The sequence below is a fragment of the Limnohabitans sp. Rim8 genome (genome assembly GCF_945869175.1).
In the GTDB taxonomy this organism is placed as follows: domain Bacteria; phylum Pseudomonadota; class Gammaproteobacteria; order Burkholderiales; family Burkholderiaceae_C; genus Limnohabitans_A.
In genome coordinates, this window is the sequence record NZ_CAMBNZ010000007.1 from 1 (window position 1) to 54,940 (window position 54,940).

Sequence of the window (54,940 nt, forward strand, 5' to 3'; positions counted from 1 at the left end):
GTGTACCTGAATGTGCGCATGGGCCGTGGCCGCAGCGAGGCGACGCAGCAACGCGCCGGGCAAACCCTGCTCGAAGTGGCCAAAGCCTTTTTTGCCCCCGTCATGGCGCAGCGCCACATTGGCATCACGCTCCAAATCGACGTGGGCCAAGAGGTGTTTGACGCCAAGCACAGCAACCTGCATCCGCTTTTCAACAAGGCCTGAGCCATGTCCGTGTTCACCAACGACCAAATCCAGCAGCTCGCCCAAGAGCTCAACCAGTCCGAAAAATCCCGTGTCCAGATCGAGCACTTTTCCAAGCGCTTTCCGGGCATGACGATTGAAGACGGTTACCGCATCAACCGCGCCTGGATGCAGCTCAAGTTCGCCGAAGGCCGAACCAAGATCGGCCACAAGATTGGGCTGACCAGCCGCGCCATGCAGGTCTCCAGCCAGATCGATGAGCCCGACTATGGCACCTTGCTGGATGACATGCGCTACACCTGCACCCCCGGTCAGGTGCTGGACATTCCCTTTACCAATTTCATCGCCCCGCGTGTCGAAGTGGAGCTGGCCTTCATCCTGAAGAAAGAACTGCGTGGCCCCCATGTGACGGTGCAGCAGGTGCTTGACGCCACCGAGTATGTGACGCCCGCGATCGAGATCATCGACTCCCGCATCGAGCAGTTTGACCGCCACACCAAAGTCATGCGCAAGGTGTTCGACACCATCAGCGACAACGCGGCCAATGCGGGCATCGTTTTGGGGGCCAAGCGGGTGGACCCCTTGACCACCGACTTGCCTTGGTGTGGCGCGGTGCTGCGGCAAAACGGCGTGGTCGAAGAAACCGGTCTGGCCGCAGGCGTGCAAGGTCATCCCGCTGTGGGCATCGCCTGGCTGGCCAACAAGCTCGCGCCCTGGGGCGAGCACCTGCAAGCCGGTGAAATCGTTTTGGCGGGCTCGTTCACCAAACCCGCACCTGCCAAAGTGGGCGATGTGTTTGACGTCGATTACGGGCCGCTGGGCAAGCTGGAGTTCCGGTTTGTCTGAATGTCAGGCTTCGTCTTGCCTCTGTGGAGCGCTGGTGGTGCCGAGGTGGCAGCCTGGGCTCAGAGGCGCTTCGCTTTGCCACATCGCCCAGCCCGCCACCCCGGCACCACCAGCCTGTCAGCCTTCTTCCCTTTAGAACGAGAAAACGCCCGATGAATACGCCCACAAACCTTTTCAAGCAAGCCTTGCAAAACCAACAGCCCCAAATCGGCCTGTGGATGGGCTTGGCCAATGCTTACACCGCCGAAATTTGCGCTCTGGCCGGGTTTGACTGGCTGGTGATCGACGGCGAACACGCCCCCAACGACCTGCGCAGCATTCAGGCCCAGTTGCAAACCGTGGCGGCCTACCCTGCCAGCCACGCGGTTTGCCGCGTACCCTTGGGCGAGACGGCGCTCATCAAGCAATACCTTGACCTCGGCGCGCAAAACATCCTGGTGCCCATGGTCGACACGGCAGAGCAAGCAGCTCAGTTGGTGCAGGCCATGCGCTACCCGCAAGACGACGGCCAGGGCGGTGTGCGCGGCATGGCCGGTGCACGCGCCTCGCGCTGGGGCCACTACCCGGATTACTTCAAGCGCGCCAACCAAGAAGTCTGTCTGTTGGTGCAGGTCGAATCGCGCGAAGCGCTGAAGAACCTCGACGCGATTGCCGCCACGCCCGGGGTCGATGGGGTGTTCATCGGCCCCGCCGATTTGTCGGCCTCGATGGGCCATGTGGGCAACGCCGCGCACCCCGAAGTGCAGGCGGCCATTGAAGACGCCATCGTTCGCATCCTGAAGGCGGGCAAGGCGCCGGGCATCCTCTCGCCCGACCGCCAATTGGCCGCGCATTACCTGTCGCTTGGCGCGGTGTTTGTCGCTGTGGGGCTGGATACGCAGATTTTGATGCGCCACACCACCGAACTGGCAGCACATTTCAAATCAGCCCCCTCCGTGACCGCACCAGCCAAAGGCGCGACTTATTAATTGGGATCTGACCCCAATTACTACTTGACCCCAATTAACGACCCCAATTTAGTTCCCCAAAATTCAATGAACAAGGAGACCACGATGTTCCCTGCGCCTCTACCCGTTGTACCTTCGCTGCAAGCGCGGGTCCACCCGGACGAATGGCAGGCCCGGCTGGAGCTGGCTGCTTGCTACCGCGTGTTTGCCCTGCTCGGCTGGACCGAGATGATCTACAACCACATCACGTTGCGGTTGCCCGACAGCGCGACCGGGGGTGGCAAGCACTTTTTGATCAACCCTTTTGGGCTGCACTACAGCGAGGTCACCGCCAGCAATCTGGTCAAAATCAACATGCAAGGCGAGGTGCTGGACGGCTCGCCCCACAAGGTCAATCCCGCCGGCTTTGTGGTCCATGCCACGCTGCACGCGGGGCTGGAGGGTGCCCACTGCGTGATGCACACCCACACCACGGCAGGCGTGGCCGTGGCCTGCCTCCAAGAAGGCCTCTTGCAAAGCAACTTTTACTCGGCCCAGTTGCACGACATGGTGGCGTACCACGACTTTGAAGGCATCACCATCCATGCCGAAGAAGGGCCGCGCGTGTTGCAGAGCATCGGCAACAAGCCTGCCGTGATTTTGCGCAACCATGGCCTCTTGACTTGGGGGCAAACACTGCCCCAGACCTTTGCGATCTTGTGGACACTGCAGCGCGCCTGCGAAATCCAGTTGGCCACGCAAAGCATGGGTGCACCGATCCCGGTGCCAGAAGACATTGCCGCCAAATGCACCCGGGACGCCCTTCAATTCAACCCCAACCATGGGGCCGGGCAAGACGTGTTTGAAGCACTGGTCCGTCAGGTGGATCGTTTGGACAGTGGGTGGCGCGCATGAGCACACCGTCATTTCATAAAATCGCCATCGTTGGTGCGGGCGCCATCGGCGGCTGGATGGGGGTGCACTTGGCGCGCCACGGAGCGCAACTGAGCGTGCTGGCGCGGGGGGATACCTTGGCGGCCTTGCAGCACAACGGTCTGCGCTTGCACCAGGGCGGCGAAATGCACAGCGTGGCTGTGAAGGCATCCAACGACGCGGCGGTTCTGGGTGTGCAGGACCTGGTGGTGATCTCGGTCAAAGCCCCTGCGATGGCCTCGGTGGCGGCGCAGGTGGGCCCACTGATCGGCCCCAACACCGTCGTGCTCACGGCCATGAACGGCGTGCCTTGGTGGTTTTTACAAGGCTTTGGCGGGCCGGTGGCAGACCGTGCGCTCCAGTGTGTGGACCCTGATGGCGCCATTGCCCGTGCTTTGCCTTCCCCGCACATCATCGGTTGCGTGGTGCATGCCAGCTGCTCGGTCGATGCGCCCGGCGTGGTCCGCCACCACTTTGGCGATGGTTTGATCGTGGGAGAGCCGTCGGGGCAAGACACGCCTCGGGTGCAGGCCTTGCACGCCTTGTTGAAGCAGGCGGGCTTCAACGCGACCCAGTCGCCGCAAATTCAAAAAGACATTTGGTACAAGCTGTGGGGGAATATGACGATCAACCCCATCAGCGCCATCACCGGGGCCACGACCGACCGGATCCTGGACGACGATTTGGTGCGCCAGTTTGTCTCCAGCGTGATGCTTGAGGCCAAAACCATTGGCGAAAAAATCGGCATTCCCATTGCGCAGCAGCCCGATGACCGCCATGCGGTCACGCGCAAATTGGGGGCGTTTCGCACATCCATGCTGCAAGACGTGGCTGCTGGCAAACCCGTGGAGCTCGATGCCCTGGTCACGGCTGTGCGCGAGTTGGGTCAACTCACCCAGGTGAACACCCCGATGACCGATGCCTTGTTGGGCCTGAGTCGCCTGCATGCCAAGGGCTTGGGCTTGTACCCCAAACAATGAGGGCATGACTTCTGAACGCAAAGCCCTCACAGGTGCCGCCTTTGCCACCTTGCTGTTGATCGCGTTCATGATGGGTGCCAACCATGTGGCAGCGCGTTTGGCCTTCAACCACGGCGTGGATGTGGTGACTGCGGTCAGTGTTCGCAGCAGCCTCACCACTTTGGTGGTGGGTTTTTTAATCTGGCGGCACAAAGTGCCTTGGGGCACCACCGTCCGGCAAAAGAAGTTTTTGCTGGCCATTGGCGCACTCATCGCAGTGCAAAGCGTGTGTCTTTATTCTGCTGTGGCCCGTTTGCCTGTGGCCTTGGCCTTGTTGGCATTCAACACCTACCCACTTTCCACGGCCTTGTGGGCTCGAATTTTGTACGGCCAGCAGGCCGAGCGCGCGGTGATCTTGGCCATGCCATTGATGTTGGGGGGCTTGGCGCTGGCGCTGGATGTGTTCGGTGCCGCCTCCGGTTTGGGGGCGGCGGCCCATTGGCGAGAGATTGGTGAAGGGATTGCCTTTGCTTTGGCGGCATCGGCCACTTTTGGTCTGGCCATGGTGCTCACGGAACATGAAACACTCGATTTGGATGGGCGCTTGCGCACGTTTTCGACCATGGGGCTGGTCGCTTTGTTGGCGATCAGTGGCGCTTTGTCGCAAGAGGGCTTTCATTGGCCCACGGCCTTGGCCGGTTGGTGGGGACTGGCTGCGCTCAGTTTTTTGTACGGGACGGCCTTCACCATCATGTTCACGGTCTTGCCCAAATTGGGGGTGGTGGGCAACTCGGCCATCATGAATGTCGAACCGGTGTTTGCCCTGGTCCTCGCATGGGCATTGCTTGGGCAATCGATCGCCCTCATGCAATTGGTGGGGGCTTTGCTGGTGGTGGCCACCGTGGTGGGTTTGGGACTGCGCAAACGCTGAAGCACCCCATCACGTTTTTTTCAGTGCCAGAGCTTGGTCGTACAGCTCATTTTTCGATTCACCCGTGATCTCGGCCGCCAGCTTGACGGCGGTTTTCAGTGGCAGTTCAGGCAGCAGCACTTGCAGCACGCGCAGGCCTTCGCCTGCAGTCGCTGCGACCGGTGCATCGTGCAGGACCAGCACAAATTCGCCACGCTGGCGGTCGGGTTTTTCGGCCAGCCAGCCATGAAAAGCTTGGGCTGTGAGGGTTTCTATTTGTTCAAATTGTTTGGTCAGCTCACGCCCCACCGTGATGCGGCGCTCACCAAGGACCGACAGCGCCTGCGCCAAAGCCTCGATGCGGTGTGGCGCTTCGAGCAGCACCACGGCGCGGCTTTCTTGGGCCAGGGCGTGCACCGCTCGCTGGCGTTCGCCCGATTTGTGGGGTAAAAAACCCGCAAACACGAAACCGTGGTCCCCCGTCATGCCCGACGCACTGAGTGCGGTGGTCACGCTGCTGGCCCCCGGCAGGGGCAGCACGCGGTAGCCCGACTGCCGCACGGCGGCCACCAGCCGGGCGCCTGGGTCGCTGATGGCGGGGGTGCCTGCATCGCTCACATAGGCCACCCGTTCGCCATGAGAAAGACGGGCGATCACGGTCTGGGCCGCTTCGGCTTCGTTGTGTTGGTGCACTGCCAAAAGCTGGGAGCCGGGTCGTTCCAGGCCATAAGCCCGCAACAGTTGCTGGGTGTGGCGCGTGTCTTCGCAGGCCACGGCATCGACCTTGGCCAGCACATGCAGGGCCCGCAGGCTGATGTCGGCGAGGTTGCCAATCGGTGTCGCTACGACATACAGTGTGCTGGCCGGGTTGTTTTGCGACCCGGCAGCGTCGTGCGCAGCCTCCAGGGCTTTGGCGAACGTGGCAGACAAGGGAGACAAAGTCAATGCAATTCCTCAAAAAAGACGCGGTGGCCCAGACCACCAAAGCCCGGGGAGATGCGGGCGAAGACGAGGCGCTGGCTTATTTACAAGCACGCGGTTTGCGCTTGCTGCAGCGCAATTATCGGACGCCCGGCCGAGGCGGTGGCGAAATCGACCTGATCATGCAGGCCGCAGACGGCACGGTGGTGTTTGTCGAGGTCAGGCAACGCAGCCGAGCGGACCACGGCGGGGCCGCTGCCAGCATCGGGCACGTGAAACAACGGCGCATCATTTTTGCGGCGCAACACTACCTGTTGCGCTGGCGACGCTTGCCGCCAGCCCGATTTGATGTGGTGACCATCGAGGCGCAAGGGCCGCACTGGTTGCAGGCGGCTTTTGATCGGGGCTGATGTGCATCACACGGACACCTGGACCGGCCCCATACCGTGCAAATATATGTTTTATCACTGGAGAGCGTTGCGGTCGGGGTTATCATTCCCTGCGCATGCCAGACCTTCGAATCCAACAACACTTCATCGACAGTGCAGATTTGCATTACCAGGTGGCCGAGACTTTGGCCCAACCTGTAGATGCGGCTGTGCAAGCCGTTTTGGCGTGTGTGACCGGAGGCGGCAAGGTGCTGGTCGGTGGCCTGGGCCCTTCGTCCGCCTTGGCGCAATACCTCGCAAACTTGCTGGTCGGGGGTTTTGAGCGCGAACGCCCTGGTTTGGCTGCGATGGCCTTGTCGTCAGACGCCGTGAGCGCCACCCGCTGGGCCGATGGTCAGGCCTTGGCTCGCCAGGTCCTGGCCTTGGGTCAAGCGGGGGATGTGCTGGTGCTCATCAGCGCGGACGGCGCAGAGCCCGCGCTGGTCGAAGCCGTGCAAGCGGCCCATGACCGCGAAATGAGCGTCTTGGCCTTGACCGGTCACCATGGCGGAGGATTGGCCCGCCAGTTGCGGGAAACCGATGTGCATGTGTGCGTGCCGCATGAGCGGGCCGCCCGAGTTCGTGAGGTGCAGTACCTGGTGCTGCATTGTCTGTGTGATGGAATGGATACCCAGTTGTTGGGTGAACAGGAGCCTGTTTAAATGAAACGCAATCTTCAATCTTTGGTTTTGTCCGGTGTTGTTTTGGCAGCTGCTTTGTCCAGCTTGTCGGCATGCGCGCCCCTGTTGGTGGGCGGCGCGGTGATGACCGGCGTCGTGGCCACCGATCGGCGCACCGCCGGCACGCAATTGGAGGACGAGGCCATCGAGCTCAAGGTGGCCAGTGCCGTGCGCAAGGATTTGGGTGACCGTGTCCATTTGAATGTGACCAGTTTCAGCCGCAAAGTGCTGCTCAGCGGTGAGGCGCGGACCCAAGCCGACAAAGACCGGGCAGAAAAATTGGCGCAAAGCCAAGAAAACGTGCAGTCGGTGGTGAACGATTTGGCGGTGACCATGCCCAGCAGCCTGACCCAACGTTCGAAAGACCTGGTGATCACCGGTCAGGCCAAAGCCGCCTTCATTGACGCCAAAGACCTGCAGGTCAACTCGATCAAAGTCGTCACCGACCGCGGCATTGTGTACCTGATGGGACGCGTGACCGCCCGTGAAGCCAAACGTGCCACCGACATCGTGCGCGGCATTGGGGGGGTGAGCAAAGTGGTTCGCGTCTTCGACGAAATTTCTGAAGAAGAACTCAAGCGTTTGAGCCAGCCCACCTCATCGAAGTGAGCAGACGCCAAATGTGACAAAAAAGCGACCCTCGGGTCGCTTTTTTGTGGGCGAATGGCCGGGGTGAGGTCAGCGCAAACGACGGATCAGGCTGGACGTGTCCCAGCGCCCGCCACCCATTTTTTGCACATCGGCGTAAAACTGGTCCACCAAAGCCGTGACCGGCAAGCGGGCACCATTGCGCTTGGCTTCATCCAGCACCAGACCCAGGTCTTTGCGCATCCAGTCCACTGCAAAGCCAAACTCGAACTTGTCGTCGGCCATGGTCTTGCCACGGTTGTCCAGTTGCCAGCTCTGTGCGGCACCCTTGCCAATCACGTCCAGCACCTGGTGCATGTCCAGACCCGCCTGCTGGCCAAAGGCCACGGCTTCGGACAAACCTTGCACCAAGCCGGCGATGCAGATTTGGTTGACCATCTTGGCCAACTGGCCAGCCCCCGAAGAGCCCAGCAAAGTGAAGGCACGCGAAAACGCCATCGCGGCAGGCTTCACTGCCTCAAAAGCCGCGGTGTCACCGCCGCACATCACCGTGAGCATGCCGTTTTGCGCCCCGGCTTGGCCGCCCGAGACAGGGGCATCCACAAAGTGCAGGCCCAAGCTGTGGGCTTGGGCGTACAACTCGCGCGCCACTTCGGCCGAGGCGGTGGTGTGGTCTACAAATATGGCACCGGGCTTCATGCCGGCAAAAGCGCCATCTGGCCCCAACACCACACTGCGCAGGTCGGCGTCGTTGCCCACGCAGGCGAACACGATGTCCGCACCTGCAGCCGCCTCACGTGGGGTGGGTGCGGCGGCATGGCCGGGGCAATCGGCCAGCCAGGCGTTGGCTTTGGCCGCGCTGCGGTTGTAAACCGTGACACGATGACCGGCGCGGGCCAGGTGACCGGCCATGGGGTAGCCCATCACGCCCAAGCCCAAAAAGGCCACTTGGCGGGCGGGTGCAGGGTCATAGGTTTTGGCGGCAATTTGGCTCATGAACATCTCAGTACAGGTTGAAAAAAAAGAGAATTTAGCAGCAAGTGTGCGACTTTGTGGTCGCCCAGGTGGCGTCCACCCTGTGGGGCGCCAGGTTTTGGTAACCTCAGTCCATGGATTCTTTGATCGCCCAGAACCTCGCCCAGGTTCACACCGACATCGCGGCCGCTTGTGAAGCTGCAGGTCGCTTGGCCGACAGCGTGCAGTTGCTGGCGGTCTCCAAAACCTGGGGGCCTGAAGCGGTTCGCGCGGCCCATGCCGCAGGGCAGACCGCCTTTGGTGAAAACTACATCCAAGAAGCGGTGGAAAAAATGGCGGCCCTGCGCGATTTACCGCTGCAGTGGCATTGCATAGGCCCCATCCAGAGCAACAAGACCAAATTGGTGGCCGAGCACTTTGACTGGGTCCACAGCATCGACCGCCTCAAAATCGCGCAGCGCCTGTCCGAGCAGCGCCCCCCCACGCTGGCGCCCTTGCAGGTGTGCATTCAGGTCAATGTGGACGGTGGCTCCACCAAGTCGGGCGTCAGCCCACCAGAGTTGCCCGCGCTGGCGCAGGCCGTGGCCGCTTTGCCGCACTTGCAACTGCGGGGCCTGATGACCATTCCCGAGCCCGCCGAGACCGAGGCGCAGATGCGGGCGGTCCACGCCAAGGCCAAGGCCTTGTTCGAATCGTTGCGCCAGCAAGGCCTGCCTTTGGACACCTTGTCCATGGGCATGAGCGCCGACTTGGCCCCCGCCATCGCCCAGGGCAGCACCCTGGTGCGGTTGGGGACAGCGATTTTTGGCAAACGCTGAAGGCGCCAGAAGACCGCCCCAAAGTCACCAACCATCGCCCTGAGGGCGGGGCTCCTACACATACCGCAGCTGGAACACGCAGCGCCGCTCGCCCACCGGCATGCCCGCCACATTGAGCAGCGCTTGCGCACGCCAAGGGGCGAGTTCTTGACGCTGAGCCTCATCAAGCCAGCCCAGTTGGTCCAGCGCACAGGCGGTGGCGGCAAACAGCGCGGCCTTGTTGCCGTCCATGATCTTGATGGCCAAGGCTTGCCCACGCGAGCGACTGGCCACCACCTGCACGCCATCCGCGCCCACCTTGGTGACCCAATCGCCCCGACTGGCCCGCATGAAGTCGGCGTCGTTGCGACCGGTGCCCGAGACCAGTTCGGGGTAGGTGCTCATGGCCTCGCCGAGCCGTTGCAGGCTGGCACCGTAAAGGCCGTCCGACTCGGGCTTGGCCAAGCGCGCATAGCAGCGGGCTAGGCGAGACAAGGGCATGGCGTAGTTGGGGGCCGAACAGCCATCGATCCCCAGGGCCAGCTCCTCTTCACCCAAGCCGGCCAAGTGCGCCACAGCCTGGCGAATGTGTTGCTGCAGCGGGTGGTCCACCTCGGTGTATCGGTCGGTGGGCAGTCCGTGCTGCACGCAGTAGGCCAAAAAGCCGCTGTGCTTGCCGCTGCAGTTGTGGTGCCTTTCGTCGTAGGCAAAGCCTTCGGGCATGGGCTGGTCGAAAAAAGTGAAGCGGTAGGGCACATGGCAGCCGCAACGCATTTGGCCTGTGCTGCTGCCGCTTTTGCGCAGGATGGAGGTGACCTGCTCGACGTGCATCTCTTCGCCGTTGTGGCTGGCGCACATCAGGGCCAGTTCGCTGGGCGTGAAGCCGAAATGCGCCACCCCGCCCGATTGCACCAGTGGCAGTGCTTGCATCGCCTTGAGGGTGGAGCGGGTGAAGCACAGCCAGTGGGGGTTGCCCACTTGCGCCAGCACGCGCCCTTCGGTGTCGGTCACGGCCAGCGCGCCCATGTGCACGCATTCCTGGATGCCATTTCGGGTCAGCTCAATCAGGGGCTCAAAGTTCATGGCGAAGGTTTGGGATGGTCAAAAAAGACAGTCTAAATTGTCCCGGACTTGACCGGGTGTCGCTTCAGCGCCCGCGCACAATGTTCGGATGCAAAACATTCAATCTCCCCTTCAGGCGCAATTGGTGCAATGGCTGGTGGCTCCCGGTGCGGCCGTGGCCGCTGGCGACGTGCTGGTGATTCTGGAAGCCATGAAAATGGAACACGAAATCCGTGCAAGCGGTGCGGGGCGCGTGGGTGAGTTGTACTTTCAAGCCGGTGAAGCTGTCGCCGAGGGCGATGTCTTGGGCGTGCTGACCCCCTTGAACGAGGGTGTCTCGCAGCCTGTGGCTTCGCCTTCGAGCGTTGTGGCTTCTGTCCCTGCCCAGGCGCGCGCCGACCTGAAAAAACTGCAAGACCGCCTGGCCTTCACACAAGACGCGCAGCGCCCCGAAGCTGTGGCTAAGCGCCATGCCATGGGCATGCGCACCGCGCGAGAAAACATCGCCGATCTGTGTGATCCCGATTCCTTTGTCGAATACGGTGCCTTGGCCGTGGCCGCCCAAAGCCGCCGCCGCAGCGCGGACGACTTGATGCGCAACACGCCTGCTGACGGCATGGTCACCGGCATCGGCTGCGTCAACGGTCAGCGTGTGGTGGTCATGGCCTATGACTTCACGGTGCTGGCGGGCACACAAGGCATGCGCAACCACCAAAAAACCGACCGCATGCTGGGCGTGGCCTTGCACCACAAGCTGCCTGTGGTGTTGTTCGCAGAAGGCGGCGGGGGGCGTCCGGGTGATGTCGATGTGGCCATCGTGGCGGGCCTGAACCTGACGACATTTGCCGCCTTTGCCCGACTCAATGGCCGGGTGCCGGTGGTGGGGGTGGTGGCCGGGCGCTGTTTTGCGGGCAACGCCGCCTTGCTGGGCTGCTCAGACGTGATCATCGCCACGCGCGGCAGCAACATCGGCATGGGCGGCCCGGCCATGGTCGAGGGGGGTGGCCTTGGCGTCTTCAAGCCCGAGCAAATTGGCCCGAGCGAGATTCAGCACGCCAATGGCGTGATCGATGTGATGGTCGATGACGAGGTGCAAGCTGTGGCAGCGGCGCGGCATTATCTGTCTTTTTTCCAGGGCGAGGCGAAAACCTGGCAATCGCCTCCAGTCGATGCGCTGCGCCATGTGGTGCCCGAAAACCGCCTGCGCGTGTACGACACACAAGCGGCCATGCAGGGCATCGCTGACGAGGGCAGCCTGTTGCCGCTGCGCACGGGTTTTGGCGTGGGCATCCACACTGCGCTGGCCCGCATCGCGGGCCGCCCGGTCGGGCTGATGGCCAACAACCCCCTGCACCTGGGCGGGGCGATCGACGCCGATGCGGCAGACAAAGCCGCCCGCTTCATGCAGTTGTGCAACGCGCATGGCTTCGCCCTGGTGAGCCTGGTGGACACGCCCGGCTTCATGGTGGGGCCTGACACCGAGGCCACTGCCCAAGTGCGCCATGTCTCGCGCATGTTTGTGGCGGCTGCGCACCTGAGGGTGCCGATGCTCAGCGTGGTGTTGCGCAAGGGCTATGGTTTGGGCGCGATGGCCATGACGGGCGGCGGCTTTCACGAAACCCTGACCACAGTGGCTTGGCCCACCGGCGAGTTTGGTGGCATGGGCCTTGAAGGCGCGGTGCGCCTGGGTTACCGCAAAGAGCTGGAGGCCCTGCCCGAAGGCCCTGAGCGCGAAGCCTTGTTCAACCATCTGCTGGCGCAGCAATACGACAACGGCAGCGCCATCCACATGGCCGCTACGCTGGAAATTGACGCGGTGATCGATCCGGCCGCAACACGCGAATGGTTGGTGGCGGGCCTGGCAGCGGGGCGTGTCCAAGCCATCGGCGATGCGCTGCCCATCGACAGCTGGTGAGATCGCCGTTCAAGGCGCCACCGCGGCGCCTTCAATTTGGTGCCGTTTGAGCGCCGCTGCCACAAAGCCGCTGGCCTTCATGTCGGTCACAAAACGGCTGAGCACATCGTGGGCACTGGCTGGGCGGCTCTTGGGCAAGCCCATGGCCTGGTCAATGACCATGAACCGCCCCGGCAGCAGGCGCACACCGGGGGTGCTGCGTGCATCGAATTCCAGTTGCTGTTTGACGCCAGCGGCCACGTCGCAGGTGCCTGCCATGAAAAACGACACCACCTCGGGCGAGGTGGGGGCTCGGACCAATTGGGCTTGCTTGAGCTCGCGCGTGAGAAACAGGTCGTAGGCACTGCCCTTGCCCACCACCACGCGGTGCGTGGCACGATCGACTTCGTCGTTGCCTTTCAGCGGCGAGTCTTGTCGCACCAGGTAGCTGCCTTCGATCTGAACGTAAGCTGAGGTGAAGGCGATGCCCTGCCCGCGTACCGGGTCGATGGCAAAAAACCCGACATCGGCCTTTTCTTGGGTGACGAGCTCGACCGATTGGCTTGCAGAGTTGACAGGGATCAGCGTCAGCGGCAGCTTCAATTGCGCAGCCAAGGCCTGCGCCAAATCGACCGACACGCCCACAGGGGCGCCTTGTGCGTCCTTGCGGGCCAGGATGGGATTGCCCAGGTTGATGACCGCACGCAAGCTGCCGGTTGGGGCCAGGGCGCTGGCACTCAAGGCGATGCCCATCAAGCCGGTGCTCAAAACATTCAGGGATTGGTTCATGAGAAGTCTCCGGGGGTGGACAAAGCGCCCGGCAGTTTCGCCGAACCAGGCTGTCCCCATCTTAGGAGCAGGGACAAACCGAGGTCAATTCGGGCTATAACGCAATTGACTACCCAATTCACCTGCCTCGCTTGACGCTGTTCATGGGCGTGCGGGCAGCACCTTGCCCACACACTCGCCAAAACCGATCCGCGCTGCGCCTTCGCGCTCGCACCAACCGCGCAGCACCACGCTGTCGCCGTCTTCCAGCCAAGTGCGTTGCTCGCCGTTGGGCAGGACAATTGGGTTCTTGCCACCTGCGGTCAGCTCGATCAGAGCGCCTGCTTGGTCGAGTGTGGGGCCCGACAGGGTGCCGCTGCCCAAGAGGTCGCCCGGCTGCAGGTTGCAGCCGTTCACCGTGTGGTGCGTGAGCATTTGCGCCACCGTCCAGTAGGCGTGGCGGTAGGTGGTGCGGCAGATGCTGGCGTCAGGCTGTCCGGCTTCGCGCATTTTGGGGGTTTGCAGGCCCACTTGCAGTTGGATGTCGAACGCGCCCTCGGCCCGGTTGGCCGCTGAATCCAGATAAGCCATGGGTTGAGGATCGCCCTCGGGCCGGGTAAAGGCAACGCGGTAAGGGGCCAGTGCTTCCAGGGTCACCACCCAGGGCGAGACCGTGGTGGCAAAGTTCTTGGACAGAAATGGGCCCAGCGGCTGGTATTCCCAAGCCTGGATGTCGCGGGCCGACCAGTCGTTGAGCAAGCAGATGCCAAACACATGGTCTTCGGCACGGGTAATCGGCACCGGTTCGCCCAAGGCATTGCCGCTGCCGACAAAGATGCCCAGCTCCAGCTCCAGGTCCAGCCGCTTGCAGGGCCCCAGCGACGGGGCATCCGCACCGGGTGGCAGGGTCTGACCGATCGGGCGGCGGAACTGCTGGCCCGACACACCAATGCTGGACGCACGGCCGTGGTACCCAATGGGCACCCATTTGTAATTGGGCAGCAGCGGGTTGTCTGGGCGAAAGAGCTTGCCGATGTTGCTGGCGTGATGAACCGAGGTGTAGAAGTCGGTGTAGTCGCCAATCCGGGCGGGCACGTCGTAGGCCACTTCGGCTTGCGGGACGAGGCAAGCTTGCAGTGCGGCCTGTTCGGCTGCACCTTCGCGCAGGGCGCGAGACAGGGCCAGACGCAAGGCGCTCCAAGCCGAGGTGCCAAGCGCCATCAGCGCGTTGAGTTTGTCTTGCGCACCGGCTTGTGCTGCAGCCGCAGCCTCACCTGCCAAGACACCCGAATGGGCCACAGCCGCCAGGTCCACGATCTGGTCGCCAATGGCCACACCGCAGCGGAAAGCTTCGCCAGCGCCTGGGCGACGGAACACCGCGAAAGGCAGGTTTTGCAGCGGAAAGTCCGTGCCAGGGGTGTTGGCCGAAGCCATCCAGCTTTGAAGTGCGGGGTTGTGGGTTTCGTTGAGCATGGTCATGCAACTGCTTTCAAGACGCCATGCTGCCGTCGTGCATCCACGCCGCGTGTTGAGGCGCACGCTTGGTTTGGCTCCATTCTTCGAGCATGTCCCACTTGACCTCGTCGAGCTTTTTCATCATTTCGGGCGTGCCGCAGTCGGCGGCCAGCTCGAGGCGGTGACCGCTGGGGTCAAAGAAATAAATGCTCTTGAAGATGGTGTGGTCGATGGGCCCCAGCACCTCGACCCCACCCGCCACCAGCTTGTCTTTGGCGGCCAGCAGGGTCTCCATCGAGTCCACTTTCAGCGCCAAGTGCTGCACCCAAGCGGGGGTGTTCTCGTCGCGGCCCATCTCGGGCTGGCTGGGCAACTCGAAGAAGGCCAGGACGTTGCCATGACCCGCATCCAGAAACACATGCATGTAGGGGTCAGGTGCTTTGGTGGAGGGCACTTCGTTTTCGGCGATGGCCAACACGAACTTCATGTCGAGGTGCTTTTGGTACCACTCGACGGTTTCCTTGGCGTCTTTGCAACGGTAAGCGACGTGGTGAACAGATTGAACAAGCATGGAAGTCTCCTGGTGAATGGGGGCGGGGTCAGAGGTCTTGTAAAGCGGTGCTGATGTGCTGCTGAAACAGGGTTTCGTCGGCCAAGGCGTTGGCGTTGAGCAAGGCGAGCTTGACGAGGAACAGCTGTGACTTGTCGTCCCCCGCTTGGTCTATGGCTGTGGCCAATGCGTCGTAAACGGTTTCAAGACCGTCGATCGTGAGGGCTTTGTGGGGCATGGTGATTTCCTTAGGACGGCAGCGCCGTGGCGAGGGCGGCTTGCAAGCGAGAGGCGTCCAGTGTGAGCCATCGCGCACAGATGTGCTGGTCAGGGCGCAGCAAATAAGCGCCGCCATTGGCGGGGACGCCGTAGCGCCCGCGCAGGTGGCCGTCGGTGTCGGGCAGGTGTTGGTTGGCACCTGTCACCGGCTGGGCGGCCCCGACTGCGATGACCTTCAAAGGGAGCCCCTTGGCGCGTGCCGAGGCGATCACCGCTTGCAGATCGTCGGGCAGGTCGGTGTCGGTGAAATACAGCAGGTCAAAGCCGCCACCCAGGTGGTCGAGCAAAAAGTCCTCTTGGCCATTTCGCCATCCCAGGCGTACGTTTTGGGGTGGCGCTCCGTGGGCCGGGCCGCTCTTGAACAGGCTGTTGTCGTCGTTGGTGCTGTTGAGCATGGAGTGGGTGTACGCGTGTGGGCGCGAGGTGCGCCAGTGGTACAGCGGCCGCACAAAGTCTTGCGTGAGCGAGAGCGACAAGACCGCATCGCGCAGCAAGCGAAAGCCCCGGCTGGGCGGTGCCATGAAGCGGGTGCTCTTGCCGGCTTCGGTGATGATCTCTCGGGCTGCGCCCACGCGCTCGCTGCTGTGGTTGGTCAGCAGCTTTGGGCCTGCGAGGCCCTGGACCACAAAGGCCAGGTGCCAGCCCAGCGACTGCGCATCCTGAAAGGCGGTGTTGGCACCGCGCACACCAAAAATCGGCAGCAGGTGCGCGGCGTCACCGGTGAAAATGACACTGCCGTGCACGAAGTCGGGCAGCGTGAGCGTGCGGGCCGAGTAAACCGAGGACCAATCCATCACCCACTTCAAACCGGCATGGCCGATCATGGCCAGTTGGGCGTCGATGCGGGCCTGGAGCGATTCGGGGCGCAGCGCCTCTTCAGGCGTTTCGCCTGGGGGCAGTTGGTAGTCCATGCGCCAGATGCCGTTCGGTTCGCGGTGCATCAAGATGGTGTTGCCGGGGTTCCACTCAGGGTCAAAAAAGGCCAGACGCTCGGTGGGCAATGGCAGGTCGATTTGGATGTCAGCGATCACGAAAAAGCCTTCGTAAGAAGCGCCTTCCATGGGCAAATTCATGGCGCTTCGGATGCCCGAACGCCCGCCGTCGGCAGCCACCACCCAGTCGCTTTCCAGGGCGTAAGGGCCCTCTGGCGTGTCGACTTCGAGCACGGCGTAGCCGTCTTGTTGATCGACCCGGGTGAGCTTGTTGCCCCAGCGGAAGTCGATCAGTGGGTGGGCATGGCAAGCGTCGTGCAGGTATTCCTCGAGAAACTGCTGCTGCACGTTGATGATCGGGAAAAACCGGTCATCGGTATCGTGGGGTGCCTCCATGCGGAACACACGTTGGCCCCGGTAAAACGAATTGCCAAAGCGCCAGGGCAGGCCACTGGCGGTCATGCGATCGGCCACGCCCACTTGTTGCAAGATTTCCATCGAGCGGCGTGTGAAGCAAATCGCGCGGCTGCCTTGAGAGAACTGCAGTTCGGCGCTCAGCACCACGCTGGGCACGCCGTGCCGGGCCAGCTCCAGTGCGGTGACCATGCCCGCTGGGCCAGCGCCGACGACCACGACTTTTTTCCGGTCTTGATGCGGGTGTACCGAGGCCAGCCAGGGCTTGAAAACTTCGTACTGGTAATAGATCGACGGGCGCGCTTGGGTGCTGGGGGTGTGCATAGGGCTTGTGTGGGAGGTGATTCAGCGTGGCCGGGCGTGGGCGATCAGGCGGTCAAACACCGTGCTCAAGGTGGCTTGTTCTTGCGCCGTCAGGCAGCCAAAAATTTGCTCGTTGCGTTGCGCAACCATGGCCATGGCGCGCTCGAAAACCTGGCGCCCAGAGGGTGTCAGGGTCAACACCACGCCCCGGCCATCGCCCGGGTGGTCTTTTTTCAGCACCAAGGCCTGATCCACCAAGGCCTGTGCAGCGCGGCTGGCTTGGCCTTTGTTGAGGTTGGCTTTTTCGGCCAATTCTTTCACCGACAAAGGTTCAAACGTGCCAATCGTCGTCAGGCAGCGTCCGTCGCTCATCGACAAGCCCGTGTGCTCGGGGTAGGCCGATTGGCTGTCCGAGTCGGTCAGCTTGTGCAGCCGGTGCAGGCGGTAGGTGAGTGTGCGTTCCAGTGCTGCAGCGCTGGATGCAGCGCTTGGCGAGGGACCGCAAGGCAGAGGTTGGGGGGTGGACATGGGCCAAAAGGTGTTTTAGCCGATTGTAGGGGGATATGGTTGCGTGCGCAACCATATGATGGGGCAGGAGGTTTTAAGCCCCGTCCCAAATCAAAACTCAAAGCCACCTTGCTTTCGCACCTGGGCCGAGGCGGGGCCTGCCAGCAATTGCGCCAAGAGATGCGCCTGTTCAGGCGCTTGCGAATGGGTGCAAACACCCAAGGTGTAATCGGTGCTCAGCTCGAACTCGGCGGGCAGCACACCGACCAAGTCCACGCCTGGGGTGTAGTTGATTTCGGTGACTTGGGTGCAGCCGATCAAACCGCTGTCTTCGCTTCGGGCCATCGCAGCCATGGCCGTTGCGCCATTGGGGAACACGCGAAAACGGCTTTGCAGGCGCTCGTTCAGGCCCAGCGCCTTGAGCACGCTCATGAAATGGATGCCGGCCGTGGCCTTGTCCGGGTCGGGAAAGTAAATGCCTTGGGCGGCGCTCATGGCGGCATGGAGTTCGGCGCGTGTTTGAACGCTGGGGTGGGCCGAGCCGCTGCGCACGGCGACCCCCGTTTTGACCAAGCCCAAAGAGCGTGCGCTGCCGGCCACCACATGGCCCGAGTCGATCAGCTGCGCGATCAAAGGCTGGGTCAGGATGACCACATCGCAGGGTGAGCCTGCCAGCAACTTGTCGCGCATCATGCCGACGGCGCTGAAAGTGCCCTCGATGCGGCTGCCCGTGGTGTGCTCGAATTCGGCTTGAACGCCTTGGACCACGGCTGCGGCTGCGCCGCCACTCAATACATGCATGTTGACCTCTGGGTTAGGGGGAAGAAAGGTGTGGCGCTTCATCGCTGTCGATGGCACGCACCATGTTGTCGGGGGTGAATGGCATGCTGCGCACGCGCACGCCGATGGCATTGAAAATCGCGTTGGCAATGGCCGCGCAGGTCGGTCCTGAACTGCATTCGCCAGCACCCAGGCTGGGCTGGTCTGCCGTATCCATCAAGGACACCGTCACTTCGGGCATGTCGCTGAATTTCAAAATCGGGTAACGCGTCCAGTCGTTGGAGACGATGCCTTGGGGGCTCAGTTGAGCCGCTTCGCACAGTGCCCAACTGGCCGCTTGCAAAGCACCGCCTTCGAGCTGGTTGATGGCCCCGTCGGGGTCCACCACATGGCCCACATCCGCGGCGATCCAGAGTTTGTGTAGCTTGACCTTTTCGGCCACCACCAGCTCGACCATCACCGCGCACAAAGCGCCCGTGTTTTTGTAGCGCGCATAGGCCAAACCCCGGCCCCAGCCCTCAGGTTGGCCTTGGGGTCGTGGGTTTGTCCATGCGGCCATGTGGGCCACTTTTTCCAACACGGCTGTCGCACGCGCATGTTCGGCACCTTGCAGGTGTGCGAGTCGAAATGCCAGGGGGTCTTGGGACAGCCCATGGGCCAACTCGTCCATGACCGACTCGGCCGCCAACACATTGAGCGGTGCGCCCAGGGCCCGCATCGCCGAGACCCGAAACGGCATGTTCAGCACGCGGTGGTTGAGGACTTTCACCGAGGGGATGTTGTAAGGGGGTTGGGCGTTGCGCTCGGAGCCACCGCCTACCGCCATGGCGGCATTCACGGCCAGGGTCACAGGGGATGGATTGGCGGTTTGCCATGCGCCCAGCAAGGCCGGTGTTTTGGCCCGGCCGGGCCGTGTGCCGTGGCCTTGGCCCCAAACGGTTTGTGCCCAGTGTCTCAATTGACCGTCTTCGCCCACATCGGCTTCGACGCGCACCGCCATGGCCGGGGCCAAGGGCGCGTGGCCCAGCTCGGCCTGGCGTGTCCATTGCACCCGCACAGGGCGCCCGGGCAGAAACCGCGCCAACCAGGCGGCATCCCAGGCCACATCGTCAGCGCCATTGTGGCCATAGCAGCCCGCGCCCTCCACATGCGCAACCTGCACCTGTTCCGTGGGCACTTCAAAGGCCAGTGCCAAGTCACGGCGCAGGTTGTAAATGCCTTGGCTGTGGGACCAGACCTCCAGCTGTGGGGCCGTCTGCTGCCCAGACCATTGCGCCAAAGCACAGCACAGACCAATCGAAGCGTGCTGCGCAAAAGGCCGCTCAAACTCGGCGACCACGCGCTGATGGGCCGTGCCGCGGTTGAAATTGGGGGGCGAGGTGTCGACCACCGTCGTGGTCTCCAGGGCTTGCGCTTTGAGCCAAGCCGATGTGTTCAGCGGGTCGGGGACTTCGGCCGCGCAACGCCAAAACTGGCCCAGTGCAGCGCCAGCCTCGATCTTGCGGGCGATGGTGTCCAGGGTGTGTTCAGCCTCGGTCAAGACGCCCAGCAACAGACCGTCGCGCACGACCTGGAGCACACCGGCGGTGGCTTGCAAGTCGGCAACGAGTGCTTGCAATTCGTGTTCGATCACCTCGGAACTCAGGGTACCAGGCCGAAACACCATGCCGTGGCACATGGGCTCAAATTCGCCGGGCATGGTGCGGTCGTGGATGTACGCAAACTCGCCGAACACTTTGGCGGCCACGTCCTGGCGCTGGGGGCTGGACGTGCTGCTGCGCCGGTCTTGTTCAGCGTGCACCGCTTGCACATGCGAAGGCTCGATGGCGCTGTCCCACATCGCGGGCTTTGACAGTTCAGCGTATGAAGCTTGAGGGGTGTGGCCGTGTACATGAAACTGCCCCCTGTCGCAGCGCACGTCTGACAGCGCCACGCCCAGGCGCTCGGCCATGGCCTGCCGGCAGGCCTCGCGCCAATGGGCCGCCGCGCACCGCAACGCTGAGCCCGAGTGCTGCACCGAGAGGCTGCCAGAAGTCACGGCTTCGTCGGGGCTCAATGCTGTGCTGGCTGGCACCATGTCGATCTGGTCGACAGGCACCCTCAACTCTTCGGCCACGATCAAACGCAGCGCATGCGAAATGCCTTGGCCCAAATCCACCTTGCCAGAAAATGCCCGCACTTGCCCCTGCGGCCCCAAGGCCAGCCATTGGCGCAGCAGCGGTTGGGCTTTGAGGGATTCGGGGCTCATGCCAAGGCCAGCCGGGCGGCGGCTTTTTCAATCGCCCGCACCACCCGGTTGTGCGCACCACAGCGGCACAAATGCCCGTCGATGGCGTCCACAATCTCTTGGCGTGTGGGCTGGGGCTTTTTTTCCAGCAAGGCGGCGGCCGACATCAAAATGCCACTGGTGCAAAAGCCGCACTGCATGGCCTGCTCTTCAATGAACGCGGTCTGCAAGGCATGAGGCGCAGACCGTTGTCCCAAACCTTCCACGGTCGTCACGGCGTGGCCTTCGACGGCCCACAGGGGTGTTTCGCAAGCGGCCACAGCATGGCCGTTGAGCAACACGCGACACGCTCCGCACTGGCCTTGCCCGCAACCCATGCGTGTGGCTTTGAGTGACAGCGTGTTGCGCAAGACATCGAGCAGGCTTTGTCCGCTTGGGCCTTGTACGGACACCGGGTGGCCGTTCAGCTGAAATACCACCACTGAGGTCATGGTTCAGTCCGGCTTGGCACCCGAAATCTTGACGATGTTGCCCCACTTGGCGATGTCGGCGTTCAGGTACTGCTCAAATTCGGACACATTCATCGACATGGGCACCGCGCCTTGCTTGGCCCAAGCAGCTTTCACCTCGGGGTTGTTCACGATTTTGCGCACTTCGGCGTTGAGTTTGTTCACCACCTCGGCGGGTGTGCCTTTGGGCGCCATGAGGCCCAGCCAAATGGTGGCCTCGAATTTCGGCACGGTTTCGGCCACGGTGGGCAGGTCTTGCAAGTTGGCCGAGCGGGAGAGGCCTGTGCCAGCCAAAGCGCGGACTTTGTTTTCTCGCGACATGACCGCCATGGTGGTTTCGGCATCAAACATCAGGTCCACTTGGCCGCCCACGATGTCGGTGCGGGCGCCCGAGCTGCCTTTGTAGGGCACATGCGTCATGTCGATGCCCGCCATGAACTTGAACAATTCACCGGCCATGTGGTAGGGGGTGCCATTGCCCGACGAGGCGTAGTTGAGCTTGCCGGGTTTGGATTTGGCCAAGGCCACCAATTCGCCCACGGTTTTGACGGGAACCGACGGGTGCACCACCAGCAGCAAGTTGGAGTAGTTGACGGGTGCGATGCCCACAAAGTCCTTCATCAGGCCAAAGGGCTTGCTGGGAATCAAGGACTCGTTCACCGTGTGCGTGTTCGACATCATCAGCAAGGTGTAGCCGTCAGCAGGCGACTTGGCCACGAGGTCGGTGCCGATGATCGAGCCCGCCCCCGGTTTGTTGTCGATCACAAAGGATTGCTTGAGTTCTTCGCCCAAGCGCAAAGCCATGAAACGGGCGTAATTGTCGGCCGGTCCGCCCGCTGCAAAGGGCACCACGATTTTCACGGGACGGTTGGGGTAGCTTTGCGCCTGCACCCCGCCAGAGGCCAGGGTCATGGCCAGTAAAGCAAATTTCAGGGAATGGGGCAGCTTGTTCATGAGTTGTCTCCAGAAGGTTGTCAAAAGGGAATCCGCTTGTAGCCGTTGGGGCGCTCAATCGACCTTGCCGATGCGGGTGACCAGGGCCCCCATCTCCTTGGCATCGGCTTGCACAAAACGCTCGAATTCGGGGGCGTCTTGGTACATGAAAGACGTGCCAGCAGCGGCCAATCCGCCCACGGCGCGGGCATCTTGCGCTGCAAACTTGGCGGCCTGACGCAAACTGTCGACCACGGTAGCAGGGGTATCGGCGGGGACAAACAAGCCCGACCATTGCGAATACTGAATGGGGACACCCAATTCTTTGAAGCTGGGCACCTCGGGCATGCTGGCCAGGCGGCCTTCACCCCAGTGTGCCAAAGCACGCAAGCGGCCTGAGGCGATGTGCTGTTTCACGCTGGCAGGGCCTGTGGACAAGGCTTCGATTTGTCCACTGAGCAAAGACAAGACCGCAGGGCCAGCGCCCGTGTAAGGCACATGCAGCATGAAGGTGGCGGTGGCGGCCTTGAGTTGTTCCATGGGCACATGCATGGTGCCGTAGTTGCCAGACGAGCCAAACGAGATTTTTCCAGGGTTCGACTTCGCATAGGCCATGAATTCGGCGTAGGTCTTCCAGGGGCTTTCGCTGCGCACCACCAATACGGTGGGATCGGCTGTGAAACGGGCAATGGCTTTGAGCTGATTGACCTGGAACATGGGGGGGCGCTGCAAGATCTTGTCGGCCTCTGGCAAGACCACCAGCGAAGACAAGGACATCAGCACGGTGTAGCCATCGCCCTTGGACTTGGCCACTTGGGCCATGCCAATGCCGCCGCCTGCGCCACCCTTGTTTTCAACCACGATGCTTTGCTTGAGGTGGCGTGACATGGCCTCGGCCACGGGGCGGCCCACCGTGTCGGCCACGCCGCCGGGTGGAAACGGCACCACCATGGTGATGGGCTTGTTGGGGTAGGTCTGTGCTGTGGCGGTGAGGCCGGTGAACGCCAGCGTTATGGCCATGGCCAAACCCAGCGCACCACGCATCCAGGGGTGTCGATTCATGTCTTGTCTCCTAAAGGGTTCGCGGGCAGATCAGGTCAAGCCCTGCCTGCTTGTTCATACGAAACGGTTTTCGATGCTGCCCACACCGTCAATTTCAACGCGGATCACATCGCCCTTGGCGATGTAGCGCGGAGGGTTCAGGCCCATGCCCACTCCTGCGGGGGTGCCCGTGGCGATGATGTCGCCGGGGTAGAGCGTGATGCCGCGTGAGATGGTTTCGATCAGGGTGGGGATGTCGAAAATCATGTTTTCGGTCGGACCATCCTGACGCAACTCGCCGTTGACCCAGCAGCGCACACGGGTTTGGCGTCCGTCGAGTTCGTCGGCGGTCACGATCCAAGGGCCCATGGGGCAGAAGGTGTCGAACGACTTGCCCATGTCCCATTGCTGGTGGCGCATCTGCACGTCGCGGGCGGTCACATCGTTGACCACGGTGTAGCCAAACACATGCTTCATGGCGTCGGCTCGGCGGATGTTTTTACCGCCTTGGCCAATGACCACCGCCAACTCGGCTTCGTAGTCGATCTGGTCGGACACGGCAGCGCCGGGCAGGTGCACGTCGTCGGTCGGGCCAACCACGCACTCGGGCACCTTGGTGAACACAATGGGCCAGGCTTGGGCGTCGGCGTTGCTGTCCTTGAAGACCGAAGCTTGCAGCTCTTTGGCGTGCGCATGGTAATTGCGGCCCACGCACCAGACGTTGCGCCGCGGCACTGGCAAAGGGGACTCCAATTTGACCGAGTCCACGGCCAAGGGTGCACCGGTGAATGCGGGCAAGGCTTGCCCGGCCACCAGGGCATCAATCAGGACTTGAGCGCCGTGCTGGGCTTGGGCATCGGACAGGGCAAAGGGCGTGACCTGCAGGCCGTCGGCCGAGACCTGACCGACGTGGCGTTTTCCGTTGTGGACAAAAGTGGCGATCCGCAAAATGTTCTCCTGGGCTCAGGGTGCCTTTGCACCCGCGTGGCGGTGATGGACGGGTGGGTATTCAACCCATTGGGACGATGATAAGAAGAACGACCAATGGGTAAAGACGCATACCGGACAGTCTGCGCCTGCGTTTTCAGCCCGGGGACGGCAGCACCCGGCGTTAAAAGCGCTCGAGCTCAGGGTGCTTGATTGCGCCGGCCCGAACCAACATGCGGCCGTACTCGGCGCAACGGTTCAGTGTGGGGATGACCTTGCCGGGGTTCAAAAGGCCCTGCGGGTCAAAGGCGCGTTTGACGGCGAACATCTGCTCGTTTTCCTCGGCAGAAAATTGGACGCACATGCTGTTGACTTTTTCGATGCCCACGCCGTGCTCGCCCGTCACCGTGCCGCCCATGGCCACGCTGGTTTCCAAAATCTCGGCACCAAACAGCTCGCAGCGGCGCAGTTGGTCGGCGTCGTTCGCATCGAACAAAATTAGCGGGTGCAGGTTGCCGTCTCCTGCGTGGAACACGTTCAGGCAGCGCAGCGCGTATTTTTTTTCCATCTCCGAGATGGCCTGCAAGATGTCGGCCAAGCGCTTGCGCGGGATGGTCGAGTCCATGCACATGTAGTCGGGGCTGATGCGGCCAGAGGCTGGAAAGGCGTTTTTGCGGCCGCTCCAGAACTTCATGCGCTGGGCTTCGTCGCGGCTCACAGTGATGGCGGTCGCGCCGCAGCCCCGTAGCACTTCGCTCATGCGGCCGATTTCTTCTTCGACCTCTTCGGGCGTGCCGTCGCTCTCGCACAGCAAAATCGCTGCCGCGCTCAGGTCGTAGTCGGCGTGCACAAAGTCTTCGACGGCGGCGGTCATGGGGCCGTCCATCATCTCCAGGCCTGCAGGAATGATGCCGGCGGCAATGACAGCGGCCACCGCGTCGCCCGCTTTGCGCACATCGTCAAAGCTGGCCATGATGCAGCGGGCCAGTTGCGGCTTGGGCACCAGCTTGACGGTGACTTCGGTCGTCACGGCCAGCATGCCTTCGCTGCCCACCAGCAGCGCCAGCAGGTCGTAGCCAGAGGTGTCGAGTGCGTCGCTGCCAAACTCAATAGGGCCACCCTCGACGGTGAAGCCTTTGACTTTGAGCACGTTGTGCACCGTCAGGCCGTATTTGAGGCAATGCACACCGCCCGAGTTTTCGGCCACATTGCCGCCAATCGTGCAGGCAATTTGGCTGGACGGGTCGGGCGCGTAATACAGGCCGTAGGGCGCAGCCGCCTCGCTGATGGCCAGGTTGCGCACGCCGCATTGGACTACCGCGGTGCGGCTGACGGGGTTCACGGTTTTGATCTGGTTGAAGCGCGCCATCGACAGTGTGACGCCCAAGCGGTGCGGCATGGCGCCACCCGACAGGCCGGTTCCCGCGCCGCGGGCCACCACCGGCACTTGCAGAGCGTGGCAGGTTTTGAGCACGGCTTGCACCTGCGCCTCGGTTTCGGGCAGAGCCACCACCAAAGGCCGCTCGCGGTAGGCGGTCAGGCCGTCGCATTCGTAGGGCGTGGTGTCTTCGGGGGTGTACAGGATCGCGTCAGCGGGCAACACCCGGCCCAAGGCCTTCACCACAGCGCGTTGGCGCTCGGCGCGTTCGGTGGCGGTCAGTTGCTGGGTTTCGGCAGGGGTGTGGGCGCTCATGGCATGCAAGACCTGTAGTGGAAGCTCTCACTGTAAGCGCAAGCCTGGCCGAAGTGGATGAATAAACTTTCAGAGGCTTGTGAATTTGACCGCTCAGGCCAGTGCTTTTTTCAGCCAGTCGGCAAAGCTGGCACATTCCCAGCGCTCCATGGTGCCGGTGCGCCAGCACAGGTAATGGGCGTGTGGGCTGGGTACGCTGCGCTCGAACAAGCGCACCAGTTGGCCGCTTTCGATCCAGGGGGCCCCCAGTTTGGAGCGAATCAGGGCGACGCCCAGACCTTGTGCGGCGGCGTCACACATGAGGCCGATGTCGTTGAAGGAGGAGCCGTCCAAAGGCTCGGGCCAGTCCAGGTCGTGCGCGGCAAACCAGGTACGCCACGGCTCCAAGGGGCTGCGCAACAGGGCCACCCCGTGCAGGTCTTCGGCGCTTGCAAAGGGGCCGTTTTCGCGCAACCAGGCGGGGGAGGCCAGTGGCGTCACATCGTCCTTGGCCAGGCAAATGTGCTCCACATCCGAATAGCGGCCGGAGCCAAAGCGCACCGTCAAATCGGCATCTTCGGCCACGACGTCGAGCAGTGGAATGCTCACTTGCAAAGTGATGTCGATCTCGGGGTAGGCGTCCAAAAAGGTTTTCAGGCGCGGCATCAAGATGGACCGGGCAAACGTGGGGGTGACCGCCAGGCGCAGTTTGCGCCGGCCGGGCGTGTGGTTGGCGCTGGGAAAGCGCTGCAAAGATGCCAAGCCTTCTCGCACATGCGCCAGGTATTCAATGCCTTCGGTGGTCAGCGAAAAATCGGCCCGCCCGAACAGCTTGGTGCCCATGATTTGCTCGAGCTGCTTGACCCGATGGCTCACGGCGCTGGGCGTCACGCACAGTTCCTCTGCCGCTTGGGTCACGCTGCGCAAGCGCGCCAAGGCCTCAAAGGTCAAGAGGCATTGGATGGGCGGGATGCGTGAGGCGACGGACATGGTGAATCAGTTGGGGACAGAGCTGAAGATCTGTCCCGCAAAGTCATTCATTTAAAAATCACCGTTTTGTGACCGTTGATCAGCACGCGGTGCTCACTGTGCCACTTGACGGCGCGGGCCAGCACCTGGCTTTCGGTGTCGCGGCCAATGGTGGTCAGGTCTTCCACGGTCTTGCTGTGGTCCACCCGGGCCACATCTTGCTCGATGATTGGGCCTTCATCCAGGTCGGCCGTCACGTAATGGGCGGTGGCACCGATGAGCTTCACGCCCCGGTCATGCGCTTGGTAGTAAGGCTTGGCGCCCTTGAAACTGGGCAAAAAGCTGTGGTGGATGTTGATGGCGCGTCCGGCCAGTTTGCGGCACAGGTCGTCACTCAGAATTTGCATGTAGCGGGCCAGCACCACCAGCTCTGCCCCTTCGGCCTCAATGATCTCGTACTGCTTGGCCTCGGCTTGCGCTTTGTTGTCTTTGTTCACCTGGATGTGGTGAAACGGCACGTTGTAACTGGCCGCCAGTTGGTAGAACTCGCGGTGGTTGCTCACGATGGCGCGGATGTCCAAGTGCAAAAGACCGCTTTTCCAGCGGAACAACAAATCGTTCAGGCAGTGGCCTTCTTTGCTGACCATCAGCACGGTGCGCATGGGCTGGGCGGTGGCGTGCAGGTCCCACTGCATGTCAAAGGTCTGGGCAAATGTGGCCCATTGGGCCTTCAAGCCCTCACCGCCCAACTGATCGCACGCAAACTGCACCCGCATGAAAAACAGGCCGGTGTCGTGGTCGTTGTATTGGGCTGCTTCTTCAATGTTGCCCCCGCGCTCCAGCAAAAAACCGGATACGGCATGCACGATGCCGGTGCGGTCTGGGCAAGAAAGGGTCAGGATGTAGGTCGTGGTCATGGGTACAAGCAGCAGGGCAGAACATCGATGGCGCAATGACGCCCTCTTTTATGAAACAGGGCATCGATGAGAACCGTTCTATTGTAAAGACCACCGAGGCAGTGGCCCGTGGCCTGTCGCCCTTGGGCGGCAGGCCGCTTGTTTGCCCATTAAACTGAGCGTATTCACCGATTTCGAGGAGTTTTGCCGTGGCCCACACCGACTTCAACATGGACAACCAGTGGTTGCCCTTCACCCCCAACCGCACTTTCCGCCAAGACCCGCGCGTGTTCGTGGGGGCCGAGGGCATGCACTTCACCACCCACGACGGCAAAAAAGTGATCGACGGCATCTCCAGCTTGTGGTGCGTGGGCGCAGGCCACAACCGCAAGCCGATCAACGAGGCCATCAAAAAGCAGCTGGACACGCTGGACTACGCCACGGCTTTTCAGGCCAGCAACGACAAGGCCTTCAAGGCCGCCGAGATGATCGCCGCCATGGCGCCGGGCGATTTGAACAAGGTGCTGTTTTGCAACTCCGGCTCGGAAGCGGCCGACACCGCCCTCAAAGTCGCCCTGGCCTACCACCGTGCCCGCGGTGAAGGCCACCGCAACGTGTTCATTGGCCGCGAGAAGGGTTACCACGGTGTGAACTTCGGTGGCATGAGCGTGGGCGGTTTGCCTGCCAACCGCAAGGTCTATGGCGCGCAGTTGCTGCCGCGGGTGGACCACATGCGCTTCATCCATGACCCGGTGAACCACCCCTACATCCACCATGAAGAACCGGTGTGGGCCGAAGACCCGCTGCTGGAGCTGGAAAACCGCATCTTGGTCTTGCACGACCCGAGCAACATTGCCGCCGTGATCGTGGAGCCGATCGCAGGCAGCGCGGGTTGGTACATCCCGCCCCAAGGCTATGTGAAGCGCTTGCGCGAAATTTGCGACAAGCACGGCATCTTGTTGATTTTTGACGAGGTCATCACCGGCTTTGGTCGCTTGGGTGTGAACTTTGGGGCCGACTTTTATGGCGTGGTGCCCGACATGCTGAACTTCGCCAAGGCGGTGACCAACGGTGTGATTCCTCTGGGCGGGGTGATCTGCCGTGACTTCATCTACGACGCGATGATGAATGCCAATTCGCCGCAACACGCCATTGAGTTTTTCCATGGCTACACCTATTCAGGTCACCCGGTGGCCTGTGCAGCAGCGATCGCCACCCTCGATTTGATGAAAGAAGAAAACCTGTTTGCCCGTGCGGGCCAGCAAGGTCGGGTGTTGGGCGATGCAATGCACAGTGCCCTCAAGGGCTTGCCCAACGTGGTCGGTGTCCGCACGCTGGGCCTGGCCGGGGCGGTCGAACTGGCCAGCATGGCCGGATCACCCGGCAAGCGGGCTTATGACATTTTCATGGACTGCTTCCACCACGGCGTCTGGGTGCGTCCGGCTGGGGAAAACATCGTCATTTGCCCGCCCTACATTGTGGAAGACGCGCACATCGACCAGATCGTGCAGACGGTGGCCGACAGCATTCGCCGTCACGCCTGAAGCCCACTGATCTGCTGATTGAACCCCGACCGCCCGCTTGGGCGGTCTTTTTTTGACCCATGAACGTTCCTGAACTGACCCGGGTGGTGCTGACCCTGCTGGCCGCTTGGACAGCCGCCCAGATGTGCCTGTGGTTGCGCACCCCCATTCCTTGGATGCTGGGGCCTTTGCTGGTCACGGCGATGGCGTCTGTGCTGGGCGCACCCACCCGTAGCGCGACCTATCTGCGCAATGGGGGGCAATGGGTGATTGGCGTGGCTTTGGGCTTGTACTTCACGCCGCAGGTCAGCGCCCTGGTGGTCAGCCTGTGGTGGGCGGTGGCCTTGACGGTGGTTTGGGCGCTGGCGCTGGGGGCTGTGTTTGGCTTGTGGTTACAGCGACAACATGCCGCCGATTTTGCGCACCTGCCGCCAAAGGCATGGCGGGCCACCAGTTACTTTGCCAGTGCCATCGGCGGGGCTTCCGAAATGACTTTGCTGGCCGAACGCCATGGTGCCCGCACCGACTTGGTGGCTGCGGCGCACAGCGTGCGCTTGGTGATTGTGGTGCTGTCGGTGCCTTTCGCCATGCAATGGGCGCAAAGCCATTGGGGCTTGCAGGTCGACCCGCTTTTGTTGCCGGGCACGCGGGCCGCGGAGGGCGTCAGTTTGCTGTGGCTGGCGCTGGTGTCGGCGGCGGGCGTGGGGCTCATGGCTTGGTTCAAACGCACCAACCCATGGTTCATGGGCGCTTTGCTGGTGTCCATGGGGCTGGCGCTGGCGGGCATGAGCGGCACCACCTTGCCTACGGCATTGACCAACGCGGCCCAATTGGTGATTGGGGTCAGTTTGGGGGTGCGCTTTCAGCGCGGCTTTATCCATGTGGCGCCCCGTTGGTTGGCGTCTGTGGCCTTGGGCACTTTGGCGATGATGGCTTTGTCGGGTGGTTTTGGCCTGTTTTTGGCTTGGGCCACCGGCTTGCAGCCGGCCACCTTGATTTTGGGTACTTCACCCGGTGGCATCGCCGAGATGGCCATCACTGCCAAAGTTTTGCAACTGGGGGTGCCGGTGGTCACGGCCTTTCAGGTTTGCCGCTTGGTGGCGGTTTTGATTTTGGTGGGGCCACTGTTCAATTGGCTCAACGGTCCCCCCAAAGCCGCCTGAGAGGTGCTGTTCCTTTCGGGCAGCTGATCAGTGCACCACAACCGGCTGTTGGGCCAAGCCGGTATAGCCTTCAAGGGTGTCTTCGACTTCTTCTTGTGTGGGCGTGTGCTGTTGCCAAGCCTGGATCTGTTGCTGAAACATTTCGGCCCAGGAGCCGTCCAGGTACACCTCTTTGCCTGAGCGTTTGTCCACGATTTCAAAACCGTGGCGTTCCAGGAGGGGCTTGCTGCTGACAGGGGCCGGTTCGGCAGGCGCGTTGGCCAACACATGCATCACGGCGAAAGTATCTGATTCGTACAGCAGGTTCATAGTTTCATTCTCGCTCAACTTGGGTGCAATGCCTTGGATTTTTTCGATGAGCTTCAAGATATTGGGGTTTTTGCTGCGGGAAGCGCATTGATGGGCAAGCTTGGCAAGGGCTCCTGCCCCACAAGCGTCATGTCGATGAAATCGCCATTGACTTGGGTGATGCGGATGCGCACAGGCATCCAGCCGTATTTCTCGGCCATCCAAAACTCGACTTTGGCGTCAAACCGGTTGCGGGGTTGGCACACCCATTTGGCGGTGAGCAAAGTTTGAGCGTCCAATTTCAGGGTTTCGGCGGCTTCCATGGTCAACAACCAAGGCAAGGCATCGCGGATGGTGGCGGTTTGAATTTGCAGGCGCGTGCCGGGCTGGAAGCGCTGGGGCTCGCCCGCCATGGCGGCGGCCAGTTGCACATACAGGCTGACTTGGTCCTGGGCGCCCGGCTCCAAAACGGCGACGGGCGCGTTGCTGCTGAACACCACCCGGTTGTTGTCGCGGTCAAAGTGTGTGGCACGCTCGTTGCGCCAGCTGTCTGAAAAACGTGTGGGGGCCAGACCCGTGGCGTTCACTTGGCCCACACTGCGCCAGTGGCGTGTGCCCAGCAAAAAAGCCCGAACCGACAAACTCGTGGCGTAAGCCGTGTCGTTGAATTGCCAGCGCAACTCACCGGTGGCGTGGTAAGTGAGCCCTTTGGACGCCCCTGTCAGGCGGTAGTTCAACAGGCTGGAAGGGGGCAAGGCCCCCAAGGGAATCAGGGGCATGTCGGCCGTGGCCACTTGTGTCTGTGCGTCGCTGGCATTTGTAAATGGTGAGGCTGGGTTCTGCGGCTGGGGCGGGGTGATCTCGGCCGACGCGGGCAAGGGGGCCGCTTGGCTGGGCTCAGTGGTGAGCGGTGGCAAGTCTGGCGCGTTCGATGCCGTGACCTGTGCCGTGGAGGGGTCGATCTGGGCGGGCGCTTCGGTCAACGTTTCAGGAATCGGCTCAGGGGCCGATGCAGCTTGGGGCGCGGGGGGCGATGCTTCTGTGGCGATGCGGGTTTGGGGGGGGGCCATTTTGAGGGGGGTGGGCGCAGGCACTGCCGCCGCAGGCGGTGGCACCCAACGCGTTTGCAGAGGGCCGGTTCGCACCTCGTTGTTGGTGGGCAAGCGCAGATCCAGTGTGCCCGACAGGCTCAGCAGCGCCAGGCCATGCGCCACCAGCACGCTCAGCACCAGCACGGCCAAAGTGCGGCGAGAAGGCGGCCCCGACAAGGTGGCCTTGTTGTGGGCTGCCGGTGAAGCACGCATAGGGGGCATCAGCCCAGCCAGCCCAGGTCGGCCGACAGACGTTGGGCAAATTGGCGCAGTTGCTGTGCAATCGGGCCGTCCCATGCGGTGTCAAGTGTGGCGGACGAACCCAGCGACACGACGCCCAGGACCAAGTGCCCATCGGCATCAAAAACCGGAGCACACCAGCCTGAGATGCCAGGCAACAGCACATTGACCACGCGACCCAAGCCTTGCTGCCGGGTTTCCTGCACCATGGCGTGCAGTTGGTCAGTTGTGCTGGGCAAGTCGCTGCGGCCCAGTTTGCGGGCCAAGGCCAATTCTTCTTCAATCATGGGGGCGGCTTTGTCGGCCCCGCCACCCTGGTGGTTGAAGGCCACAAAGCAGCGCCCGGTGGCCGAAGACAAGAGGGGCATGACATCGCCCAAGCGCAGACTGACCGGAGCGGCCAGTGGGGTTTCTTGCCAATGCACCAAGGTCGGTCCTCGGTTGCCCCAAACGGCCAAGGCCGTGGTGTGGCCGGTCGCCTCAATCAAAGCGGGCAAACGCGCCCGGGCCAGCTTGACCGCGTCCAAGCGGGACAAACTGGCCAAGCCCAGGCGCAAAGTGGCGGGCCCCAGCTCGTAGCGGGTGGTGCTGCTGTCTTGCACCACCAAGCCCAAGCGCTGAAAGCTCACCAGATAGCGGTGGGCTTTGGCCGCGCTCATGTGGGCAGCGGCGGCCAAATCCCGCAGCATCAAGGGGTCAGGCGCTTGCGCCAGCACCTCCAGCAAGGCAAAACCCACCTCGACCGATTGGATGCCTGCGCGTTCCTTGTCATTGTCTTGGGCTTGCGAAGCGGTGCTGTCTGTGTCCATGTCGCCTCAAATCCGGTTTCGTTTAGTTAAACGGGTTTAACAATGCGTAACTCCACGGTGGTGCACACTGTAGCCCATTGCGACCCGAACGGACACATTCCTCATGAAATTGGCGACCTACAAAGACGGCTCACGCGACGGACAACTGGTGGTGGTCTCACGCGACCTGAGCACAGCCCATTATGCGACCGGCATGGCTGGCCAATTGCAGCGGGTGCTCGACGATTGGAACTTTCTGGCCCCACAGCTGGAAGACCTGTTCACCACTTTGAACCAGGGCAAGGCGCGCCACGCCTTTCCGTTTGACCCGGCGCAATGCATGGCCCCGCTGCCCCGCGCCTACCAATGGGCAGATGGCTCGGCTTACCTCAACCATGTGGAGTTGGTGCGCGCGGCACGCCAGTCCGAAGTGCCCAGCAGCTTCTACACCGACCCCCTGATGTACCAAGGCGGCAGCGATGATTTTCTGGGCCCTTGCGACCCGGTGGTCTGCGCGAGCGAGGCTTTTGGCATCGACTTTGAAGCCGAGATCGCCGTGATCACAGGCGACGTGCCCATGCAAACCAGCGCTGACGAAGCCATCGAGGCCGTGCGCCTGATCATGCTGGCCAACGACGTGAGCCTGCGCCATCTGATCCCCAACGAACTCGCCAAAGGGTTTGGCTTTTTGCAGAGCAAACCCGCCACCGCCTTCAGCCCTGTGGCCGTGACACCCGATGAGTTGGGCGACGCCTGGCAGGGCGGCCGCGTGCACCTGACGCTGCAGTCCATCTGGAACGGCCGCAAAGTCGGGATGTGCGAGGCCGGGCCCGAGATGACCTTCCACTTCGGCCAGCTGATCGCCCACATCTGCAAAACCCGCAACGTGCGCGCAGGCTCCATCGTGGGCAGTGGCACCGTGAGCAACAAGAGCGTGGACGTGAACGGCAAGCCAGAGTGGCCCAAAGGCTACAGCTGCATTGCCGAAAAACGCGCCATCGAAACCATCTTGGACGGTCAGCCCAGCACCGGGTTCATGAAGTTCGGCGACACCATCCGCATCGAAATGAAGGGCCCAAACGGCGAGAGCTTGTTTGGGGCGATCGAGCAGGACATCGTGCCTTTGAATCAGGAGTGACTTGGTCGTGATGCGGTGTGAAGCGCAAAAATGCCATTCACGCTTCACGTTTGAAGCGTGAATTTGACGAGAGCCTTTTCATGAAGGCTTGCACGCTTTGGGAAGACATTGAAAATTTCACGAATGTATCTACAATGTAGACACAAAAGGAGATTGTCATGGAAGCCGTTATCCGTAAATGGGGCAACAGCCCAGCCCTGCGTCTGCCCAGTGCCGTGATGAAGTCTGCCGCCTTTGATTTGGAGCAGCACGTCATCGTCACCGCCACCAAAGGCCGAATCGTCATTGAGCCAGTCAGTCAGCCCGAATACAAACTGGAAGACTTGTTGGCGGCCATGACCGACAACAACGCGCACGATGCGGTGGACTTTGGCGGGCCAATGGGTCAGGAATCGCTCTGATGGCGACGAAAGCCTATGTGCCTGATGCTGGCGACATTGTTTGGCTGGAGTTTGACCCGCAAGCAGGCCATGAGCAGGCCGGTCATCGGCCGGCTTTGGTGCTCAGCCCTTCGGCTTACAACACCAAAAAAGGGTTGATGCTTTGCTGCCCCTTGTCCAAACAAGTCAAAGGCTATCCCTTTGAAGTCAAGATTCAAATCAGCGCAAAACCGGGTGTGGTTCTGTCTGACCAGGTCAAATCATTGGACTGGCGTGTGCGCAAAGCAAAGAAGAAGGGCGCGGTGCCTCAAGAGGTGTTGCAGGAAGTCAGAGCCAAGATCAAGGCACTGCTTCAGATTCGCTAACTCAGCCCAGTTTTTTCATCAACAAGGCATTGACCTGCCCCGGATTGGCCTTGCCCTTGCTGGCTTTCATGATCGGGCCGACCAGGCCATTCAGCGCCTTGGCATTGCCGGCCTTGAACTCTTCGACGTTCTTGGGGTGGGCGGCCAGCACCTCCTCGATGATTTTCTCCAGCTCACCAGTGTCGTTCATCTGTTTGAGGCCTTTGGCTTCGATGATGGCGTCGACTTCACCTTCTTGGTTCCACAGACCTTCAAACACCTGACGCGCCGCGTTGTTGCTGATGGTGTTGTCGCTGATGCGGCCGATCAGGGTGGCCAGTTGCGCGGCGCTCACTGGCGTTTGCTCGATGGCCATTTCGCTGGCGTTCAGCCGGCGTGAGACTTCGCCCATGATCCAGTTGCTGGCCAGTTTGGGCTGGCCACAGGCTTGGGCGGTGGCTTCAAAGTAGGTGGCAACGGCTTTGCTTTGGGTCAACTGGGTGGCGTCGTACTCGGGCAGGGCGTAGTCCTTGACGAAGCGTTCGGCCATCACGCGGGGCAGCTCGGCCATTTCGCTCTTCACGCGCTCCACCCAGTCGCGGCCAATCACCAGAGGCGGCAGGTCCGGGTCGGGGAAGTAGCGGTAGTCGGCGGCGTCTTCCTTGGTGCGCATGGCGCGGGTCTCGCCCGTGTCGGGGTCGAACAGCACGGTGGCTTGCTGGATGGTGTGACCGTCTTCGATCTGGTCGATTTGCCAGCGCACTTCGTAGTCGATGGCTTGCTGCATGAACTTGAAGCTGTTCAGGTTCTTGATCTCGCGGCGTGTGCCCAGCGCGCCACCGGGTTTGCGCACCGAGACGTTGGCATCACACCGGAAGCTGCCTTCTTGCATGTTGCCGTCGCAAATGCCGATCCAGGTCACGATTTTATGCAGTTCCTTGGCGTAGGCCACGGCCTCTTCGCTGCTGCGCATGTCGGGCTGCGTCACGATTTCCAAAAGCGGTGTGCCAGCGCGGTTCAAGTCGATGCCCGACTGACCAATGAAATCCTCGTGCAGCGATTTGCCCGCATCTTCTTCCAGGTGGGCGCGCTCCAGGCGCACGGTTTTGCGCACCGTCTCTTGGCCCACCTCCAAAAAGAACGACACCTCACCGCCTTGCACCACCGGGATCTCGAACTGGCTGATCTGGTAGCCCTTGGGCAGGTCGGGGTAGAAGTAGTTTTTGCGCGCAAAGATGCTGCGTTCGGCGATGTGCGCGTTGACGCCTAAGCCAAACTCGATGGCCCGTTCGACCGCGCCGATGTTCATCACGGGCAGCGTGCCGGGCAGGGCCATATCCACCGCGCAGGCTTGCGTGTTGGGCTCGGCCCCAAACGCCACAGAGGCGCGGCTGAAAATCTTGCTCTTCGTTGAGAGTTGGGCGTGTGTTTCGAAGCCGATCACGACTTCGTAGCCTTGGACAAGTTTGCTCATGGTGTTCAGACTCCTGCCGGTTTTTGCAGGTGGTAATCGGTGGCTTGTTGCAGTCGGTGAGCGGCGTTCAGCAACTGGGCCTCCTGGAAGTAGTTGCCGATCAGCTGCAGGCCCACGGGCATGCCATGGGCGCCAAAGCCGGCGGGCACGCTCATGCCGGGCAGGCCGGCCAGCGAGGCCGGCAAGGTGAAGATGTCGGCCAGATAGTCGGCCACCGGGTCGCCCGCGTTCTCGCCAAACTTCCAAGCCACCGAGGGGGCCACGGGCCCGGCGATCACGTCGCATTCCTTGAACGCGTTCTGGAAGTCGTCTGCGATCATCCGGCGGATTTTTTGCGCTTGCAGGTAATAAGCGTCGTAGTAGCCATGGCTCAACACATAAGCGCCGGTCATGATGCGGCGTTTGACTTCGCTGCCAAAGCCTTCTGCGCGGGTTTTTTTGTACATGTCCACCAGGTCTTTGTAGTCCTTGGCGCGGTGGCCGAACTTCACGCCGTCGAAGCGGCTCAGGTTGGAGCTGGCTTCGGCCGGGGCGATGATGTAGTAAACCGGGATGGACAACTCGGTGCGCGGCAGGCTGATGGGCACCAGTTTGGCGCCCAGCTTTTCGTATTCGCGCAAAGCGTCATCCACAGCGGCTCGCACATCGGGAGCCAGGCCTTCGCCAAAGAACTCTTTTGGAATGCCAATGCGCAAGACATTTAGCGAGTTGTTCAGAGATGCCGTGAAGTCTTCGCTGGGCATGTCCAACGAGGTGGCGTCACGGTCCAGGTCGGCGCCGCACATGGCGCTGAGCAAGATCGCACAGTCCTCGGCGCTGCGGGCCATGGGGCCGGCCTGGTCCAGGCTGGAGGCGTAGGCAATCATGCCGTAGCGCGATGCCCGGCCATAGGTGGGTTTGATGCCGGTGATGCCGCAAAAGCTGGCGGGCTGACGGATCGAGCCGCCCGTGTCGGTGCCTGTGGCGGCGGGGGCCAAACCAGCGGCCACAGCCGCTGCGCTGCCGCCAGACGAGCCGCCCGGCACACGGTCTGTGTCCCAAGGGTTTTGCACCGGGCCATAGGCCGAGTTTTCGTTGGCCGAGCCCATGGCGAACTCGTCGCAGTTGAGCTTGCCCAAAGTGACCATGCCTGCTGTGCGCAGGCGCTGCACCACGGTGGCGTCAAACGGTGAGCGGTAGCCGCTCAGGATCTTGGAGCCTGCGGTGGTGGCGAAGTCGCGGGTGACGAACACGTCTTTGTGCGCCACAGGCACGCCCTCAAGCGGGCCTGCACTGCCGTTTGCCAGCTTGGCGTCCGAGGCGCGGGCTTGGGCCAGCGTGACTTCGCTGTCGATGTCCAAAAACGCGTTGTGCGGGTTGCCGCCCATGCGGGCCAAAAAGCGCGTGGCGACTTCAACGGCGCTGACTTCCTTGGTCTGCAAAAGGGTGGCCAGCGCTTTCACGCTGAGGGTGTGCAATTCACGCATGGCTTACTCGATGACTTTGGGAACCAAAAACAGACCGCGCTCAACGGCGGGGGCGCTGCGCTGGTTCAAATCTCGTTGGTTGGGCTCACTGGCCACATCGGGGCGCAGGCGCAGCGTGATGTCCTGGATGGCGGCCACGGGGTGGGCCATGGGCACGATGCCGGTGGTGTCCACCGCCTGCATGGCTTGAACCATGCCAAAAAAACCATTGATCTGGGTGAGCATGCGCGCGCTTTCTTCGGCTTGAAGTTCCAGCCGGGAAAGGTTGGCAATGCGTTCAATATCCTGCGGGGTCAGGGACATGGTTTGAAAAGAGTTGTAAGGGGCCGTGTTTTACAGCGTCAACGGCCTCAAGAGGAGCCTGTTTTGCCGGGGGATCGGGTATTATCCAGTGTTTGATGCCGCCCGCTCTGCTGTCTTTGAGCCCGCCCTGACAACACCCCTGATTTGATCGCCGCGCCCTCCCCAAATCGCCAACCGCAGGCCTTGGGATGGCGCGACAAAGGACCCCTGAATGTTTTCCTCTTTTCGTCGATATTTCTCCAGCGACCTGGCCATTGACCTGGGCACGGCCAACACCTTGATTTTTGTGCGCGACAAGGGCATCGTGCTGGACGAGCCTTCGGTGGTGGCCATTCGCCACGAAGGTGGCCCCCAGGGCAAAAAGACCTTGCAGGCCGTGGGCCACGAAGCCAAGGCCATGTTGGGCAAAGTGCCCGGCAACATCGAAGCGATCCGCCCGATGAAAGACGGCGTGATCGCCGACTTCACCGTGACCGAGCAGATGCTCAAGCAGTTCATCCGCATGGTGCACCCCCGCAGCACCTTCCGCCCCAGCCCCCGCATCATCATTTGTGTGCCTTGCGGCTCTACCCAGGTCGAGCGCCGCGCCATCCGTGAATCGGCCTTGGGCGCAGGCGCCTCCGAGGTGTATTTGATTGAAGAGCCCATGGCCGCTGCCATTGGCGCAGGCTTGCCGGTGTCGGCCGCTTCGGGCTCCATGGTGGTCGATATCGGTGGCGGCACGACCGAAGTCGGCGTGATTTCGCTCGGCGGCATGGTCTACAAAGGCAGTGTGCGCGTGGGCGGTGACAAGTTCGACGAAGCCATCATCAGCTACATCCGTCGCAACTACGGCATGTTGATTGGCGAACCCACCGCTGAATCGATCAAGAAAAACATCGGCTCGGCCTTCCCCGGCAGCGAAGTCAAGGAAATGGAAGTCAAGGGCCGCAACTTGTCGGAAGGCGTGCCCCGCAGCTTCACCATCAGCTCCAACGAAATCCTCGAGGCCTTGACCGATCCGCTCAATCAGATCGTTTCGGCCGTCAAAACCGCGCTGGAACACACCCCGCCAGAGCTGGGTGCCGACATTGCCGAGCGAGGCATGATGCTCACGGGTGGCGGCGCTTTGCTGCGCGATCTGGACCGTCTGTTGGCCGAAGAAACCGGCCTGCCAGTGCTGGTTGCCGAAGACCCGCTGACCTGCGTGGCCCGCGGTTGCGGCATGGCCTTGGAGCGCATGGACCAGCTGGGCAGCATTTTCACCAGCGAATAAGCCCGGTTGCATCCGGCGCACTCTCTTCATGGCTCTGGATACCCTGGAACGCAGTGCCCCGCCGATTTTTCGGCAGGGCTTGTCAGCGTCTGCCAAGCTGGTGTTGCTTTCCTTGCTGTCCATTTTGCTGATGGCCTCTGACCACCGTTTCCAGATTTCTCAACCGTTGCGGTCGGGCATTGCCGTGGTGCTCTCGCCCTTGCAATGGTTGTCACTTCAGCCTGGGCGCGCTTTCAGTGGCTTGGGTTCGTATTTCAGCGATCTGGGAAAAGCCCAAGACGCTGCCCAAAATTTTCAGACCCGCACCATGGCCCAAGCCCAAAGGCTGCAGCAGGTGGAGCAACTGGCGCAGGAAAACGCCCAATTGCGAGAACTGCTTGATTTGCGTGCGCAGTTCGCTGGCCCGACCAAGGCGGTCGAAGTTTTGTACGACACCGCCGACCCTTACACCGACCGCTTGGTGGTGGACCGTGGCTTGGTGGCGGGCCTGGTGCAAGGGGCCGCCGTGATCGATGTGGGCGGCGTCGTTGGGCAAGTGACGCGGGTCTATCCTTTGGTCAGTGAGGTCACCTTGCTGACCGACCGCAGCCAGAGCATTCCCGTGTTGAACGCCCGAACGGGCACCCGCCATGTGGCGATTGGCGACCCCAACACCCAAGGCGGTGCCCTGGAGTTGAAATTTGTGCCCTCGGGCACCGACATCAAACCCGGCGATTTGCTCACCACCAGTGGCATCGACGGGGTTTACCCCCCTGGCTTGCATGTGGGCTTGGTGAGCCACATCGACCGCCGGGTCGATTCCTCTTTTGCGCGGGTGTATGCCACCCCGACCGCCAAGCCCCGTGGCCGACATTTGCTGGTGCTGATGCCGGTCAAGGACTGGCCAACGGTCCCGGTGGCCCCGCCCGAACCAAAGCTCAAAGGCAAAGGCCGAACCACGGCGGCAGGAGTCTCGCCATGATCATGCCTGCAGGCCGTCCGCTCTTGCTGCCGGCCAACCCCCGGTTCATCGCGTTCACAGTGGTTTTGGGCTTGCTGCTGAACATGTTGCTGGGCCTGACGGGGTGGCACTTTTTGCCCGATGTGCTGGCCATCGTGGTGGTGTTTTGGAATGTGTATCAGCCGCGCCGTGTGGGCTTGGTTTTGGCCTTTTTGCTGGGGTTGGCGCTGGACGTGCACGAATCGGCCTTGCTTGGGCAAAACGCTTTGTCTTACGTGGTGCTCAGCAGCATCGCCTTGGCGGTTCAGCGGCGTTTGCTGTGGTTTCCGCTGCGCGAGCAAGCCCTGCAGATCGTGCCTTTGTTTGTGGTAGCGGCTTTGGTGGAATGGGTCACGCGTTTGATCGTGCAGGACGCATGGCCGCATTGGAGCCAGTTGTTTGCACCCTTTATGCAAGCGGCTTTGTGGCCCTTGGTGGGGGCTTTGTTGCTCGCACCTCAGCGGCGGGCTTTTGACCCTGACAACATCCGGCCCCTTTGAACATGTCGCTGTGGCTGCCTTCCCTTGCCGAGTTGCGCGACAGCCAGGCCGAGCTGCACCGGTTTCGTGGGCGGGTGGCCGTCATGCAAATCGTGGTGCTGGTGTGTTTTTTGTTGTTGGTGGCGCGCCTGTCGTATTTGCAGATCGTGCGACACGACGACTTGCTGGAGCAAGCGGAAAACAACCGCACGGCGGTGATCCCTACCGTGCCGCCTCGCGGCAACATCCTGGACCGCAATGGGGTGGTGTTGGCCAGCAATTACTCGGCCTACACGCTGGAAATCACGCCCTCTCGCGTCACCGACCTGGAAGCCACCATTGACGCTTTGGCCGAGGTGGTGGAGATCCAGGGCAAAGACCGCCGCCGCTTCAAGCGCTTGCGCGAGGATTCGCGCAGTTTCGATTCCTTGCCCATCCGCACCCGCTTGAGCGACGAAGAGGTGGCCAAGTTCAGTGCCCAGCGTTACCGGTTCCCGGGCGTTGAAATCAAGGCCCGGCTGTTCCGGCAATACCCTTACGGCGAACTGGCCAGCCATGTGGTGGGCTACATCGGCCGCATCAACGTCAAAGAAAAAGAGCGGATCGAAGAAGAAGACGATGCGGGCAACTACCGGGGCACCGAATACATTGGCAAGCTGGGGGTGGAGCAGCGTTACGAGCGTGAATTGCACGGCATCACCGGGGTGAACCGGGTGGAGACCTCGGCGGGCGGGCGGGCCACGCGCAGCCTGTCCAGCGACTTGGCTACACCGGGGCAAAACGTGGTGCTGTCCATCGACATCCAGTTGCAAAAAATGGTGGAAGAGATGTTTGGCTCTCGCCGTGGCGCGCTGGTCGCCTTGGACCCGAGCACCGGGGAGGTGCTGGCTTTTGTCAGCAAACCCACTTTTGACCCCAACTTGTTCGTGGACGGCATCGACGTCGAGAACTGGCAAATGCTCAACGAGTCGATCGACAAGCCCTTGCTCAACCGGGCTTTGCGGGGCACCTACCCGCCGGGCTCGACCTACAAGCCTTTCATGGCCATGGCGGCTTTGTCGACGGGCAAGCGCAGTGCCAGCACCATCATCAATGACGCGGGTTCATGGACTTACGGCGGTCACACCTTTCGCAGCCATGGCGACGGTGGCCTGGGCCCTGTGGACATGGTTCGATCCATCGTGTTGTCGAGCAATGTGTATTACTACTCGCTGGCCAACGACATGGGGGTGGACGCGATCCATGACTTCATGAAGCCGCTCGGTTTTGGCCAGATGACGGGCATTGATTTGCCTGGCGAAGTGCGCGGCATCTTGCCCAGCACCGAATGGAAGCGCAACTATTACAAAAAGCCCGAGCAAAAGAAATGGTACGGCGGTGAGACCATTTCTTTGGGCATTGGCCAGGGTTACAACACTTTCACCATGCTCCAGTTGGCCTCGGCCACGGCCACGCTGGCCAATGGGGGGGTACAGTTCAAACCCCGCGTGGTGTTGGCCACGCAAGACGCCTTGACCCATGCGCAAACCCAAGTGAACGCCGCAGAACCTGTGGACCTGGGCTTCAAGCCCGAGCATCTGGAGGTGGTCCGCAACGGCTTGGTGGGCGTGGTCACCTCTGGCACTTCGGCCCGTGTCTTTGCAGGCGCTGGCTACACCAGCGCCGGGAAAACCGGCACAGCCCAAGCCGTGACCATTGGGCAAAAGGACAAGTACAACGCCGCCAATTTGTCGGAGTACCAGCGTGACCATGCCTTGTACATGGCGTATGCCCCGGCAGACAAACCCAAAATCGCGGTGGCCGTGGTGGTGGAAAACGCGGGTTTTGGTGCGGCTTCAGCCGCCCCCATCGCACGGCGGGTGTTTGACTACTGGTTGCTGGGGCAATACCCGAGCGAAGAAGACATGGCCGCTACCCAAAAAGGCCAGACCGCCAGCCCGATTGGCAAGCCACGCACCAAACAAGAGGTGCCGATAGAAGCGCGAAAACCCAATTGAAAGCACACGCTCAGCAGGCAGCAGGAGGGCGGCTTGAGAACAGGTGAGCGTCGTACCCGTCAGCTCGCGTAAACCGTGCTCAAGTCAGCAAAGCCTTTGACTTCAATCGGGTTGCCAAACGGGTCCATGAAGAACATGGTCCACTGCTCGCCCGGTTGACCTGCAAAGCGCAGGTGAGGTGAGACGACAAATGGCATATTGGCCGATTGCAGACGGTCGGCCAAGGCTTGCCAATCGCTCTTTTGCATGACCAGGCCGAAGTGCGGCATCGGCACCAGGTGGTCACCCACATGGCCCGTCAGGGTTGTTTTGAACGGCTCGCCCAAATGCAAAGAGATCTGGTGCGAGAAAAAGTCAAAGTCCACCCAAGTGTCGGTGGATCGGCCTTCCTGGCAACCAAGGACGCCGCCGTAAAAGCGACGGGCTTCGTTCAGGTCGGTGACATGAAAAGCGAAATGAAAAAGGCTGTGCATGTCACAAAGCATATCAGCCTGTGCACCGCTGGAGTGGTCGCAAGAGCCCGAACGCAACCCGCACGAACGCCAAGGTAGGCGGCGTTCAAGTCAGTGAAGGGTCTGTGGCCATGGTGTCAAACCTCTTGAAGTATTGCTTGGCCATGGCCACCAGTTGTGCGTCAGACGGGTGATCGCTGGTGATGCTGTCGACAACGGCCTTGGCAATGCCTTGTTGGTGGCTTGTGCACCAGTCTCGGAACGCATGGCGTGCTAAGCCCGGACCCGTCAGCAACACTTCTCGCGTCCCGGTTAAAGCCGCGGCCACATCGGCATAAAAGGCAGCGGTGTCACTGGCCTTGCCTTGGTGTTTGTGAAGGCTGCGCGATCGGATGCGCTGGGCTTCAACGTGTTCACGGTCGAACATGACGACATGGGCCTCTTGGTGGTCCATCCAGACCACGGCGTGAAAAGTGCTCATCAACAATCCTGGAGTGAAAAAATCAGCGGCGCTGTTCGGCCAGGGTCTGGCAATCGATGCAGCGTTTGGCAGTGGGGTAAGCGATCAGGCGTGCAGGCGGGATGGGGGCGTCGCAGTCGGTGCACTTGCCATAGTGGCCTGATTGAATGCGCTCCAATGCGGCTTCGATGTCACCCAGCTGCGCCGTTTCGTGTTCGTTCATGGCAAACTCGTCGTTGCGCTCGGAAAGGGCTTGTGCCCGATCATCCAAACTGCGCACATCGTGCTCGGCGGCCATGTCTGCGCGCGAGACCTTACCGCCGCGCTCTTGGGCGATGCGCTGCAAAAGATGAGCACGCTCATGCAAGAGGCGCTCGCGGTAAAGAGAGGGTGTGGGGGCGTGGGATGAAGTCATGGCCCCATCCTAGGCGTCGTGGGCGATGTGGTGTTGATGTAGGTCAACACCACCCGCCGCATGGCCGCAACCACAGGCGGGCGACGGTGCGGCTCAAGTGCTCAAGCGCACAGATTCAGGTTTTGGCTTTCATGCGCGACATCATCAATTCCATGTTGGCTTTGCGGTCGGCATTGATCTTTTGCATGTGCGGACGCTCACCCATCATCTTGAGGTAATCGCGGGCGGGCAGATCGGCCAAAAAGTCTTTGCCGTAAATGACTTTGGTCGCGCCGGAGATCAAAGGCAGGTGGGTCACTGCCGCACAGTCGGCCAGCGTCAGGCTGTCGCCCGCCACAAAGGGCGAAAACTTGACCAGCTTGGCAAACGCGGCGACGTTCTTTTCGAGTTGTGCGCCGACTTTCTCTTTTACTGAATCGCTCACCTTGCCGCCGAAAAACGCTTCGGGGTACAGGTTGCGCGCGACCAATTCCAGGTGCAGGTCCAAAAACAGCGCCAATTCACGCACTTTGGCTGCGGCAAACGGGTTGGCGGGCAGCAAGGGGTTTTGTGGGTACTTTTGCTCGACGTACTCCAGCATCACGGCCGATTCGCACATGACACCATCGGGTGTCTTGAGGTAAGGGACTTTGCCCAAGGGGCTGGCGGCGGCATCGGTCGCACCCACCCAGGCCAGCTCCTCTTCAAAAGGCACGCCTTTTTCAAGCAGGGCCAGTTTGACTTTGTTGTGGTAATTGCTGGCTGCAAAGCCGCAGAGTGTGAGCATGGGGTGTCTCCAAGGGTGTTGGTCGTGGCGAAAGCTTAGCAACAGGCGGTGCGGATGGGGGTCACCCAGATGACGGTGGCCGGGTCATGGGATAATTTGGTCATGTCCAGCCTGCAAACCCTGCGCAATGCGCACCTCATCACCCGCTTCGTGCTGGTGTGGTTTGTTTTGTTCATCGGGGTGGCGGTGGCCTCGCCTTGGGTCAAACCTGAAGCCGTGCAGCTGGTTTGCAGCGCCATGGGCGGCGTGAAACTGGTGCAAGCGGACGCTGCAGGTTCTGATGTGGTCGGTGTGGCACATACCGCGCTGGACTGCCCCGCCTGCCTGCCCCTGATCGCGTCCCCTGTGGCCGACAGGTTGGCACCTTTGCCAGCGGGCAGCTTGTCTCATGTTTTGCAGCCCTTGCCAGCCGCTCGGCTGGCCAGTTTGCTGGGTCAGCCCTGGCAGGCCCGCGCACCCCCCATCTTTTTCGCCTGAAACACCGCTCCCTGAAACGCTGGGGGCCTGAGTCGTTTTCGGCGTCTCCTGTGCCTTTGTGCCCCGCTTGATGGGGTTTGCCGTACGCACGGTCTGTGCCCATTCATTTGTTCGATAACCACCAGGAGTGATCCATGTCCCGTCCCGCTTTGTCTGTGTCAGCCCTTGTTTTGGCCATGACCGTGTCCTTGGCTGCCCAAGCTCAGGTCACTGTGAAAGACGCCTGGGTGCGGGCCACCGTGCCCCAGCAAAAGGCCACCGGGGCCTTCATGCAGCTGCAGTCGGCGCAAGACGCCAAGCTGCTGTCGGCCCAATCGCCCGTGGCGGGTGTGGTCGAGGTGCACGAAATGGCCATGGACGGCGGCGTCATGAAAATGCGCGCGGTGCCCAGCTTGGCTTTGCCCGCAGGCAAAGCAGTGGACCTCAAGCCCGGCGGTTACCACGTCATGTTGATGGACCTGAAAGGCCAAGTCAAGGACGGTGACACCGTGCCGGTGACCTTGGTCGTGGAAGGCAAAGACGGCAAGCGCCAATCGGTCGAACTGAAAGTGCCCGCCCGCACCGCCGCTGCACCGGCCATGAACCATGGCGCAGGCCAGATGCACAAACACTGATCGGTCTGAACGCTGACCACAGATCTGCCCATGCAAACGAATTCGACCACCACCACGACACAGTTGCGCCGCTTGGCCCGCTTTGTGCTGGTCTGGTACGTGTTGTTTGTGGGGGTGTCGGTTTTGGCGGCCACGCTGCAGCCTAAAACCATGGACGTGGTGTGCTCCAGCATGGGCCTTATGAAAGTGGTGGTGCAAGGCAAGGGCGGTGACGCTCAGGTCCGAAGCAGCATGGACTGCCCGCTGTGCGCACATGCCACGCCCGCTCTGCCGCCGCCCACGGTGGCCGCTCTGGCCCTTGTGCCCGATGCCCGTTCGCACATCGTGCAGCGTCTGCCCGAGGCCGTGCTGATCGCACGCACGGCCCCGCCTTTGCCCTCTCGCGGGCCGCCTGTTTCGAATTGATCCTTGTTGAACCGGACTGAACACCGCCAGGTGTTCGGCGCTTCTTGTCACTGTGGCCCTGTGTGCTGGCGGTGATTGATCGATTTGAAACTTGCCATGAAAAATACCCTCTCTCTTTCTCCTTTGTCTTTGGCCGTGTTCGGCCTGTTCGCCAGCCTGAGTGGCCACGCTGTAGCCCAAACTTCAACGGCGCTGGACACCATCGTGGTATCGGGTTCGCGCTCGGCAACCAAACTGTCCGAAACCCCTGTGTCGATTGGCTCGGTCAGTCGCGCCCAGTGGGACGCCGACAAGCCCAAATCGGTGGGTGAGATCATCAACCGCATTCCCGGTGTGCATTGGAACGATCTGGGCAACGAGCAGCACAGCATGGCCATTCGCCAGCCCATCAGCACCAACGCGGTGTACCAGTATCTGGAAGACGGCATCCCGATTCGTCCCCTCGGTGTGTTCAACCACAACGCGCTGAACGAAAACAACATGAACGGCTCGGGCGGTGTCGAGGTGGTCAAGGGCGCTGCATCTTCCCTGTACGGCAGCAACGCTGTGGGCGGGGCGGTCAACTTTTTGACGCAACGCGCTTCCCGCATGCCCACCGGCTATGTGGGCATTCGACACGACAACACCGATGGGTTCACCCGCGTGGACTCTGGCGCGAGCAACACCTGGGGCGATCTGGGCTTGCGTTTCTCGCACTACAGCTCGCAGCGTGACACCCACAACTGGCAGCAGTACAGTGGGGGCAAAAAGGACTCGTTCACCCTGCGTGGCGACTACAACCTGAACGACAAATCCTGGTTGCGTGCATCGCTGGTGCACACCAACCTGGACTCGGACACACCCGGCAGCTTGTTTGAAAACGACTTCCGTACCAACCCGGGCAAAAGCATCAACACCTTCACCTGGCGCAAAGACAAAACCACCCGCGCCAACTTGGCGTGGGAAGGCGAAACCACCCAAGGCGGCTTGACCACGGTGACGCTGTTCGCGCGCAACAACGACCATGGCCAGTTGCCTAACTACACCATCTCGGGGTGCTCGGGCGCAAGCTGCAAAGGCACCTTGAACAACAACCATGTGGAGTCGTTGGGCGTGGATGTGAAGCACGAGCAAAAGTTCGATTGGCTGCGTGCCCGCCTGGTCACAGGCGTCTACATTGACCGCAGCCAGAACGACTATGTGTCGGACAACTTGGCCGTGGTGCGCGATCTGCCCACCGGCCGTTACATGAGCTACACCTTGAACAGCGTGGCCAACCCCAGTGGTGTGCGCAACTACGGCGCGGGCATTGCCAACGATGCTGCTTTTGCACAATTGGAATTCAGCCCGAGCGAGCAAATCCGTGTGGTGGCAGGTGGCCGTTATGACAGCATTCGCTACGACTTCAAGAACAACTTGACACCCGGTGCCAACTACGGCGCTGCCAACGAGGTGCGCAGTTTTGCCAAGTTCAGCCCCAAGTTGGGCGCGACCTACGCGATCAGCCCCAGCAGCAGCCTTTACAGCAACTTGAGCATGGGCTTCACACCACCCGAAGTCAGCCAGCTTTACGGCAAGACGGCCATTCCAGAATTGAACTCGGCCACCTATGACAACGTCGAAGTGGGCTGGCGCGCCTTGTTGGCCTCTGGCATCCGTTTGGACTCTGCGCTGTACCAACTCAGCGGCAAAGACACCATCGTGTCTTACACCTCGGACATTGGAAACAGCTTCAACAAGAACGCAGGCAACACGCGCAGCCGGGGCTTGGAGTTGAGCCTGAATCAAGATCTGCGTGAATGGGACTGGCGCGTCGGTGCGACCTGGGCCGAACACACCTTTGTGTCTTACCGTGTGAGCGACAAAGTGGGTGCGATCGAAGACTATTCGGGCAAAGACATGCCGCAGGCCCCCAACCACACCATCACGGCCCAAGTCGGTTGGAAATTCACACCGGTATCGCGCGTGGCCTTGGGACTGGTCAAGCAAGGCAGCTACTGGATGAACAACGCCAATACAGTGCGTTACGCGGGCCACACGCTACTCAACCTGACGGCCACCCACAAGTTGGGCGATGGCTGGGAGGTTTGGGGCCAAGTGCGCAACCTGACCGACAAGCTGTATTCGGACAACGCGTCCAGCAACTACAAAAGCGGCGCTTACACACCCAACACACAAAACACCTACGCCGCAGGTGCGCCACGCAGCGTCATGTTGGGCCTGACCAAATCTTTTGGTCAACGTTGACGTGAAGTCTGGCTGGCGATGATTTGTTAAAAAGTAACCATGAATTCGCCAGCCTTTAATTCAATCTCCCGAATTTGTGAGAAAAGCCCATGAAAATATTGAACCGTTGGTGTGCCGTGTGGGGCCTGGTAATGGCTGGGTTGTTTATGCTGCCGCAGGCTGGGGCGCAAGTTGCTGCCAAGGATGCCAGCCAACTTGCTGCGACTTCACAGCATCGCCATCAACGCCCGCAACTGGCCATAGGCGCAGCCATTGCACCCGATGGCCATTTGTGGGTGGTGGGTTTGAATGCGCTAGCGCAACTGTTTGTGCAAAGCACGCCTTTGGGCGGCGCTCTGCAGTGGAGCGAAGCACGCATCTTGAACACCGGAGCCGACCCGATTGCGGCCGATGGCGAGAGCCGCCCAAAAATAGTGTTTGGCCCCCAAGGCTGGGCGGTGATCAGTTACACCATGCCATTGGCCAAACCCTACACGGGCTTCATTCGCATGCTGCGCAGCAGCGATGGCGGGCAAACATTCAGTGCGCCTTTCACCGTGCACCAGGATCGGCAAGAAATCACCCACCGTTTTGATTCGGTGGCCTTTGACGCGCAAGGTGTTTTGCACACACTGTGGGTGGACAAGCGCGATCAGCCCCCCAAGGGCTCGGCACAAAAATATGCGGGTGCCGCGATTTACCGCAACGAGTCCAAGGACGGCGGTATGACCTTTGGCCCCGACACCAAGCTGGCCGATCATTCGTGCGAGTGCTGCCGCATCGGCTTGGCACGCAATCCGCAAGGGCAGTTGCAAGCCACTTGGCGGCATGTGTTCGACAGCAGCACGCGAGACCATGCTTTTGCCAGCGTAGGTGCCCCAGCTAATCGCATCACCCGCAGCACGCACGACGACTGGCAGATCAATGCTTGCCCGCACCATGGACCTGGATTGGCGCTCAATGCAGGCGGCCATCCAACGGGTTACCACACGGTCTGGTTTGGCATCCGCAAAGTGAATGGTCAAGACCAAGCCGCTGTGCGCTATGCCCGCCTCAATACGCAAGGTGAGCCGCTGACCGAGACTGTGCGGGTATTGCCCGATGCGCGTGCCGAGCATGCCGATGTGCTGGCCGATGGCCCCAACGTCGCCTTGGTCTGGCGCAGCAGCGAAGGCGCGCAGACCACACTCAAGGCCTGGCTGTCGACCGATGGCGGGCAAAAGTTCACCCTCAAAACCCTGGGCCAAACCACGGGTTACAACGACCACCCCCGTCTGGCCCAAAGCGGTGACAAGATGGTGGTCATTTGGCGCACCCACCAGGAGATCCAGGTTCATGACATCGTTTTTTAAACCCGCAGTGGCCCTTTTGGTGCTGGGATTCGCATGTGCCTCCCAGGCGCTGGCCCAGGCATCGAATCCTGCATCGTCACACGCCCACCACGGTGCCCCACACAATGCTGGCGCGCTCAAGGGCAGTGTGTTGCCTTTTGACGAAAAAATCTGGGTGCAGTTGCTCACGCAAGGCCCGCGTCCTGCGGCCTATTTGTTCACCACCTCGTATTGCAGCACCTGCCCCGCTGCTTTTGCGGTGTTGCATGACGCGGTCAAAAAACGGGCGACCCAACCCCCCTTGAACGCGGTCATGATGGACGTCTTGGGCCCGCAGGCGCTGCGTCACGCCAAGCACTTCAAAGGCATGACGCAGATGTACGCCTTTGATGGTTTTGAGCCCGCGATCCGCCAAGCCGTCGACCCCAATTGGCCCAATGTCACGCCTTACGTGGTCTTGGTCGACCGCAAGGGGCAGGCACAACGGGTCATTGGCCCCCCCCCACCGGAGATGCTCCGGCGCTGGTTGGCTGCCCACTGAAAGCTGAACCTTGTGGGCTTGATAGATGTTTTTTGCATTAGAAAATAGAAAAACAGTTGTTTGAGTTTTAAAGAGTGGCTTCCACAATCCATTCCATCTGCTTTTTGATGTGAATGTTCTGGAGTCTGCTCATGAAAACAAACCGCCGTTTCTTCCACCTGGTCGCGATCGTTGCATTGTCATTCAGCGGCTGGGTCGCCCAGGCCCAAGCCCCAGTCAGCCTGCTCAACGTCTCTTACGACCCCACCCGAGAGCTGTACGTCGAATTCAACAAGGCCTTTGCCGCCCACTGGAAAGCCAAAACCGGTCAAGACCTGAGCTTCAAGCAGTCGCATGGCGGCTCGGGCAAACAAGCCCGCTCCATCATCGACGGGCTGGACGCCGATGTGGCCACCCTGGCCCTGGCCGGTGACACGGACGCGCTGCACAAAAACGGCAACCTGATCCCCAAAGACTGGCAAAAGCGCCTGCCGCACAACAGCTCACCTTACACCTCGACCATTGTCTTGGTGGTGCGCCAAGGCAACCCCAAAGGCATCAAGGACTGGGACGACCTGGTCAAGCCCGGCATCAGCGTGATCACGCCCAACCCCAAAACATCGGGCGGTGCACGGTGGAACTTCCTGGCCGCTTGGGAATTTGCCAAGCGCAAATACGGCAACGAAGCCAAAGCCAAAGACTTTGTGGCCGCGCTCTACAAAAACGTGCCCGTGCTCGACACTGGGGCCCGTGGCTCCTCCATCACCTTTGCCCAGCGTGCCCAAGGTGATGTGTTCATCAGTTGGGAAAACGAAGCCAACCTGCTGGAAAAAGAATTCGGCAGCAAGATCGACGTGGTCTATCCGTCCATCAGCATCTTGGCCGAGCCGGCCGTGACCGTGGTCGACAAAAACGTGGACAAAAAAGGCACCCGCGCTGTGGCGCAGGCCTATTTGGAATACCTCTACACCGACGAAGGCCAGGACATTGCGGGCAAGAACTTCTACCGCCCGATCTCGCCCAAGGCCCAAGCAAAATACGCCAAGCAGTTCCCCAAATTGAACCTGTTCACCATTGAGCAAGCCTTTGGTGGCTGGGAAAAAGCCGACAAAGCCCACTTTGCCGATGGCGCCAGCTTTGACCAGATTTACACCAAAAAATGATCCGACTTTGCGTTCACTGTGGTCAGTGGGCGCTGTCGCCATATCGCCATATGGTTGTCACTGTCCATACTTGTCCATGTTGGAAGCTGGAATTCGGCATTTGCCGATCAACACTTTCAAGGGGTACAGCATGACGAACGACATTCAAAACGAAGCCGAACACGAACATGACGATCTGTTGGACGACGAATTTGTCAGTATTTCTCAGTGCCACGCTTTGGCCGCGCAGCACTTTTTGGAAGCTGCCAAGCAGCATGGTTTGGCCGCCGAAGCCTACGACGCTGGCAACTTGTACGAAACCCACCGCCGTGGCTACTTGGCTTACCGCAACCAATTGCTCGCCACCCAGTATGCTGAAATGGCCGCCATCGATGAGGACGACGAGGAGTTTGACGACGAGCGCTCGGAAGGCGATGCGCAATGATCTGAGCCAGTGAATCAGGCCGATGCGTCGGCTTTTGGGCTCAAGGGCCCATCCCAAGCCACTGTGTAACTTCGTGCGCAGTGGCTTTTTTATGGCTATCTATATCTGGATATTGATATAAGCAAACTACAAATGATTCGTTTGAGATTCAAGGGAGGGCGCCCACAATCGCGCTCTTGACTGAATTTGCAACCGATTGGACACCGCATGAAACAACTCTCCCGCATCACTTTGGCGACGGTTTTGGCCTTGTCGGGCCTGACGGTCAGAGCGCAGACTTTGCTCAACGCTTCGTACGACGTGGCACGCGAGTTCTACAAAGACTACAACGCCGCATTCGTCGCCAACTACAAAAAAACCACCGGCAAGGACCTCAAAATTGACCAAGCCCACGGTGGCTCCAGCGCCCAAGCGCGTGCCGTGAACGATGGTTTGGATGCCGATGTGGTGACCATGAACACCACCACCGATGTGGACTTTTTGGCCAGCACGGGCATCGTGGCCAAAGACTGGAACAAGCGTTTTGCCAACAACGCATCGCCTACCACCTCGACCATGTTGTTCCTCACACGCAATGGCAACCCCAAAGGCATCAAGGATTGGGACGATCTGGTCAAGCCCGGCATCAAGGTGATCGTGGTCAACCCCAAAACCGGTGGCAATGGCCGCATGGCCTATTTGGCGGCATGGGGCTATGTCAAGAAAAAGGGTGGCTCGGACGCCGATGCGGCTGAATTCGTGAACAAACTCTACAAAAACGTGCCTGTGCTGGCCAAGGGTGGGCGCGATGCGACCACCATCTTCTTGCAGCGCAACATCGGCGATGTGTTGGTGACTTTTGAGTCTGAAGTGGTGTCGGTGGACAACGAATTTGGTGCGGGCAAAGTGGATGCGATTCACCCCTCCATCAGCATCGTCGCCGAAAACCCGGTGGCTGTGGTGGAACGCACCGTGGCCAAGAAGGGCACGGCCGATCTGGCCAAGGCGTACCTGAACTACTTGTATTCAGACGAAGCGCAAGAGATCGCGGCCAAGCACGCTTTGCGTCCGCGCAACCCGACCGTCTTGAAGAAGTATGCCAGCACCTTCAAGCCGATCCAGTTGTTCACCGTCAACGAGGTGTTCGGCTCTTTCGCGGATGCCCAAAAAGTGCATTTCAACGATGGTGGTCAGTTCGACAAGATCTACACCGTCAAATAAGTTTTCTCCATGACCGCATTGCCCATTGCGGCGCCTGCCAAGCGGCGGGCGCCAGCCAAAGTGTTGCCCGGGTTCAATTTGACCCTGGGCTTCACGATTTTTTACCTCAGCCTGATCGTGCTGATCCCCCTGTCGGCGCTCGTCTTCAAAACCTTCACTTTGACTTGGGACCAGTTTGTCGCGGCCGTCACGGGCCCACGGGTCATGGCGTCTTACCGATTGACCTTTGGCGCGTCGCTGATCGCCGCCTTGGTGAATGTGTTTTTTGGCCTCTTGGTCGCGTGGGTGTTGGTGCGCTATGACTTTTTCGGCAAAAAAATCGTCGATGCCTTGGTCGATTTGCCTTTTGCCTTGCCCACGGCCGTGGCGGGCATATCGCTGACCGCGCTCTTGGCTGGCAATGGCTGGGTGGGCCAATATTTGGAGCCGCTGGGCATCGTGCTGGCTTTTAACCCCAATGGCGTGGTGATCGCGCTCATTTTCATCGGCCTGCCCTTTGTGGTGCGCACGGTGCAGCCGGTACTCGAAGACACTGAAAAAGAACTCGAAGAGGCCGCCACCTGCTTGGGTGCCACGCGCTGGCAGACCTTTTCCAGGGTGATCTTCCCGTCGATCGCACCCGCATTGCTCACGGGTTTTGCCATGGCTTTTGCGCGGGCCATTGGGGAATATGGCTCGGTCATTTTCATCGCCGGCAACATGCCCATGGTGTCGGAGATCACCCCGCTCATCATCATCGGCAAGCTGGAGCAATACGACTATGTCGGGGCCACCGCGGTGGCCTTGGTCATGTTGGTCGCTTCTTTTGTGTTGTTGTTGGTCATCAACGCCTTGCAAACTTGGCAACGCCGCCGCTCAGGAGCCCCCGCATGAGCACCGTCATGACGTCCAAAAAAGTCCAGGCGGGCACCACCGAGGCACGCTGGATCCGTTTCAGCCTGATCGGCCTGGCTTTGACCTTCATGTTCTTGTTCCTGGTCTTGCCTCTGGCCGCGGTGTTCACCGAGGCTTTGCGCAAAGGGCTGGATGCTTACCTTGAAGCCCTCAAGGAGCCTGACGCCTGGTCGGCCATTCGCCTGACCTTGATCACTGCCGCCGTTGCTGTGCCCTTGAATTTGGTGTTCGGTGTGGCGGCCGCTTGGGCGATTGCCAAATACGAGTTCAAAGGCAAATCGGTGCTGACCACCTTGGTGGACTTGCCGTTTTCAGTCTCGCCTGTGGTGGCGGGCCTGATTTATGTGCTGATGTTCGGTGCCCAAGGGTGGTTTGGGCCTTGGTTGCAGGCCCACGACATCAAGATCATTTTTGCCATCCCCGGCATCATTTTGGCCACGGTCTTTGTGACCTTTCCGTTCATTGCCCGCGAGCTGATTCCGCTCATGCAAGCGCAAGGCAACGACGAAGAACAAGCCGCCATCGTGCTGGGTGCCACAGGCTGGCAGACCTTTTGGTATGTGACGCTGCCCAACATCAAGTGGGGCCTGATTTACGGCGTCATTTTGTGCAACGCACGGGCCATGGGTGAGTTCGGTGCGGTCTCGGTGGTGTCGGGGCACATCCGCGGCCAGACCAACACCATGCCACTGCATGTGGAGATTTTGTACAACGAGTACCAGTCGGTGGCGGCCTTTGCTGTGGCGTCTTTGCTGGCCTTGCTGGCGCTGGTCACCTTGGCCATCAAGTCCATCATCGAATGGCGCCACGAACAAGACATGAAAGCCTCGGCCGACACGCCACCTGAGCGTCCTTTGGCATCGACCCCTGACGCCCTCGTCTGAATTCGCCGGAAAGCATTTGAACCATGAGCATCGAAATCCGCAATGTCCATAAACAATTCGGCGACTTCACCGCCTTGAACAACGTCAGCCTCGACATAGAGTCGGGCGAATTGGTTGCGCTGCTGGGCCCATCGGGCTGCGGCAAGACCACGCTGCTGCGCATCATTGCAGGGCTGGAAACGGCCGATCAGGGCACCATCGCCTTCAGCGGCGCAGACACCACGCATGTGCATGTGCGCGAGCGCCAAGTGGGTTTTGTGTTCCAGCACTATGCGCTGTTTCGTCACATGACGGTGTTCGAAAACGTGGCCTTTGGCCTGCGCGTCAAGCCCCGCAAAGAACGCCCCAGCGATTCCGAAATCAAACGCAAGGTGCACGATTTGCTCGGTCTGGTGCAATTGGATTGGCTGGCCGACCGCTACCCCTCGCAGTTGTCGGGCGGTCAGCGCCAGCGCATCGCCTTGGCCCGCGCCTTGGCGGTCGAGCCCAAAGTGTTGCTGCTGGACGAGCCCTTTGGGGCCTTGGATGCCAAGGTCCGCAAAGAGCTGCGACGCTGGT

Annotated in this window: 59 protein-coding genes and 1 pseudogene (1 of these 60 cut by a window edge); 32 read left to right on the forward strand and 28 right to left on the reverse strand. The window is 61.0% G+C overall.

Annotated elements, in window-relative coordinates:
• The 6 genes and pseudogenes from Q0O19_RS02110 to Q0O19_RS02135 form a co-directional block, all read left to right on the forward strand.
• Nucleotides 1-204 (forward strand): annotated as a pseudogene (locus Q0O19_RS02110) (5-carboxymethyl-2-hydroxymuconate isomerase); the annotation flags it as partial.
• 3 nt (nt 205-207) lie between these two features.
• Nucleotides 208-1,029, forward strand: coding sequence for a 2-oxo-hept-4-ene-1,7-dioate hydratase (hpaH, locus tag Q0O19_RS02115; protein ID WP_295519655.1), 822 nt, complete (start codon nt 208-210; stop codon nt 1,027-1,029).
• A gap of 152 nt (nt 1,030-1,181) precedes the next feature.
• The gene (locus tag Q0O19_RS02120; protein WP_295519657.1) at nt 1,182-1,997 is read left to right on the forward strand and encodes an HpcH/HpaI aldolase/citrate lyase family protein; all 816 of its coding nucleotides are present in this window, start codon (nt 1,182-1,184) and stop codon (nt 1,995-1,997) included.
• 84 nt (nt 1,998-2,081) lie between these two features.
• The gene (locus tag Q0O19_RS02125; RefSeq protein WP_295519659.1) at nt 2,082-2,870 is read left to right on the forward strand and encodes a class II aldolase/adducin family protein; all 789 of its coding nucleotides are present in this window, start codon (nt 2,082-2,084) and stop codon (nt 2,868-2,870) included.
• The gene (locus Q0O19_RS02130) at nt 2,867-3,868 is read left to right on the forward strand and encodes a 2-dehydropantoate 2-reductase (protein WP_295519660.1); all 1,002 of its coding nucleotides are present in this window, start codon (nt 2,867-2,869) and stop codon (nt 3,866-3,868) included. Before Q0O19_RS02125 ends, Q0O19_RS02130 begins: the two co-directional genes overlap by 4 nt.
• Nucleotides 3,869-3,872: 4 nt before the next feature.
• A complete protein-coding gene (locus Q0O19_RS02135) occupies nt 3,873-4,778 on the forward strand; it encodes a DMT family transporter (RefSeq protein ID WP_295519662.1) in 906 nt (301 codons plus the stop codon).
• Between the two features lie 9 nt (nt 4,779-4,787).
• On the opposite strand, the gene rsmI is transcribed toward Q0O19_RS02135, so the two are convergent.
• Nucleotides 4,788-5,687: a 16S rRNA (cytidine(1402)-2'-O)-methyltransferase gene (rsmI, locus tag Q0O19_RS02140; protein ID WP_295519746.1), complete on the reverse strand. Its 900-nt coding sequence runs from the start codon at nt 5,685-5,687 to the stop codon at nt 4,788-4,790.
• Nucleotides 5,688-5,701: 14 nt separating this feature from the next.
• On the opposite strand from rsmI, the gene Q0O19_RS02145 reads away from it, so the two are divergent.
• The 3 genes from Q0O19_RS02145 (at nt 5,702) to Q0O19_RS02155 (ending at nt 7,395) form a co-directional block, all read left to right on the forward strand.
• On the forward strand, nt 5,702-6,088 hold the full coding sequence (locus Q0O19_RS02145; protein WP_295519664.1) for a YraN family protein: 387 nt from the start codon (nt 5,702-5,704) through the stop codon (nt 6,086-6,088).
• Nucleotides 6,089-6,183: 95 nt separating this feature from the next.
• On the forward strand, nt 6,184-6,768 hold the full coding sequence (locus Q0O19_RS02150; RefSeq protein WP_295519665.1) for an SIS domain-containing protein: 585 nt from the start codon (nt 6,184-6,186) through the stop codon (nt 6,766-6,768).
• Nucleotides 6,769-7,395, forward strand: coding sequence for a BON domain-containing protein (locus tag Q0O19_RS02155; RefSeq protein ID WP_295519666.1), 627 nt, complete (start codon nt 6,769-6,771; stop codon nt 7,393-7,395).
• A 69-nt stretch (nt 7,396-7,464) separates the two neighbouring features.
• Here the strand turns inward: Q0O19_RS02155 and Q0O19_RS02160 are convergent, their stop codons facing one another.
• A complete protein-coding gene (locus Q0O19_RS02160) occupies nt 7,465-8,370 on the reverse strand; it encodes an NAD(P)-dependent oxidoreductase (protein WP_295519667.1) in 906 nt (301 codons plus the stop codon).
• 113 nt (nt 8,371-8,483) lie between these two features.
• Here Q0O19_RS02160 and Q0O19_RS02165 point away from each other — a divergent pair, with 113 nt between their 5' ends.
• Entirely contained in the window at nt 8,484-9,167 is a 684-nt protein-coding gene (locus tag Q0O19_RS02165) for a YggS family pyridoxal phosphate-dependent enzyme (protein WP_295519668.1), read from the forward strand.
• A gap of 54 nt (nt 9,168-9,221) precedes the next feature.
• Here Q0O19_RS02165 and Q0O19_RS02170 read toward each other — a convergent pair whose 3' ends face one another.
• A complete protein-coding gene (locus tag Q0O19_RS02170; protein WP_295519669.1) occupies nt 9,222-10,229 on the reverse strand; it encodes an asparaginase in 1,008 nt (335 codons plus the stop codon).
• 97 nt (nt 10,230-10,326) lie between these two features.
• Here Q0O19_RS02170 and Q0O19_RS02175 point away from each other — a divergent pair, with 97 nt between their 5' ends.
• Nucleotides 10,327-12,123, forward strand: a complete 1,797-nt coding sequence (locus Q0O19_RS02175) for a carboxyl transferase domain-containing protein (protein WP_366939018.1) — start codon at nt 10,327-10,329, stop codon at nt 12,121-12,123.
• A gap of 9 nt (nt 12,124-12,132) precedes the next feature.
• Here Q0O19_RS02175 and Q0O19_RS02180 read toward each other — a convergent pair whose 3' ends face one another.
• From Q0O19_RS02180 to purU, 15 genes are all read right to left on the reverse strand, one after another.
• Nucleotides 12,133-12,855 carry an ABC transporter substrate-binding protein gene (locus Q0O19_RS02180; protein ID WP_295519748.1) on the reverse strand — a complete coding sequence of 241 codons (723 nt, stop codon included), beginning with the start codon at nt 12,853-12,855 and terminating at the stop codon, nt 12,133-12,135.
• Between the two features lie 177 nt (nt 12,856-13,032).
• Nucleotides 13,033-14,349 (reverse strand): fumarylacetoacetase, encoded by a 1,317-nt coding sequence (fahA, locus tag Q0O19_RS02185; RefSeq protein ID WP_295519672.1) that lies wholly within the window; start codon nt 14,347-14,349, stop codon nt 13,033-13,035.
• 10 nt (nt 14,350-14,359) lie between these two features.
• Entirely contained in the window at nt 14,360-14,896 is a 537-nt protein-coding gene (locus Q0O19_RS02190; RefSeq protein ID WP_295519674.1) for a VOC family protein, read from the reverse strand.
• 28 nt (nt 14,897-14,924) lie between these two features.
• Nucleotides 14,925-15,113 (reverse strand): DUF2783 domain-containing protein, encoded by a 189-nt coding sequence (locus tag Q0O19_RS02195; protein ID WP_295519676.1) that lies wholly within the window; start codon nt 15,111-15,113, stop codon nt 14,925-14,927.
• Between the two features lie 10 nt (nt 15,114-15,123).
• A complete protein-coding gene (locus Q0O19_RS02200) occupies nt 15,124-16,824 on the reverse strand; it encodes an FAD-dependent monooxygenase (RefSeq protein ID WP_295519677.1) in 1,701 nt (566 codons plus the stop codon).
• Between the two features lie 21 nt (nt 16,825-16,845).
• Nucleotides 16,846-17,331, reverse strand: a complete 486-nt coding sequence (locus Q0O19_RS02205; protein ID WP_295519679.1) for a MarR family transcriptional regulator — start codon at nt 17,329-17,331, stop codon at nt 16,846-16,848.
• 90 nt (nt 17,332-17,421) lie between these two features.
• Nucleotides 17,422-18,111, reverse strand: coding sequence for a substrate-binding domain-containing protein (locus Q0O19_RS02210; RefSeq protein ID WP_295519680.1), 690 nt, complete (start codon nt 18,109-18,111; stop codon nt 17,422-17,424).
• A gap of 13 nt (nt 18,112-18,124) precedes the next feature.
• A complete protein-coding gene (locus tag Q0O19_RS02215) occupies nt 18,125-20,338 on the reverse strand; it encodes a molybdopterin cofactor-binding domain-containing protein (RefSeq protein WP_295519681.1) in 2,214 nt (737 codons plus the stop codon).
• A complete protein-coding gene (locus Q0O19_RS02220) occupies nt 20,335-20,808 on the reverse strand; it encodes a (2Fe-2S)-binding protein (protein ID WP_295519683.1) in 474 nt (157 codons plus the stop codon). The genes Q0O19_RS02215 and Q0O19_RS02220 overlap by 4 nt, the downstream gene beginning before the upstream one ends.
• A 3-nt stretch (nt 20,809-20,811) precedes the next feature.
• Entirely contained in the window at nt 20,812-21,780 is a 969-nt protein-coding gene (locus Q0O19_RS02225; protein WP_295519684.1) for a tripartite tricarboxylate transporter substrate binding protein, read from the reverse strand.
• Nucleotides 21,781-21,834: 54 nt separating this feature from the next.
• Nucleotides 21,835-22,821: a tripartite tricarboxylate transporter substrate binding protein gene (locus Q0O19_RS02230; RefSeq protein WP_295519686.1), complete on the reverse strand. Its 987-nt coding sequence runs from the start codon at nt 22,819-22,821 to the stop codon at nt 21,835-21,837.
• Between the two features lie 54 nt (nt 22,822-22,875).
• Nucleotides 22,876-23,748, reverse strand: coding sequence for a fumarylacetoacetate hydrolase family protein (locus Q0O19_RS02235; RefSeq protein WP_295519687.1), 873 nt, complete (start codon nt 23,746-23,748; stop codon nt 22,876-22,878).
• A gap of 163 nt (nt 23,749-23,911) precedes the next feature.
• Entirely contained in the window at nt 23,912-25,420 is a 1,509-nt protein-coding gene (locus Q0O19_RS02240; RefSeq protein ID WP_295519689.1) for an FAD-linked oxidase C-terminal domain-containing protein, read from the reverse strand.
• Between the two features lie 93 nt (nt 25,421-25,513).
• Nucleotides 25,514-26,389 carry a LysR substrate-binding domain-containing protein gene (locus Q0O19_RS02245; RefSeq protein ID WP_295519691.1) on the reverse strand — a complete coding sequence of 292 codons (876 nt, stop codon included), beginning with the start codon at nt 26,387-26,389 and terminating at the stop codon, nt 25,514-25,516.
• A gap of 47 nt (nt 26,390-26,436) precedes the next feature.
• Nucleotides 26,437-27,285, reverse strand: a complete 849-nt coding sequence (gene purU / locus Q0O19_RS02250; RefSeq protein ID WP_295519692.1) for a formyltetrahydrofolate deformylase — start codon at nt 27,283-27,285, stop codon at nt 26,437-26,439.
• A 188-nt stretch (nt 27,286-27,473) separates the two neighbouring features.
• Here purU and Q0O19_RS02255 point away from each other — a divergent pair, with 188 nt between their 5' ends.
• Together Q0O19_RS02255 and Q0O19_RS02260 are read left to right on the forward strand one after the other, a co-directional pair.
• Nucleotides 27,474-28,808 (forward strand): aminotransferase class III-fold pyridoxal phosphate-dependent enzyme, encoded by a 1,335-nt coding sequence (locus tag Q0O19_RS02255; RefSeq protein WP_295519694.1) that lies wholly within the window; start codon nt 27,474-27,476, stop codon nt 28,806-28,808.
• Nucleotides 28,809-28,867: 59 nt separating this feature from the next.
• The gene (locus Q0O19_RS02260; protein ID WP_295519696.1) at nt 28,868-29,950 is read left to right on the forward strand and encodes an AbrB family transcriptional regulator; all 1,083 of its coding nucleotides are present in this window, start codon (nt 28,868-28,870) and stop codon (nt 29,948-29,950) included.
• 27 nt (nt 29,951-29,977) lie between these two features.
• Here the strand turns inward: Q0O19_RS02260 and Q0O19_RS02265 are convergent, their stop codons facing one another.
• The 3 genes from Q0O19_RS02265 to Q0O19_RS02275 are packed head-to-tail and all read right to left on the reverse strand — an operon-like array spanning nt 29,978 to nt 32,378.
• The gene (locus Q0O19_RS02265; RefSeq protein ID WP_295519698.1) at nt 29,978-30,259 is read right to left on the reverse strand and encodes a DUF3567 domain-containing protein; all 282 of its coding nucleotides are present in this window, start codon (nt 30,257-30,259) and stop codon (nt 29,978-29,980) included.
• A gap of 53 nt (nt 30,260-30,312) precedes the next feature.
• Nucleotides 30,313-31,542, reverse strand: a complete 1,230-nt coding sequence (locus Q0O19_RS02270) for a DUF3108 domain-containing protein (protein WP_295519699.1) — start codon at nt 31,540-31,542, stop codon at nt 30,313-30,315.
• 8 nt (nt 31,543-31,550) lie between these two features.
• Entirely contained in the window at nt 31,551-32,378 is an 828-nt protein-coding gene (locus Q0O19_RS02275) for an IclR family transcriptional regulator (protein ID WP_295519700.1), read from the reverse strand.
• A 103-nt stretch (nt 32,379-32,481) separates the two neighbouring features.
• Between Q0O19_RS02275 and Q0O19_RS02280 the strand changes: the two genes are divergently transcribed.
• The 3 genes from Q0O19_RS02280 (at nt 32,482) to mazF (ending at nt 34,240) form a co-directional block, all read left to right on the forward strand.
• On the forward strand, nt 32,482-33,495 hold the full coding sequence (locus Q0O19_RS02280; protein WP_295519702.1) for a fumarylacetoacetate hydrolase family protein: 1,014 nt from the start codon (nt 32,482-32,484) through the stop codon (nt 33,493-33,495).
• A gap of 158 nt (nt 33,496-33,653) precedes the next feature.
• Nucleotides 33,654-33,896, forward strand: a complete 243-nt coding sequence (locus Q0O19_RS02285; protein ID WP_295519703.1) for a PbsX family transcriptional regulator — start codon at nt 33,654-33,656, stop codon at nt 33,894-33,896.
• Nucleotides 33,896-34,240: an endoribonuclease MazF gene (gene mazF, locus Q0O19_RS02290; protein WP_295519705.1), complete on the forward strand. Its 345-nt coding sequence runs from the start codon at nt 33,896-33,898 to the stop codon at nt 34,238-34,240. Before Q0O19_RS02285 ends, mazF begins: the two co-directional genes overlap by 1 nt.
• A 1-nt stretch (nt 34,241) precedes the next feature.
• Here mazF and gatB read toward each other — a convergent pair whose 3' ends face one another.
• Genes gatB through gatC form a run of 3 tightly spaced genes read right to left on the reverse strand, consistent with a single transcriptional unit; the run spans nt 34,242 to nt 37,462 of the window.
• Entirely contained in the window at nt 34,242-35,693 is a 1,452-nt protein-coding gene (gene gatB, locus Q0O19_RS02295) for an Asp-tRNA(Asn)/Glu-tRNA(Gln) amidotransferase subunit GatB (protein ID WP_295519707.1), read from the reverse strand.
• Between the two features lie 5 nt (nt 35,694-35,698).
• Nucleotides 35,699-37,159, reverse strand: coding sequence for an Asp-tRNA(Asn)/Glu-tRNA(Gln) amidotransferase subunit GatA (gatA, locus tag Q0O19_RS02300; RefSeq protein ID WP_295519709.1), 1,461 nt, complete (start codon nt 37,157-37,159; stop codon nt 35,699-35,701).
• Nucleotides 37,160-37,162: 3 nt separating this feature from the next.
• On the reverse strand, nt 37,163-37,462 hold the full coding sequence (gene gatC / locus Q0O19_RS02305) for an Asp-tRNA(Asn)/Glu-tRNA(Gln) amidotransferase subunit GatC (protein ID WP_295519711.1): 300 nt from the start codon (nt 37,460-37,462) through the stop codon (nt 37,163-37,165).
• Between the two features lie 211 nt (nt 37,463-37,673).
• Between gatC and Q0O19_RS02310 the strand changes: the two genes are divergently transcribed.
• Genes Q0O19_RS02310 through mrdA form a run of 4 tightly spaced genes read left to right on the forward strand, consistent with a single transcriptional unit; the run spans nt 37,674 to nt 42,172 of the window.
• Nucleotides 37,674-38,717 (forward strand): rod shape-determining protein, encoded by a 1,044-nt coding sequence (locus tag Q0O19_RS02310; protein WP_295519713.1) that lies wholly within the window; start codon nt 37,674-37,676, stop codon nt 38,715-38,717.
• A 28-nt stretch (nt 38,718-38,745) separates the two neighbouring features.
• Complete coding sequence (gene mreC / locus Q0O19_RS02315; protein WP_295519715.1) at nt 38,746-39,678, forward strand: rod shape-determining protein MreC; 933 nt, start codon at nt 38,746-38,748, stop codon at nt 39,676-39,678.
• A complete protein-coding gene (mreD, locus tag Q0O19_RS02320) occupies nt 39,675-40,196 on the forward strand; it encodes a rod shape-determining protein MreD (protein WP_295519717.1) in 522 nt (173 codons plus the stop codon). Before mreC ends, mreD begins: the two co-directional genes overlap by 4 nt.
• A 2-nt stretch (nt 40,197-40,198) precedes the next feature.
• On the forward strand, nt 40,199-42,172 hold the full coding sequence (mrdA, locus tag Q0O19_RS02325) for a penicillin-binding protein 2 (RefSeq protein WP_295519718.1): 1,974 nt from the start codon (nt 40,199-40,201) through the stop codon (nt 42,170-42,172).
• Nucleotides 42,173-42,231: 59 nt separating this feature from the next.
• Here mrdA and Q0O19_RS02330 read toward each other — a convergent pair whose 3' ends face one another.
• The 4 genes from Q0O19_RS02330 to Q0O19_RS02345 form a co-directional block, all read right to left on the reverse strand.
• On the reverse strand, nt 42,232-42,645 hold the full coding sequence (locus tag Q0O19_RS02330; protein WP_295519720.1) for a VOC family protein: 414 nt from the start codon (nt 42,643-42,645) through the stop codon (nt 42,232-42,234).
• An 85-nt stretch (nt 42,646-42,730) separates the two neighbouring features.
• Nucleotides 42,731-43,105, reverse strand: a complete 375-nt coding sequence (locus Q0O19_RS02335) for a hypothetical protein (RefSeq protein ID WP_295519722.1) — start codon at nt 43,103-43,105, stop codon at nt 42,731-42,733.
• 22 nt (nt 43,106-43,127) lie between these two features.
• Nucleotides 43,128-43,499, reverse strand: coding sequence for a TraR/DksA C4-type zinc finger protein (locus tag Q0O19_RS02340; RefSeq protein WP_295519724.1), 372 nt, complete (start codon nt 43,497-43,499; stop codon nt 43,128-43,130).
• 115 nt (nt 43,500-43,614) lie between these two features.
• Nucleotides 43,615-44,265 carry a glutathione S-transferase gene (locus Q0O19_RS02345; protein WP_295519725.1) on the reverse strand — a complete coding sequence of 217 codons (651 nt, stop codon included), beginning with the start codon at nt 44,263-44,265 and terminating at the stop codon, nt 43,615-43,617.
• A 54-nt stretch (nt 44,266-44,319) separates the two neighbouring features.
• On the opposite strand from Q0O19_RS02345, the gene Q0O19_RS02350 reads away from it, so the two are divergent.
• The 12 genes from Q0O19_RS02350 to Q0O19_RS02405 form a co-directional block, all read left to right on the forward strand.
• The gene (locus tag Q0O19_RS02350; protein ID WP_295519726.1) at nt 44,320-44,742 is read left to right on the forward strand and encodes a DUF2946 domain-containing protein; all 423 of its coding nucleotides are present in this window, start codon (nt 44,320-44,322) and stop codon (nt 44,740-44,742) included.
• 134 nt (nt 44,743-44,876) lie between these two features.
• Nucleotides 44,877-45,356, forward strand: a complete 480-nt coding sequence (locus tag Q0O19_RS02355) for a copper chaperone PCu(A)C (protein ID WP_295519727.1) — start codon at nt 44,877-44,879, stop codon at nt 45,354-45,356.
• A 30-nt stretch (nt 45,357-45,386) separates the two neighbouring features.
• Nucleotides 45,387-45,761 carry a DUF2946 family protein gene (locus Q0O19_RS02360; RefSeq protein WP_295519728.1) on the forward strand — a complete coding sequence of 125 codons (375 nt, stop codon included), beginning with the start codon at nt 45,387-45,389 and terminating at the stop codon, nt 45,759-45,761.
• Between the two features lie 96 nt (nt 45,762-45,857).
• A complete protein-coding gene (locus Q0O19_RS02365) occupies nt 45,858-47,987 on the forward strand; it encodes a TonB-dependent receptor (protein ID WP_295519729.1) in 2,130 nt (709 codons plus the stop codon).
• Between the two features lie 89 nt (nt 47,988-48,076).
• Nucleotides 48,077-49,318, forward strand: coding sequence for a hypothetical protein (locus Q0O19_RS02370; protein WP_295519731.1), 1,242 nt, complete (start codon nt 48,077-48,079; stop codon nt 49,316-49,318).
• A complete protein-coding gene (locus Q0O19_RS02375; protein ID WP_295519733.1) occupies nt 49,302-49,838 on the forward strand; it encodes a hypothetical protein in 537 nt (178 codons plus the stop codon). The genes Q0O19_RS02370 and Q0O19_RS02375 overlap by 17 nt, the downstream gene beginning before the upstream one ends.
• 131 nt (nt 49,839-49,969) lie before the next feature.
• Entirely contained in the window at nt 49,970-50,980 is a 1,011-nt protein-coding gene (locus Q0O19_RS02380; RefSeq protein WP_295519734.1) for a sulfate ABC transporter substrate-binding protein, read from the forward strand.
• 130 nt (nt 50,981-51,110) lie between these two features.
• Nucleotides 51,111-51,404, forward strand: a complete 294-nt coding sequence (locus tag Q0O19_RS02385) for a hypothetical protein (protein ID WP_295519736.1) — start codon at nt 51,111-51,113, stop codon at nt 51,402-51,404.
• A gap of 207 nt (nt 51,405-51,611) precedes the next feature.
• The gene (locus Q0O19_RS02390; protein WP_295519738.1) at nt 51,612-52,604 is read left to right on the forward strand and encodes a sulfate ABC transporter substrate-binding protein; all 993 of its coding nucleotides are present in this window, start codon (nt 51,612-51,614) and stop codon (nt 52,602-52,604) included.
• Nucleotides 52,605-52,613: 9 nt separating this feature from the next.
• Entirely contained in the window at nt 52,614-53,477 is an 864-nt protein-coding gene (cysT, locus tag Q0O19_RS02395; protein ID WP_295519740.1) for a sulfate ABC transporter permease subunit CysT, read from the forward strand.
• A complete protein-coding gene (cysW, locus tag Q0O19_RS02400; RefSeq protein WP_295519741.1) occupies nt 53,474-54,382 on the forward strand; it encodes a sulfate ABC transporter permease subunit CysW in 909 nt (302 codons plus the stop codon). The genes cysT and cysW overlap by 4 nt, the downstream gene beginning before the upstream one ends.
• A gap of 23 nt (nt 54,383-54,405) precedes the next feature.
• Nucleotides 54,406-54,940: the start of a sulfate ABC transporter ATP-binding protein gene (locus Q0O19_RS02405; protein ID WP_295519742.1), read on the forward strand. 560 nt of this gene lie beyond the right edge of the window; 535 of the gene's 1,095 nt are visible here — the first part of the coding sequence; it begins with the start codon at nt 54,406-54,408; its stop codon lies beyond the right edge, outside the window.

Bases quoted from the DNA above. Each gene is read 5' to 3' on its own strand.
- mreD (WP_295519717.1), top strand. From the start codon at position 39,675: ATGATCATGCCTGCAGGCCGTCCGCTCTTGCTGCCGGCCAACCCCCGG.
- gatA (WP_295519709.1), bottom strand. From the start codon at position 37,159: ATGCGTGAATTGCACACCCTCAGCGTGAAAGCGCTGGCCACCCTTTTG.
- Q0O19_RS02160 (WP_295519667.1), bottom strand. From the start codon at position 8,370: ATGAGCCAAATTGCCGCCAAAACCTATGACCCTGCACCCGCCCGCCAA.
- fahA (WP_295519672.1), bottom strand. From the start codon at position 14,349: ATGACCATGCTCAACGAAACCCACAACCCCGCACTTCAAAGCTGGATG.
- purU (WP_295519692.1), bottom strand. From the start codon at position 27,285: ATGACCACGACCTACATCCTGACCCTTTCTTGCCCAGACCGCACCGGC.
- Q0O19_RS02210 (WP_295519680.1), bottom strand. From the start codon at position 18,111: ATGCATGTATTGAGTGGCGGCGCAGCCGCAGCCGTGGTCCAAGGCGTT.
- Q0O19_RS02155 (WP_295519666.1), top strand. From the start codon at position 6,769: ATGAAACGCAATCTTCAATCTTTGGTTTTGTCCGGTGTTGTTTTGGCA.
- Q0O19_RS02130 (WP_295519660.1), top strand. From the start codon at position 2,867: ATGAGCACACCGTCATTTCATAAAATCGCCATCGTTGGTGCGGGCGCC.
- Q0O19_RS02165 (WP_295519668.1), top strand. From the start codon at position 8,484: ATGGATTCTTTGATCGCCCAGAACCTCGCCCAGGTTCACACCGACATC.
- Q0O19_RS02145 (WP_295519664.1), top strand. From the start codon at position 5,702: ATGCAATTCCTCAAAAAAGACGCGGTGGCCCAGACCACCAAAGCCCGG.
- Q0O19_RS02370 (WP_295519731.1), top strand. From the start codon at position 48,077: ATGAAAATATTGAACCGTTGGTGTGCCGTGTGGGGCCTGGTAATGGCT.
- Q0O19_RS02170 (WP_295519669.1), bottom strand. From the start codon at position 10,229: ATGAACTTTGAGCCCCTGATTGAGCTGACCCGAAATGGCATCCAGGAA.
- mreC (WP_295519715.1), top strand. From the start codon at position 38,746: ATGGCTCTGGATACCCTGGAACGCAGTGCCCCGCCGATTTTTCGGCAG.
- mazF (WP_295519705.1), top strand. From the start codon at position 33,896: ATGGCGACGAAAGCCTATGTGCCTGATGCTGGCGACATTGTTTGGCTG.
- Q0O19_RS02225 (WP_295519684.1), bottom strand. From the start codon at position 21,780: ATGAACAAGCTGCCCCATTCCCTGAAATTTGCTTTACTGGCCATGACC.
- Q0O19_RS02330 (WP_295519720.1), bottom strand. From the start codon at position 42,645: ATGCACAGCCTTTTTCATTTCGCTTTTCATGTCACCGACCTGAACGAA.
- Q0O19_RS02150 (WP_295519665.1), top strand. From the start codon at position 6,184: ATGCCAGACCTTCGAATCCAACAACACTTCATCGACAGTGCAGATTTG.
- Q0O19_RS02275 (WP_295519700.1), bottom strand. From the start codon at position 32,378: ATGGACACAGACAGCACCGCTTCGCAAGCCCAAGACAATGACAAGGAA.
- gatB (WP_295519707.1), bottom strand. From the start codon at position 35,693: ATGAGCAAACTTGTCCAAGGCTACGAAGTCGTGATCGGCTTCGAAACA.
- Q0O19_RS02205 (WP_295519679.1), bottom strand. From the start codon at position 17,331: ATGTCCACCCCCCAACCTCTGCCTTGCGGTCCCTCGCCAAGCGCTGCA.
- Q0O19_RS02345 (WP_295519725.1), bottom strand. From the start codon at position 44,265: ATGCTCACACTCTGCGGCTTTGCAGCCAGCAATTACCACAACAAAGTC.
- Q0O19_RS02120 (WP_295519657.1), top strand. From the start codon at position 1,182: ATGAATACGCCCACAAACCTTTTCAAGCAAGCCTTGCAAAACCAACAG.
- Q0O19_RS02380 (WP_295519734.1), top strand. From the start codon at position 49,970: ATGAAAACAAACCGCCGTTTCTTCCACCTGGTCGCGATCGTTGCATTG.
- Q0O19_RS02215 (WP_295519681.1), bottom strand. From the start codon at position 20,338: ATGAGCCCCGAATCCCTCAAAGCCCAACCGCTGCTGCGCCAATGGCTG.
- Q0O19_RS02260 (WP_295519696.1), top strand. From the start codon at position 28,868: ATGAACGTTCCTGAACTGACCCGGGTGGTGCTGACCCTGCTGGCCGCT.
- cysT (WP_295519740.1), top strand. From the start codon at position 52,614: ATGACCGCATTGCCCATTGCGGCGCCTGCCAAGCGGCGGGCGCCAGCC.
- Q0O19_RS02245 (WP_295519691.1), bottom strand. From the start codon at position 26,389: ATGTCCGTCGCCTCACGCATCCCGCCCATCCAATGCCTCTTGACCTTT.
- cysW (WP_295519741.1), top strand. From the start codon at position 53,474: ATGAGCACCGTCATGACGTCCAAAAAAGTCCAGGCGGGCACCACCGAG.
- Q0O19_RS02285 (WP_295519703.1), top strand. From the start codon at position 33,654: ATGGAAGCCGTTATCCGTAAATGGGGCAACAGCCCAGCCCTGCGTCTG.
- Q0O19_RS02340 (WP_295519724.1), bottom strand. From the start codon at position 43,499: ATGACTTCATCCCACGCCCCCACACCCTCTCTTTACCGCGAGCGCCTC.
- hpaH (WP_295519655.1), top strand. From the start codon at position 208: ATGTCCGTGTTCACCAACGACCAAATCCAGCAGCTCGCCCAAGAGCTC.
- Q0O19_RS02365 (WP_295519729.1), top strand. From the start codon at position 45,858: ATGAAAAATACCCTCTCTCTTTCTCCTTTGTCTTTGGCCGTGTTCGGC.
- Q0O19_RS02335 (WP_295519722.1), bottom strand. From the start codon at position 43,105: ATGAGCACTTTTCACGCCGTGGTCTGGATGGACCACCAAGAGGCCCAT.
- Q0O19_RS02270 (WP_295519699.1), bottom strand. From the start codon at position 31,542: ATGCGTGCTTCACCGGCAGCCCACAACAAGGCCACCTTGTCGGGGCCG.
- Q0O19_RS02125 (WP_295519659.1), top strand. From the start codon at position 2,082: ATGTTCCCTGCGCCTCTACCCGTTGTACCTTCGCTGCAAGCGCGGGTC.
- Q0O19_RS02240 (WP_295519689.1), bottom strand. From the start codon at position 25,420: ATGAGCGCCCACACCCCTGCCGAAACCCAGCAACTGACCGCCACCGAA.
- Q0O19_RS02190 (WP_295519674.1), bottom strand. From the start codon at position 14,896: ATGCTTGTTCAATCTGTTCACCACGTCGCTTACCGTTGCAAAGACGCC.
- Q0O19_RS02230 (WP_295519686.1), bottom strand. From the start codon at position 22,821: ATGAATCGACACCCCTGGATGCGTGGTGCGCTGGGTTTGGCCATGGCC.
- Q0O19_RS02200 (WP_295519677.1), bottom strand. From the start codon at position 16,824: ATGCACACCCCCAGCACCCAAGCGCGCCCGTCGATCTATTACCAGTAC.
- Q0O19_RS02220 (WP_295519683.1), bottom strand. From the start codon at position 20,808: ATGACCTCAGTGGTGGTATTTCAGCTGAACGGCCACCCGGTGTCCGTA.
- Q0O19_RS02385 (WP_295519736.1), top strand. From the start codon at position 51,111: ATGACGAACGACATTCAAAACGAAGCCGAACACGAACATGACGATCTG.
- Q0O19_RS02280 (WP_295519702.1), top strand. From the start codon at position 32,482: ATGAAATTGGCGACCTACAAAGACGGCTCACGCGACGGACAACTGGTG.
- gatC (WP_295519711.1), bottom strand. From the start codon at position 37,462: ATGTCCCTGACCCCGCAGGATATTGAACGCATTGCCAACCTTTCCCGG.
- Q0O19_RS02375 (WP_295519733.1), top strand. From the start codon at position 49,302: ATGACATCGTTTTTTAAACCCGCAGTGGCCCTTTTGGTGCTGGGATTC.
- Q0O19_RS02350 (WP_295519726.1), top strand. From the start codon at position 44,320: ATGGGGGTCACCCAGATGACGGTGGCCGGGTCATGGGATAATTTGGTC.
- Q0O19_RS02360 (WP_295519728.1), top strand. From the start codon at position 45,387: ATGCAAACGAATTCGACCACCACCACGACACAGTTGCGCCGCTTGGCC.
- Q0O19_RS02310 (WP_295519713.1), top strand. From the start codon at position 37,674: ATGTTTTCCTCTTTTCGTCGATATTTCTCCAGCGACCTGGCCATTGAC.
- Q0O19_RS02355 (WP_295519727.1), top strand. From the start codon at position 44,877: ATGTCCCGTCCCGCTTTGTCTGTGTCAGCCCTTGTTTTGGCCATGACC.
- Q0O19_RS02180 (WP_295519748.1), bottom strand. From the start codon at position 12,855: ATGGGCATCGCCTTGAGTGCCAGCGCCCTGGCCCCAACCGGCAGCTTG.
- mrdA (WP_295519718.1), top strand. From the start codon at position 40,199: ATGTCGCTGTGGCTGCCTTCCCTTGCCGAGTTGCGCGACAGCCAGGCC.
- Q0O19_RS02390 (WP_295519738.1), top strand. From the start codon at position 51,612: ATGAAACAACTCTCCCGCATCACTTTGGCGACGGTTTTGGCCTTGTCG.
- Q0O19_RS02135 (WP_295519662.1), top strand. From the start codon at position 3,873: ATGACTTCTGAACGCAAAGCCCTCACAGGTGCCGCCTTTGCCACCTTG.
- Q0O19_RS02265 (WP_295519698.1), bottom strand. From the start codon at position 30,259: ATGAACCTGCTGTACGAATCAGATACTTTCGCCGTGATGCATGTGTTG.
- Q0O19_RS02195 (WP_295519676.1), bottom strand. From the start codon at position 15,113: ATGCCCCACAAAGCCCTCACGATCGACGGTCTTGAAACCGTTTACGAC.